General features: G+C 72.4%; 44 protein-coding genes and 1 pseudogene (1 of these 45 running past the window's edge). 23 read left to right on the top strand and 22 right to left on the bottom strand.

The genetic code is table 11. The features are described 5' to 3' along the window. The 3 genes in view from P1V51_06050 to P1V51_06040 are tightly spaced (at most 8 nt apart) and all read right to left on the bottom strand, a layout consistent with a single transcriptional unit that may run on beyond the window. On the bottom strand, positions 1 to 968 hold the 5' portion of the coding sequence (locus tag P1V51_06050) for an AAA family ATPase (protein ID MDF1562583.1). Its footprint begins 232 nt before the window's first position; only the first 968 of its 1,200 coding nucleotides appear in the window; its start codon is at positions 966 to 968; its stop codon lies beyond the left edge, outside the window. Between the two features lie 5 nt (positions 969 to 973). Then, positions 974 to 2,155 (bottom strand): hypothetical protein, encoded by a 1,182-nt coding sequence (locus tag P1V51_06045; protein MDF1562582.1) that lies wholly within the window; start codon positions 2,153 to 2,155, stop codon positions 974 to 976. A gap of 8 nt (positions 2,156 to 2,163) precedes the next feature. Continuing rightward, positions 2,164 to 3,669: a hypothetical protein gene (locus P1V51_06040; GenBank protein ID MDF1562581.1), complete on the bottom strand. Its 1,506-nt coding sequence runs from the start codon at positions 3,667 to 3,669 to the stop codon at positions 2,164 to 2,166. Positions 3,670 to 3,815: 146 nt separating this feature from the next. On the opposite strand from P1V51_06040, the gene P1V51_06035 reads away from it, so the two are divergent. The 12 genes from P1V51_06035 (at position 3,816) to sulP (ending at position 17,212) form a co-directional block, all read left to right on the top strand. Beyond that, positions 3,816 to 5,021: an FHA domain-containing protein gene (locus P1V51_06035; protein MDF1562580.1), complete on the top strand. Its 1,206-nt coding sequence runs from the start codon at positions 3,816 to 3,818 to the stop codon at positions 5,019 to 5,021. Further along, positions 5,018 to 6,034, top strand: a complete 1,017-nt coding sequence (locus P1V51_06030; GenBank protein MDF1562579.1) for a serine/threonine-protein kinase — start codon at positions 5,018 to 5,020, stop codon at positions 6,032 to 6,034. Before P1V51_06035 ends, P1V51_06030 begins: the two co-directional genes overlap by 4 nt. A 241-nt stretch (positions 6,035 to 6,275) precedes the next feature. After that, positions 6,276 to 7,133 carry a DUF3108 domain-containing protein gene (locus P1V51_06025; protein ID MDF1562578.1) on the top strand — a complete coding sequence of 286 codons (858 nt, stop codon included), beginning with the start codon at positions 6,276 to 6,278 and terminating at the stop codon, positions 7,131 to 7,133. A 136-nt stretch (positions 7,134 to 7,269) separates the two neighbouring features. After that, positions 7,270 to 8,367, top strand: a complete 1,098-nt coding sequence (locus P1V51_06020) for a tetratricopeptide repeat protein (GenBank protein MDF1562577.1) — start codon at positions 7,270 to 7,272, stop codon at positions 8,365 to 8,367. A gap of 129 nt (positions 8,368 to 8,496) precedes the next feature. Further along, positions 8,497 to 9,498: a DUF3108 domain-containing protein gene (locus P1V51_06015; GenBank protein MDF1562576.1), complete on the top strand. Its 1,002-nt coding sequence runs from the start codon at positions 8,497 to 8,499 to the stop codon at positions 9,496 to 9,498. Positions 9,499 to 9,522: 24 nt separating this feature from the next. Further along, positions 9,523 to 10,617, top strand: coding sequence for an FAD-dependent oxidoreductase (locus P1V51_06010; GenBank protein ID MDF1562575.1), 1,095 nt, complete (start codon positions 9,523 to 9,525; stop codon positions 10,615 to 10,617). A gap of 32 nt (positions 10,618 to 10,649) precedes the next feature. Then, on the top strand, positions 10,650 to 12,125 hold the full coding sequence (locus tag P1V51_06005) for an aspartate aminotransferase family protein (protein MDF1562574.1): 1,476 nt from the start codon (positions 10,650 to 10,652) through the stop codon (positions 12,123 to 12,125). A 6-nt stretch (positions 12,126 to 12,131) separates the two neighbouring features. Then, positions 12,132 to 12,956 carry a substrate-binding domain-containing protein gene (locus tag P1V51_06000; protein MDF1562573.1) on the top strand — a complete coding sequence of 275 codons (825 nt, stop codon included), beginning with the start codon at positions 12,132 to 12,134 and terminating at the stop codon, positions 12,954 to 12,956. 3 nt (positions 12,957 to 12,959) lie between these two features. Continuing rightward, positions 12,960 to 13,661 carry an ABC transporter permease gene (locus P1V51_05995; protein ID MDF1562572.1) on the top strand — a complete coding sequence of 234 codons (702 nt, stop codon included), beginning with the start codon at positions 12,960 to 12,962 and terminating at the stop codon, positions 13,659 to 13,661. Next, positions 13,658 to 14,251: an ATP-binding cassette domain-containing protein gene (locus P1V51_05990; protein MDF1562571.1), complete on the top strand. Its 594-nt coding sequence runs from the start codon at positions 13,658 to 13,660 to the stop codon at positions 14,249 to 14,251. Before P1V51_05995 ends, P1V51_05990 begins: the two co-directional genes overlap by 4 nt. Beyond that, the gene (locus P1V51_05985; protein ID MDF1562570.1) at positions 14,248 to 15,456 is read left to right on the top strand and encodes a molybdopterin molybdotransferase MoeA; all 1,209 of its coding nucleotides are present in this window, start codon (positions 14,248 to 14,250) and stop codon (positions 15,454 to 15,456) included. Before P1V51_05990 ends, P1V51_05985 begins: the two co-directional genes overlap by 4 nt. Positions 15,457 to 15,526: 70 nt before the next feature. After that, positions 15,527 to 17,212 carry a sulfate permease gene (gene sulP, locus P1V51_05980; protein ID MDF1562569.1) on the top strand — a complete coding sequence of 562 codons (1,686 nt, stop codon included), beginning with the start codon at positions 15,527 to 15,529 and terminating at the stop codon, positions 17,210 to 17,212. 28 nt (positions 17,213 to 17,240) lie between these two features. Here sulP and P1V51_05975 read toward each other — a convergent pair whose 3' ends face one another. From P1V51_05975 to P1V51_05965, 3 genes are read right to left on the bottom strand one after another with little or no spacing between them, the layout of a single operon-like run. Next, complete coding sequence (locus P1V51_05975) at positions 17,241 to 17,960, bottom strand: tetratricopeptide repeat protein (protein MDF1562568.1); 720 nt, start codon at positions 17,958 to 17,960, stop codon at positions 17,241 to 17,243. Next, complete coding sequence (locus P1V51_05970; protein ID MDF1562567.1) at positions 17,957 to 18,763, bottom strand: hypothetical protein; 807 nt, start codon at positions 18,761 to 18,763, stop codon at positions 17,957 to 17,959. Before P1V51_05970 ends, P1V51_05975 begins: the two co-directional genes overlap by 4 nt. Positions 18,764 to 18,798: 35 nt before the next feature. After that, positions 18,799 to 19,434 carry a hypothetical protein gene (locus P1V51_05965; GenBank protein ID MDF1562566.1) on the bottom strand — a complete coding sequence of 212 codons (636 nt, stop codon included), beginning with the start codon at positions 19,432 to 19,434 and terminating at the stop codon, positions 18,799 to 18,801. Between the two features lie 53 nt (positions 19,435 to 19,487). On the opposite strand from P1V51_05965, the gene P1V51_05960 reads away from it, so the two are divergent. Then, positions 19,488 to 20,147 (top strand): hypothetical protein, encoded by a 660-nt coding sequence (locus P1V51_05960; protein ID MDF1562565.1) that lies wholly within the window; start codon positions 19,488 to 19,490, stop codon positions 20,145 to 20,147. A 14-nt stretch (positions 20,148 to 20,161) separates the two neighbouring features. Here the strand turns inward: P1V51_05960 and P1V51_05955 are convergent, their stop codons facing one another. Continuing rightward, a complete protein-coding gene (locus P1V51_05955; GenBank protein ID MDF1562564.1) occupies positions 20,162 to 20,899 on the bottom strand; it encodes a class I SAM-dependent methyltransferase in 738 nt (245 codons plus the stop codon). 14 nt (positions 20,900 to 20,913) lie between these two features. Beyond that, positions 20,914 to 21,231: a TusE/DsrC/DsvC family sulfur relay protein gene (locus tag P1V51_05950; protein MDF1562563.1), complete on the bottom strand. Its 318-nt coding sequence runs from the start codon at positions 21,229 to 21,231 to the stop codon at positions 20,914 to 20,916. Positions 21,232 to 21,298: 67 nt separating this feature from the next. Here P1V51_05950 and P1V51_05945 point away from each other — a divergent pair, with 67 nt between their 5' ends. Further along, positions 21,299 to 22,477, top strand: a complete 1,179-nt coding sequence (locus P1V51_05945) for an aminotransferase class V-fold PLP-dependent enzyme (GenBank protein MDF1562562.1) — start codon at positions 21,299 to 21,301, stop codon at positions 22,475 to 22,477. On the opposite strand, the gene P1V51_05940 is transcribed toward P1V51_05945, so the two are convergent. The 14 genes and pseudogenes from P1V51_05940 to P1V51_05875 all read right to left on the bottom strand — a co-directional run bounded on the left by P1V51_05940 (position 22,478) and on the right by P1V51_05875 (position 41,021). Next, positions 22,478 to 22,924 carry a response regulator gene (locus P1V51_05940; protein ID MDF1562561.1) on the bottom strand — a complete coding sequence of 149 codons (447 nt, stop codon included), beginning with the start codon at positions 22,922 to 22,924 and terminating at the stop codon, positions 22,478 to 22,480. 47 nt (positions 22,925 to 22,971) lie between these two features. Further along, complete coding sequence (locus tag P1V51_05935; protein MDF1562560.1) at positions 22,972 to 27,741, bottom strand: hypothetical protein; 4,770 nt, start codon at positions 27,739 to 27,741, stop codon at positions 22,972 to 22,974. A gap of 131 nt (positions 27,742 to 27,872) precedes the next feature. Next, positions 27,873 to 28,469 carry a 2Fe-2S iron-sulfur cluster-binding protein gene (locus P1V51_05930; GenBank protein ID MDF1562559.1) on the bottom strand — a complete coding sequence of 199 codons (597 nt, stop codon included), beginning with the start codon at positions 28,467 to 28,469 and terminating at the stop codon, positions 27,873 to 27,875. Then, positions 28,466 to 30,379 (bottom strand): NADH-quinone oxidoreductase subunit NuoF, encoded by a 1,914-nt coding sequence (locus P1V51_05925; protein MDF1562558.1) that lies wholly within the window; start codon positions 30,377 to 30,379, stop codon positions 28,466 to 28,468. Before P1V51_05925 ends, P1V51_05930 begins: the two co-directional genes overlap by 4 nt. Positions 30,380 to 30,381: 2 nt before the next feature. Beyond that, positions 30,382 to 30,834 (bottom strand): NAD(P)H-dependent oxidoreductase subunit E, encoded by a 453-nt coding sequence (locus P1V51_05920; protein MDF1562557.1) that lies wholly within the window; start codon positions 30,832 to 30,834, stop codon positions 30,382 to 30,384. A gap of 22 nt (positions 30,835 to 30,856) precedes the next feature. Further along, positions 30,857 to 31,552: pseudogene (locus tag P1V51_05915) on the bottom strand (hydrogenase iron-sulfur subunit). An 80-nt stretch (positions 31,553 to 31,632) separates the two neighbouring features. After that, the gene (locus P1V51_05910) at positions 31,633 to 34,695 is read right to left on the bottom strand and encodes an FAD-dependent oxidoreductase (protein ID MDF1562556.1); all 3,063 of its coding nucleotides are present in this window, start codon (positions 34,693 to 34,695) and stop codon (positions 31,633 to 31,635) included. A gap of 2 nt (positions 34,696 to 34,697) precedes the next feature. Beyond that, positions 34,698 to 35,885 (bottom strand): (Fe-S)-binding protein, encoded by a 1,188-nt coding sequence (locus P1V51_05905; GenBank protein MDF1562555.1) that lies wholly within the window; start codon positions 35,883 to 35,885, stop codon positions 34,698 to 34,700. Between the two features lie 2 nt (positions 35,886 to 35,887). Further along, positions 35,888 to 36,454, bottom strand: a complete 567-nt coding sequence (locus tag P1V51_05900) for a (4Fe-4S)-binding protein (GenBank protein ID MDF1562554.1) — start codon at positions 36,452 to 36,454, stop codon at positions 35,888 to 35,890. Next, positions 36,451 to 38,454 carry an aldehyde ferredoxin oxidoreductase N-terminal domain-containing protein gene (locus P1V51_05895; protein ID MDF1562553.1) on the bottom strand — a complete coding sequence of 668 codons (2,004 nt, stop codon included), beginning with the start codon at positions 38,452 to 38,454 and terminating at the stop codon, positions 36,451 to 36,453. The genes P1V51_05900 and P1V51_05895 overlap by 4 nt, the downstream gene beginning before the upstream one ends. Positions 38,455 to 38,609: 155 nt before the next feature. Beyond that, positions 38,610 to 39,080: a hypothetical protein gene (locus P1V51_05890; protein MDF1562552.1), complete on the bottom strand. Its 471-nt coding sequence runs from the start codon at positions 39,078 to 39,080 to the stop codon at positions 38,610 to 38,612. 3 nt (positions 39,081 to 39,083) lie between these two features. Further along, positions 39,084 to 39,521 carry a hypothetical protein gene (locus P1V51_05885; protein ID MDF1562551.1) on the bottom strand — a complete coding sequence of 146 codons (438 nt, stop codon included), beginning with the start codon at positions 39,519 to 39,521 and terminating at the stop codon, positions 39,084 to 39,086. 112 nt (positions 39,522 to 39,633) lie between these two features. Continuing rightward, positions 39,634 to 40,074: a hypothetical protein gene (locus P1V51_05880; protein MDF1562550.1), complete on the bottom strand. Its 441-nt coding sequence runs from the start codon at positions 40,072 to 40,074 to the stop codon at positions 39,634 to 39,636. Then, positions 40,071 to 41,021, bottom strand: a complete 951-nt coding sequence (locus tag P1V51_05875) for a hypothetical protein (protein MDF1562549.1) — start codon at positions 41,019 to 41,021, stop codon at positions 40,071 to 40,073. The genes P1V51_05880 and P1V51_05875 overlap by 4 nt, the downstream gene beginning before the upstream one ends. A gap of 294 nt (positions 41,022 to 41,315) precedes the next feature. Here P1V51_05875 and P1V51_05870 point away from each other — a divergent pair, with 294 nt between their 5' ends. The 9 genes from P1V51_05870 to P1V51_05830 all read left to right on the top strand — a co-directional run. Next, positions 41,316 to 41,660 (top strand): hypothetical protein, encoded by a 345-nt coding sequence (locus tag P1V51_05870; GenBank protein ID MDF1562548.1) that lies wholly within the window; start codon positions 41,316 to 41,318, stop codon positions 41,658 to 41,660. A 96-nt stretch (positions 41,661 to 41,756) separates the two neighbouring features. Beyond that, on the top strand, positions 41,757 to 43,862 hold the full coding sequence (locus P1V51_05865) for a cytochrome c3 family protein (protein MDF1562547.1): 2,106 nt from the start codon (positions 41,757 to 41,759) through the stop codon (positions 43,860 to 43,862). A 7-nt stretch (positions 43,863 to 43,869) separates the two neighbouring features. Continuing rightward, positions 43,870 to 44,772, top strand: coding sequence for a hypothetical protein (locus P1V51_05860; GenBank protein MDF1562546.1), 903 nt, complete (start codon positions 43,870 to 43,872; stop codon positions 44,770 to 44,772). Continuing rightward, positions 44,772 to 46,763: an ATP-binding protein gene (locus tag P1V51_05855; GenBank protein MDF1562545.1), complete on the top strand. Its 1,992-nt coding sequence runs from the start codon at positions 44,772 to 44,774 to the stop codon at positions 46,761 to 46,763. Before P1V51_05860 ends, P1V51_05855 begins: the two co-directional genes overlap by 1 nt. Next, complete coding sequence (locus P1V51_05850; GenBank protein MDF1562544.1) at positions 46,760 to 48,139, top strand: sigma-54 dependent transcriptional regulator; 1,380 nt, start codon at positions 46,760 to 46,762, stop codon at positions 48,137 to 48,139. Before P1V51_05855 ends, P1V51_05850 begins: the two co-directional genes overlap by 4 nt. Before the next feature lie 53 nt (positions 48,140 to 48,192). Further along, on the top strand, positions 48,193 to 48,726 hold the full coding sequence (locus P1V51_05845) for an ankyrin repeat domain-containing protein (GenBank protein MDF1562543.1): 534 nt from the start codon (positions 48,193 to 48,195) through the stop codon (positions 48,724 to 48,726). Between the two features lie 46 nt (positions 48,727 to 48,772). After that, positions 48,773 to 50,788: a Na+/H+ antiporter NhaC family protein gene (locus P1V51_05840; GenBank protein ID MDF1562542.1), complete on the top strand. Its 2,016-nt coding sequence runs from the start codon at positions 48,773 to 48,775 to the stop codon at positions 50,786 to 50,788. A gap of 89 nt (positions 50,789 to 50,877) precedes the next feature. Further along, a complete protein-coding gene (locus tag P1V51_05835) occupies positions 50,878 to 54,549 on the top strand; it encodes a MopE-related protein (protein ID MDF1562541.1) in 3,672 nt (1,223 codons plus the stop codon). Next, the coding region (locus tag P1V51_05830; protein ID MDF1562540.1) for a MopE-related protein at positions 54,549 to 57,671 on the top strand (3,123 nt) is incomplete at its 3' end. The genes P1V51_05835 and P1V51_05830, both read left to right, overlap by 1 nt.

The following is a 57,671-nucleotide window of genomic DNA, read 5'->3' as shown; positions in this document are numbered from 1 at the left end:
TTCTCACCGTAGTAGGCCTCGAGCACGGGGCGGATCGCCTCGGCGACGATCTCGCGCTGGTCGAGGTTGTTCCAGGCGTGCTCGAGGATGGCGAAGTCGGCCTCGGTCACCCGCTCGCGCCCGGCGAGCAGCGCGCTGGCGCCGCAGATCTTGAAGAGCTTGATCGCCCGACGATCCGAGAGGCTCACGCCCTCGCTGCGCAGCTGGAAGATGAGGCCCTTGTAGGTGCTCTTCACCGAGGCCTCGGCCCGCATCACCCGCGGCAGCTCGGCCCGCAGGCGACGCAGGTGCTCGGCCTTCAGGACCGGCTGCAGGCGCGGCCGGCCGGCGACGGCCGTCACCCGCTCCTCCTCCAGGTCGAGGCCGGCCTCGAGGAGGCGGTGGAAGTGGTAGCTCTCGAGGTTGTCGGCGTGGACCCGCAGGAGGAATCGGTCGAAGACCGCGTCGAGGGCCTCGTCGTTGGGCACCTCGTTCGAGGCCCCGAAGACCGAGATCAGGGGCACCTCCATCACCTTGCCGCCGCTGGTGTAGGCCCGCTCGTTGAGCACGGTCAGCAGGGTGTTGAGGATCGCCGAGTTAGCCTTGAAGACCTCGTCGAGGAAGACGATTTCGGCCTCGGGCAGCATCCCCTCGGTGCGCCGCTCGTAGCGGCCCTCGCGGAAGGCCGCCATGTCGATGGGGCCGAAGAGCTCGTTGGGCTCGGTGAAGCGGGTGAGGAGGTACTCGAAGTAGTGCGCGTCGCAGAGCTCGGCGAAGGAGCGGATGATGGCGCTCTTGGCGGTCCCGGGGGGCCCGATGACCACGAGGTGCTCGCCGGCGATGGCGGAGATGGCGACCAGCCGGATGATCTCCTCCTTCGCCAGGAAGCGCCGGCTCAGGGTGCGGATGGCCTCCTGGAGGGCGTGGATCTCGATCCCGGGGGCGCCCTCCCCCGCCCCTCCGACGACTTTCGCGCGGTGCTCGACCATGGGGCTCACTCTACACCCGATGGGGGAGGCAGCGCCGGGGCCTCGGTGCCCGGCAGGGCGATGGGCTGCCCGAGGATCGCGGCGAGGACGATCGCCGCCCGCTCCCGGGCCTCCTCGTCCACCGCGCTGCGGGCCACGCGATCGAAGGCCGCCTGCCGCTCGGCCAACCCCTCGCCCAGGTCCTCGTCGGGCGGCAGCCCGGCCGAGCCCGCGGCCTGGCGCAGGGCGAGGATCAGGGCGACGAAGAGGGAGCCGCTCCGGGCCCGCCAGCGGCCCGCCAGATCGGCGACGCTCACCGGCGGCTCCTTGCGGTGGAGCCCCTCCGTGAGGAGGAGGAGGTGCAGGTGGTAGAGGGCGTGGGCGACCAGCAGCACCTCCTCCCGGGGCGCCATCCCCCGCACCCGCACGTGGAGGGCCTGCGCCAGGGCCTCGGCGATCTCCGCGGGGCGGTCCCGATCGACCCAGGCGTAGAGGAGGGAGCGGCAGAGGTCCGGGTGCCCCAGCCAGCGGGCGAGGCCGGCGAGGCGGAAGGCCGGCTGGCCTCGCTCGGGGTGGAGCAGGTCGCTCAGGGGGGAGCGCAGGAGGAGCCGGTCCAGGAGGATGAACTGATCCTCGCTGTCGAGGAGCCCCAGGCCCTCGACCCGGCGGCCGTGCACCCGCACCCGGCGCAGGCGGCGGAAGCGGGTGATGTTCTTCGGGACCGGGCGGCCCCGGAAGCGGTGGGTCGCGAGCCAGGTCTTCACCTCGGAGTCCTGGCGCTCGGCCTCGAAGAGGCGGCCCACCAGGGTGTGGGCGCGCAGGGCCCCCTCCAGGTCCCGGGGGGGCTCCAGCTGCTCCAGGAGCGAGGCGGTGTAGATCGCGCCGCTGGCCTCGCCCCCGGGGCGCGCGTCGATGCGCTCGAGGGCCGGGTGCCCCAGGGCCAGGAGGTTGTAGACCACCACCGCCAGGCGCAGGTCGTCCGGGGTGAAGGCCAGGGAGCCCACCTCGGGCACCAGGCGCAGGGCCAGACGCGCCCGCGCCCGCACGGTGCGATCCGAGACGCCGCTGACCTCGAGGAGGTGGATCGCGGTGCGCACCTCGTGGACGCCCAGCGGCGTCCGCACCGGCGCGGGCGATCCCTCGAGCCACTCCGGGAGGAAGCCCTCCAGGAACTGCCGCGCACCCCGCATGCCGAGGAGGGGACTCATCGCCGGGTTCAGGCCTCCTCGCCCGGCTCGGGGAAGGCGCGCTGCCAGAGGGGGAAGGGCCCGACCCGGGGGTAGACCAGCCTCGGCCGCTTGGGCGCGGTGTCGGGACGGACCAGGGTCGGCCGCGGCTCGGGCGCGTCGAGGAAGCCCCGCCCCAGGAGCTGGAAGCCCGAGGTGATCGAGAGGGGCGGCCCCTCGGGCGTGACGAAGACGACCCGCTGGCCGGGCTCGGCCTCCAGGGCCTCGGTGATCACCTCGGGGGGCACCTGCGGCCGGAAGGTGTGGCCCACCGGCACGTAGACCGAGGGCGCCGCCTCCTGGAGCGGCACGCCGACCGGCAGCTCCTCGACCGGCCCCTGATCCGAGACGATCAGCACCCCCTCCTCCACCGCCACCGCCCGGTAGCGGACCAGGGCCGAGGGGGGCAGGAGGTAGACGAGGTGCCGCAGGAGGGGCAGCTGATCCCGGGGCACGAAGATCGCCGCGATCTCGCCTCGCTGACGGGCCTTCGGCACCAGCCGCAGATCGACCCCCGAGGCCGGCGCCGGGGTAGCGGGCGCCAGGGGTAGCGGGGTCCCGAGCACCGTGGGATCGACCTGATCGGCCAGGGGCGTCCAGGCCGGGGACTCGGGCAGGACCAGCACCGGCCGGTTGCCGCCGCGGAAGAGGTGCATCCCCCTCCCCTCGAAGGCCTGCCCGCAGGCGGCGAGATCGATGGGGTGCACCTGGCCGCGCTCCACCGCGGCGAGCTCGCCCTCCGCGACGAAGACCTCGAAGCCCGGCGTGCGCTGGAGCAGGCCGGCCAGCTGGAGGGAGACCCCCTTCAGCGCGTAGAGGAAGACCTCGGTGCCGTCCTCCTGCTCCATCCGGGCGACCCGGCCCTCGATCCGGGAGCGCCAGAGGGTCCGCTCCAGCGGCCCCCGCAGCCCCCGCCGCACCATGACCAGCAGATCGTCCGCGTCCTGCGGCGGCCGCCTCGAGGGCCGCGGCGGGATCCGCACCAGGAGGGAGCGCAGGGTCAGCGTCTCCTCCAGCCGGTGGAGGCCCTCCGTGATGCGGCCGTAGAGCATCCAGCCCTTCCCGTCACCGTCCGGCGCCTCCTCCTCGTCCTCCCCCTCCCCGGCCTCCCGGGCGCGGGCCAGCCGGTCGACGTCGTAGCCCAGGGGCGAGCGGCGATCGCGGTAGCGGACGAAGTGGTGCTGCTCGCCCACCAACACCTCGCCGCCGTGGAGGCTCGCGACCGCCGAGACCCGATCGATGAGGTGAGGATCCTTCAGCTCGGTGATCACCAGGAAGTCGAGGCCGCCGAGGGCCGAGCGGACCCGGTGGATCGCGAGCCCGGCGAAGAGATCCTCGCTGCGCAGCTCGTTGGAGAGGACCCCCAGCAGCGCGACCACCCGATCGAGGGAGGGCAGGTAGACCGCCACCCGCGGCCCCACCACGATCCCCCGCTCGTCGGTGCGCAGGCCGGGGATGGTGAAGCGGGTCTGTTGTTGGTGGACGGGGACCAGCACCCGCCCAGTCTAGCCAGAAAACGACCTCGCCGATCGGTACACCCGGGAGAAGCCGTGGACGTTCACGTGCACGTCCACGTACACGTCCACGACGCCGTTCGAGATCGGTCGAAACTGGGCTACCTTGGGGACCTGAAGACCTCCCGATGCTCGAATCCCTCAAACGCCTCTTCTCCCCCTCCTACCGCCGAGGCCTAGCCGCCGAGGCGGCCGGCGAGCTGGAGAGCGCCGCCGAGCACTTCGCCCGCGCGGGGATGCCCGCCCTGGTGCTCCGGGTCCGCCTGGCCCACGCGGCCCGGCAGGAGGAGCCGGGGCGGCGCCTGCTCCTCAAGGCCCAGGCCCTCGAGACGGCGGCGGGCTCGGGCCTGGACCCGGCCGAGCTCCGGGAGCCCCGCCTGCGCCTGGCGCGGGAGCTCCTCGAGAAGGGCGAGGCCGAGGATCGCCGGCAGGCCCTCGCCCTGCTGACCGCGGCGGAGGCGTTGGAGGAGGCGGCCGAGCTCCACCTCGAGGACGGAGACTTCGAGCAGGCCCGGAGGCTGCTGGAGCGCGGCCGGCACTTCGAGCGGCTCGAGGCGATCGACCGCGCCGAGGCCGAGCGCCGCTCGCGGGAGAGCCGCCAGAGCGAGGCCGAGGCCGAGGCGCGGGCCTGCGCGCGCCAGGGCCGCCGCCGGGAGGCCGAGGAGCGCTGGCTGGCCCTCGAGCGGGACGAGGCCCTCGATCCCGAGGGCCGCGCCCGGGCCCGGAAGGCCCGGGAGGCCCTGCAGGCGGAGCGCCTCACCGGCCGGGCCCGCCTGCGCGCGGAGGACGGGCGGGTGGTGATCCTGGTGGCGGGGCTGCCCGCGGTGCTCGGACGGGGGGAGGAGAGCCCCCTGCCCCTGGCGGACCCCGGCGTCTCGCGGCGCCACGCCCGCCTGCTGCGGGAGGGAGAGGCCCTCTGGCTGGAGGACCTGGGCAGCCGCAACGGCACCCTGATCGACGGCGTGCCCCTGGCCGGCCGGCTCGAGCTGGGTCCCGAGGGACGCTTCGAGCTGGGTGACGCCGTCCGGATCCGCTGGGAGGTGGGGCCGCCCGCCACGCTCGAGCTCGAGCGCGGCCTCGCCGCCGGCAGCCGCTGCCTCTTCCTGCGCGAGGGCGAGGCCGTGTCCCTCACCCGCCTCTTCCCCGGCACGGGCGGCGAGGCGGTCGAGGATCCGGCCGTCCGCCTGCGCCTGGAGCGGGGGCGCTTCCTCCTGGAGGGCGGCCCCGCCCTGCGGCTCGACCACGAGCCCGTGGAGGGGCCCGGGGCGGTGGAGCTGGCGGACGGCGACGAGCTGGAGTGGCCCGGCCTGCGGGTGAAGGTGAGCCGGACGTGAGCGCCGCAGATCGCGACGGGAAGGTCGCCGCGCACCTCGAGCTGGCGGACGAGGCCCGGGCCCGGGGTGAGCTGGCCCTCGCCCTCTCCCACTACGAGCGCGCCCTGGCCTGGGACCTCGACCACCCCCGGGCGAGCGCCCTGGCCGCCGCCCTCCGGGCCGACCTGGCGCCCGGTCGGCGCGCGCAGGATCCCGGCGAGACCCTCGCCCTGCCCCGGAGCGCCCTGGGGCCCATCGCCAGCCGCTATCGCCTCCTGCGCGAGCTCGGCCGCGGGGGCGCGGGCACGGTCTACCTCGCCGAGGATCTCCACCTCGAGCGGCGGGTGGCGATCAAGGTCCTCCACCGGGCCGCCGCCGGCGCCGATCCCGGACGGGACCTGCCCGAGGCCCGCCTCGTGGGCGCCCTCTCCCACCCCGGGGTCGTGCGGATCCTCGACCTGGACGCCTCGCGGGGGGTGGTGGTGATGGAGCACCTCGCCGGAGGCTCCCTGCGCGACCGGCTCGAGGCCCGGGCCGCCTTCCCGGCGCGGGCCGTGCGCCGGCTGGCCCGGGGGGTGCTCGAGACCCTCGAGGTGGTGCACGGCGCCGGCGTGGTCCACGGCGACCTCAAGCCGGCCAACCTCCTCTTCCGCCACGGCGGTGATCCCCTCGAGAGCGTCGTGGTCGCCGACTTCGGGGTGGCCACCGCCCACGCCTCCACCCCCGCGACGCCGGGGCCGGAGGGCGCCGCCCCCCGGGCGGGCACCCTGGGCTACGCCGCCCCCGAGCTGCAGGCGGGCAACCCCGGCGACGCCCGGGCCGACCTCTACGCCCTGGGCATCCTCCTGCGGGAGTGCCTCCTCGGCGCCTCGCCCTTCGATCGCGCCGCCCTCCTGGCCGGCGAGGCCGCCCCCCTGACACCGCTGCCAGAGGGGACGTCGGAGGAGCTGGCCGCGGCGCTCGAGAGCCTCTGCGCTGCCGCGCCGGGAGACCGCCCGGCCTCGGCCCACGAGGCGCTCGCGCGCTTCGCCTGAGGCCGGGGGGCGGGTCGAGCGAGGGCGGCAACATCCTGAAACAGGATGAACATGATCTCGTACTCATTGAATAAACAACGACTTTTTGTTGCGAGATCAAGGATCACCCAAGGCCCGCCAGGCGCCACCCCGCCAGGTGCCACCCGAATGTCAGACGCGGCGCCCGGACTCTCCCCGGGCTCCTCGTCCGGGGTCTCCATGATCCACGGATCAGGCACGATGCTTGCTGCTGATCCCTTCCATGGCGCGCAAAGTGGACCTCCCGGCCTCGATCCAGGACATTCCTGTCCTGCCAGGTGACGGGAATCCGTCCACTCGCGCCACCGTCTACCTGCTGCCCCTCCTCCCGGTGGCGCTGGCCCTGATCCTCCTGGCCCTCCTCTCCCGCCCGGCTCGCCTCGGCGCCAGCCAGACGGCCTTCGGACCGGGGGAGAGCCTGGTCTACCAGATCCACTACGGGCCGGTCCCCACCGGCACCGCCCGGATCCTCGTGGGCTCGGAAGCCCCCGGGGCCGACACCCGGATCTGGCCCATCGTGGTCCAGGCGCGGACCTCGGAGGGGGTCAGCCGGGTCTTCGAGGTCCGGGACCGCTTCGTGACCCTCTGGGATCCGGTCGAGGCCCGCAGCCACGGCTTCGACTTCCTGGCGCGGGAGGGCGGCGAGCAGCGCTTCACCCGGGCCCGCCTCGATCCCGAGTCCGGTCGGGCGGTGGTCCACGAGCGCCGGGAGAGCGGTTCCCGCACCCGGACGGTGGACGTGGGGCCGACCTCGCACGATCTCGCCTCGGCCATCTTCTGGCTCCGGGGGCGCCCGCTCCTGCCCGGCGACAAGGAGGCCGTGAGGATCTTCACCGGCGCCAAGGCCTGGTCCCTGCGGACGGTGGTCGAGGGCCGCGAGCGCCTCTCGACCTCGCTGGGCGAGCGGGAGGCCGTGCGCGTTCGCTTCGAGACCCAGTTCCGTGGCAAGCTCGCTGCCCGTCGCCAGATCCTGGTGTGGTTCACCGACGATGCCGCTCACGTCCCCGTCCAGATCCAGGCCGAGCTCGTGCTCGGCTCCCTCCGCGCCGAGCTGGCCAGCTACTTCCCTGGCCTGCGCTAGCGCGGCGGCGGCGCTCGCGCTGCTCCTGGCCGGCTGCGACGACCCCCGCAAGAACGCGGGACCGGCGCCCACCCCGCCCCCGCCCGCGTCGGCCGCCGGCACCCCGGCGCCCGCCCCAGCCCTGAAGCCGGTCCTCGTGACCGATCCGCGGCCCCTCTCCGAGCGGCGGCAGGAGGCCCACCGGAACCTCCTCCAGGGCAACACCGAGGTGGGCAAGGCTCAGCTCCGGCACCTCTGGCGGGAGGAGCCGGGCCCCTCCCGCGCCGAGGACGCCGTGCTGCTCATGGCCGCCCTCGCCCGGGAGGGCGCGCTCGAGGAGGGCCTCGCCCTCCTGGCCGAGGGGCAGCAGGCCGCGCTCGGCACCGCCTCCATGGCCGACCTGGCGGCGGCGCTCGCCGCCAACCTGCCCCAGCCCGGGCTCGCGGTGATCCAGATCCAGGGCAAGGTCACCGCGACCCGCTCGGCCGCCCACGCCGCCCTCCTGGCGCGGCTCCACGAGCGGGCCCGGGACGTCCGCCAGGCCATCCCCCTCTGGGAGCTGGCGGCGCGGATGGCCCCCCGGGAGTCGACCTACCAGCGGGAGCTGATGCGCCTCCACGCGGTGACCGCGAACGGCCGCGGCCTGGAGACGGCGCTTCGCAACCTGGTCGAGCTCGAGCCCCGGGACCTCTCGGCCCGGGTGAACCTGGTGCGGACCCTGGCCCGCAACGGCCGCCGCGAGGAGGCCCTCCGGAAGGCCCGCCTGCCGGAGGAGTTCCTGTCCGGCACCGAGGCGGAGATCTCGGCGGGCGAGGTGCTGGTGCGCGCCGGCCTGGGGCCGGAGGCCCGGGCGGTCTTCGAGGCGGTGCTGGAGGAGGATCCGGATCACTGCGAGGCGCGCTACGGCCGGGCCCGGGCGCTGCTGGTGGCCGATCAGGCCGAGGCTGGAGAGAAGGCCCTCCTCGCCCTGGTGAAGGAGAAGGTCGGCGGCCAGCCCTGCCGGGTCGTCGAGGCGGTGCGGGATCTCGCCATCCGGGAGAGCTGGCGGGGTCACTATCCGCGCCTGAAGCGCCTCGCGAAGCAGGGCAAGGGCGCCGACCCCGAGGCGCTGCGCGGCGTGATGCAGTCCCTGGGGCCCGAGCCCCTGCCCGGCCGCTCGGCGAGGCACCCCGCCGCCCACCGCAGGGTCGGACCCTCCCACTACGCCATCGACGGTCCCGCGCTGCCCCACCGGCCGCCGGGCCCCGATGAATGAGACGCGCCCTCCGCCGTCAGGACTGGTCGTGCCGCCCCGCCCGAGCCGGCAGGGGATGGTCCCCTGGGGCGGGTGCGGCGCATCTTTCCCCCCCACGCTCCTGACCCGCTAGACTCGAGATCCACGGCCATGAAGAGTTCGATCCCCCAGCCCCGCCTCGCCGCCCTCGCCCTGGGCCTCCTCGGCCTCGTGGTCCTGCTCGGCGCCCCCGCCGCCGCCGAGGAGCCGGCGCGGGCCACCACCAGCGAGGGGCCCGCCGCCGGCGCGTCGCGCACCGCCGCCCCCCTGCCCACCCTGCCGGGCACCCACCGCCTCTCCATCCCCGAGCACCTCCAGCGCCGCACGCCCGCCGCGGGCAGCCCGAAGCCCCGGCCCGTGCTGCAGCAGTGCGAGGGCGCCCTGCCCCCGCCGGGGGACTACCGCCCGCCCTTCGGCGAGCGCCTGGGCTTCGACCTCGAGGTGATGGGGGTCCGCGCCGGACGCCTGGATCTGCGCTGGAGCCCGGACACCGCCGGCGCCGCCCGGATCGACGTCCTCGCCCAGACCAACACCTTCTTCGAGAACGTCCGCAAGCTGCGGGGCGAGGGCACGAGCTACCTGACCCTGGAGGATCTGCGGCCCACCCGCTACCGGGAGGACGCGGTCGAGGACGCGGTGGCGAAGTGGGCCGACGTGCTCTTCCGCAAGGACCGCGGCGAGGCCCAGATCCACTACGCCTACGGCGCGAAGGAGCGGCGGCTGGCCTTCCCGATGTCCACCGGGCCCCACGACATCCTCAGCGCGATCTTCTACCTGCGCACCCTCGACCTCGCGATCGGCCAGAGCTTCTGCCTCGACGTCTACGGCAACCGCCGCATCTGGCGGATGAAGGGCGCGGTGGAGACCGAGGAGTGGGTGAGCACCCCGGTCGGCAAGTTCAAGACCTGGCGGCTCTCGGGCGTGGCCCAGCGGATCGACATGCCGAGCAGCACCAAGGAGATCCACCTGTGGATCGCCCAGGACGAGCACCGCACGCCGGTCGCCGTCCTCGGAGAGATCGACCTCGGCGCGGTGACCGCCACCCTCTCCAGCGTGAAGCGCCCCGGCGAGCCCGAGCTGAAGCCCGAGGCCCGCACGGGCGGGACCTGGTAGCCCCCGCGGACTAGGGTGTCGGCCATGGACACCCCCGAGCTGATCATCGTCGGCGGAGGCATCGCTGGCTCCGCCGCCGCCCTGCGGGCCGCCCAGAACCACCTGAGGACGATCTGGGTCCTCGGCGACAAGGAGACGCGCCGGCGCAGCCGCGCCGAGTACGTCTACAACGTGGACAACATGATCGGGGTCCACCCCGATCTGGTCCTCGACCAGCTGGACCTGCCCGAGCGCCCCACCCTCCACATCGGCACCCGGGCGATCATCGAGAACGTGAAGAAGCGCCTGGCGCCCTACGCGGACTTCGTCACCCTGGTCGAGGGAGAGGTCACCGCCGCGCGCAAGCGCGACGAGGGCTTCGAGGTGGAGGTCGGCAGCGAGTGGCTGGGCGCCCGCAACCTGATCCTGGCGACGGGCTGCATGGACCGGCAGCCCATCATCGGAAAGGAGAAGGGCGGGAAGATCCGCGAGATGCCCCACTGGGTCTTCCCCTTCGCCAACGCCGAGACGGTGCTCTACTGCATCCGCTGCGAGGGCCACCTCACCCGGGAGGCGCGGGTGGGCATCCTCGGCCACAGCGAGACGGCCGCCCAGGTCGCGCTGATGGTCGCCGAGCGCTACGGCACCTGCCGCTACCTCTTCACCAACGGCCAGCCCTGCGAGGCGCAGGGAGACACCCGCAAGCTCCTCGCCCACCACGGCGTCGAGATCGTCGAGGCGCCGATCCGCGATCTCGAGGCCGGCACCGAGGACGGCAAGACGAAGAAGGGCTTCCTCGCCGCCGTGCACGTCGAGGCGTCGCCGGAGAACCGCCGCTGCCCCGTGGACTTCCTCTTCGTCTCCCTGGGCATCTACCGGATCTACAACGACCTGGCGGTACAGCTCGGCGCGAGCCTGCTGAACGAGGATCGCCCGATCGAGGAGCGCCACGTGCGCATCGACGCCAAGGCCGAGACCGACGTGCGGGGCCTCTTCGCCGTGGGGGACGTGGCCCTGCGCCCGGACGAGCCGGTGATGAAGCAGATCTACACCTCCCAGGAGTACGCCGTCCGGGCGGTGGACAACATCGACCGTCGCCGCCGCTCCCGGCTGCGCCAGGAGATCCTCGCGGGCCCCTGATCAGGCCCGGCCCTTCCGGGTAGAGTGCCCGGATGCAAACGCCTCATCAGCGCCGCCCGATGCCCGCCGCCGGAAGGGACGAGGAGTCCATCCTCGCCGACCTCGTCGCCTACGGCGGAGAGGACCCGAAGTACAAGGACGGGCGGACGATGAGCCTCGTCTACTACCTCGACGAGGGCCACGACGACTTCCTCGCCCAGGCCTGGAAGCTCTACTCCTCGGCCAACGGCCTCAACCCGACGGCCTTCAAGAGCCTCAAGCGCTTCGAGAGCGAGATCATCGAGGCGGTGGCCGAGCTGCACCACGGGGGCCCCGACACCTGCGGGGTGGTGACCTCGGGCGGCACCGAGAGCTGCCTGCTGGCGGTGAAGACCTACCGCGACTACATGCGGGCGAAGAAGCCCTGGCTGCTCTGGCCCGAGATGGTGCTCCCTCGCACCGCCCACGTGGCCTGGCTGAAGGCCTCCGAGTACTTCGGGGTGAAGATCCGCTTCCTGCCCATGGGCAAGGACCACCGGGTCGACCTCTCCCGCCTGAAGAAGCTGATCAACCGCAACACCGTCATGGTGCTGGCCTCGGCCCCCGAGTACCCCCACGGCTTCGTCGAGCCGGTGGAGGAGATGGCGGCCGTCGCCCAGCGCGCCGGAGTTCCCCTGCACGTCGACGCCTGCGTGGGCGGCTTCGTCATGCCCTTCGTGGAGAAGAACGGCCGGCCGGTGCCCCGCTGGGACTACCGGGTCCCGGGGGTCACCTCGATCAGCGCCGACATCCACAAGTACGGCTTCTCCGCCAAGGGCGCCTCGACCATCACCTACCGCTCCATGGAGTACATGAAGCACCAGATGTTCGTGGAGCAGGACTGGCCGGGCGGGGTCTTCGCCTCGCCGGCCCTCCTGGGCACCCGCCCGGGTGGCTCCTACGCGGCGGCCTGGGCGACCCTGCAGCTCTTCGGCGAGGCGGGCTACCGCGACCTGGCCGAGCGGGCGATGAAGGCCGCCGACGGCCTGAAGGCGGGCATCTCGAAGATCGACGGCCTGCAGGTGATCGGCGACCCGCCGAGCCCCCTCTTCTCCTACCGCTCGGTGGACCCCGACCTGAACATCTTCGCCGTGGGGGATCAGATGGCGCAGGCCGGCTGGCACGTCGATCGCCTGCAGTTCCCCGACGCCCTCCACGCGATGATCACCGCCCGCCACCTCGAGGTCGTCGACGCCTACCTCGCCGACCTGAGGGCCGCGGTGGACACCGTGCGGGCGAACCCCGAGCTGGCGAAGTCCGGAACGGCGGCCACCTACGGCCTGATGGCTCACGTGCCCCTGCGCGGCATGGTGAAGAAGCAGGTGCTCGAGCTCTTCTCGGACATGTACCGCCCCGGCGGCAGCGCGATCGAGCTCGAGGGCGGCGAGGCGATCCCCGGCGCCGACGAGGAGGGGCTGGTGGGCACCCTCAAGGGCGCCGCCAACAAGGCGGTCGAGTGGTACGTCGACCGGAAGATGCGCCAGGGCTGAACTCGCGTGCGAAGGCTCCTCACCTCGCTGCTCGTCGGTTTCGCGGCGCTCCTCGGCGCCCTCCTTCCGGCCTGCAAGGCCGAGCCGGCGCGGCTGCGCCTGGCCACGACCACCAGCACCCGGGACTCGGGGCTGCTGGACGCGCTGCTGCCGGTCTTCGAGGCGGAGGCGAGGGCCCGGATCGACGTCATCGCGGTGGGCACGGGCAAGGCGCTGAAGCTCGGCGAGGCCGGCGACGTGGACGTGGTGATGGTCCACGCCCGCGCCGCCGAGGACGCCTTCCTGGCCGCGGGGCACGGGGTCCGCCGCGAGGATCTGATGTGGAACACCTTCGAGCTCCTCGGTCCGCCCGCCGATCCGGCGCAGGTGAAGGACCTGGAGATCGGGCCGGCCCTGCGGAAGATCGCGGAGGCGAAGGCGCTCTTCGTCAGCCGGGGGGACGACAGCGGAACCCACAAGAAGGAGCTCGCCCTCTGGAAGGAGGCCGGGGGTCTCGCGCCCTGGGAGCGCTACCTCGAGACCGGCCAGGGCATGGGCCGCAGCCTGGTGGTCGCCGGTGAGAAGGAGGCCTACGTCCTCTCCGACCGGGCGACCTTCCTCGCCTTCCGGGACAAGGTCGAGCTCGTGCCCCTGGTGACCGGCGGCGCCTCCCTGCGCAACCCCTACGGCGTGATGACCGTGAACCCGGCGAAGCACCCCGACATCGACGCGAAGCTCGCGGACGCCTTCGTCGACTTCCTGATCGCCGAGCGCGCGCAGGTGATCATCCGCGACTTCCAGCGGGAGGGCGAGCGCCTCTTCTTCCCGGCGCGCCTCCCGGCCGGAGACTGACCCTTGGAGCTCTTGTGGGAGGGCCTCTCCGAGGCCACCCGGGTGCTGGTCTCCCTCGACCCCCTGGTGCTCGGCGCGACCTGGCGCTCGCTCTGGGTCTCCTCCCTGGCGGTGCTCCTGGCGACCGGCCTGGGCCTGCCCCTGGGCACCCTCCTCGCCCGCCGCCGCTTCGCCGGGCGCTCGCTGCTCGTCCTGGCCTCGCGGGTGGGCATGGCGACGCCGACGGTCTTCCTCGGGGTCCTGGGCTACGCCCTCTTCTCCCGCCGCGGCCCCCTGGGCGTGGCGGACCTGCTCTACACCCCCTGGGCCATCGTCTTCGGTGAGCTGCTCCTCGCGCTGCCCATCACCATCTCGATCAGCCACGGCGCCGTCGCGGCGCTCGACCCCCGCATCCCTTTCACCGCCCAGACCCTCGGGGCCGGCACCCTCCGGCGCTGGCTGACCTACCTCTCCGAGGCGCGGATCGGCGTGATGCTGGCGGTGCTCACCGCCTTCGCCCGCTGCGTCACCGAGCTGGGCATCGCCATGATGGTGGGCGGCAACATCCGCGGCCACACCCGCACCCTGGCGACCGCGATCGCGCTGGAGACGGGCAAGGGGGAGTTCGGCCGCGGCCTGGCCATGGGGCTCATCCTCCTGCTGGTCGCCCTCGGCGTCACCCTCGCCATCGCCACCCTCGGGCGGCAGAGCCGGGAGCCGGCATGAGCGGGCCGCTGATCCGGATCGAGGGCCTGAGGGTCCAGCGCGAGGGCAAGACCATCTGCGCGGTGCCCGCCCTCGAGGTCGGCGCCGGGGAGCGTTTGGGCCTGGTCGGCCCCAACGGCTCCGGGAAGACCACCCTCCTGAAGGTCCTCGCCGGCCTCGACGAGAGCGCCAACGGGCGCCTCGAGATCGACCTGCCGGTGCGCGAGCGGATCTACGTCCACCAGCAGCCCCTCCTCTTCCGGGGCTCGGTGCTCGCCAACGCCACCTACGGTCTGCGGGCCCGCGGCCTGGGCCGGCGGGAGGCCGAGCGCCTCGCCCGCGAGTGGCTCGAGCGGCTGGGCGTGGCGCACCTGGCCTCCCGGCAGCGGGAGGGGCTCTCCGGCGGGGAGAAGCGGCGCATCGCGCTGGCCCAGGCCCTGGCGCCGGCGCCCCGCCTGCTCCTCCTCGACGAGCCCCTCGCCGATCTCGACGACGAGGGGGCCGCCCGGGTGCTCGAGGCCCTGGCCGGCCTGGAGGAGACCACCCTGATCGCCGCCGCGCCGACGGCCTTGCCCGCGGGCCTCGTCGACCGTATCCACGAGACCGGATGAGCACGACCCCCACCAACGTCTCCCTCGAGGAGATGATCGCCCTCCTCGACGGTGCCCTGGGAGACCACCGCCTCCCCACCCTCACCCTGCCCGTCCGCGGGGCCCTCGGGCGCGTGCTGGCGGCCGAGCAGCACGCCCGCCTCGACCTGCCCCCCTTCGACAAGTCCGCCATGGACGGCTACGCCATCCTCGCCGGGGACGAGGCCGGCGCCCACCGCGTGCTGGGGCGCGTCGCGGCGGGGGACGCCGCCCCGCAGGTGCTCGAGCCCGGCACCACGGTGAAGGTCATGACCGGCGCGCCGGTGCCGGCGGGCGCCGCCCGGGTGGTGATGCAGGAGCACGCCCACGAGGAGGACGGCGCGGTGGTCTTCACGGTGCCCGCCCCCTCCTCCTCCACCAACATCTGCGCGAGGGGCGAGGACCTGCGGCGCGGCGAGCGGGTGCTGGCCGCCGGGCGGCGCCTCGGGCCCCTGGAGGTGGCGAACCTGGTGGCCAGCGGCGTCACCGAGGTCGAGGTGGCGCGGCCCCTGCGCCTCGCCCTCTTCTCCACCGGCGACGAGGTGGTCCGCGATCCCGCCGACCTGACCCCCGGGAAGATCCTCGACACGAACACGCCCCTGCTGGAGGCCCTGGCTCCCCGCTTCGGCCTGGAGCTGGTCCGCAGCGAGCACCTCCCTGACGACCGGGAGGCCACCGCCGCGGGGATCCGCGCCGGGCTGGCCGAGGCCGATCTGGTCACCCTCTCCGGGGGCATCTCCACCGGCGACTTCGACCACGTGCAGGGCGCGCTCTCCGACCTCGGCCTGCGCCTCCTCTTCAGCGGCGTGAAGATCAAGCCGGGCCGCCCCCTCTCTGCCGCCGCCACCGCCGACCACCGCCTGGTCATCGGCCTGCCCGGCAACCCGGTGGCGGTCTTCCTGACCTTCCAGCTCTGCCTGCTCCACGTCGCCCGCCGCCTCTCCGGTGAGGTCGACGCCACGCCGGAGCTCGTCCTGCCCCTGGGCCGCCCCTTCCGCCGCAAGAAGGCCCACCGTCAGGAGTACGTCCCCGCCCGCCTCGACGAGGCCCGCCGCCCGGTGCCCGTCGAGTTCCACGGCTCGGCCCACCTCGCCGCCCTGATGGAGGCCGACGGCTTCTTCGTCGTGCCCCCCGGCCCCGGGCAGCTCGACGAGGGCGCGCCCGTCCGCTTCCTGCCCTTCCGCTAGCGGTTTCCGCTTGCCAGCCTCGGGGCACTGGCGCAGTCTCCGGCGCCTTCCCGCCGGGGTGCGAGCACTCATGCCTGACCAACGCGGAGGCCTCGCTCGCCTCCTTCCCGAATCCATCTCCACCCTCCGCGAGGGCTACGGAGCCCAGCACTTCCTCCACGACCTCGGCGCCGGGCTCATCGTCGGGGTGGTCGCCCTCCCCCTGGCCATCGCCTTCGGCATCGCCTCGGGGGTGAAGCCCGAGCAGGGGCTCGTCACCGCGGTCGTCGCGGGCTTCCTGATCAGCGCGCTCGGCGGGAGCCGGGTGCAGATCGGAGGGCCGACCGGCGCCTTCATCGTCATCGTCTACGGCATCGTGCAGCAGTTCGGCTACGACGGCCTGGTGGTGGCGACCCTGCTCGCCGGGGTGATGCTGGTGCTGCTCGGCCTCTCGGGCCTGGGGGCGATGATCCACTTCGTCCCCTACCCGGTGACGGTGGGCTTCACCGCCGGCATCGCGCTGGTCATCGCCTCCTCGCAGGTGCGCGATCTGCTGGGGCTCTCCATGGAGGCGCCGCCGGCCGACTTCCTGGAGAAGGTGGCCGCCTACGCGGAGCACCTGGGCTCGACCAACCCCTCTGCCCTCCTCCTGGGAGCGGCGACCGTGCTGCTGGTGGTGGGGTGGCCCAGGGTGACCCACAAGGTGCCTGGCTCACTGGTGGCCATCGTGGCCTGCACGGCGCTCGCCCAGCTGGCCGATCTGCCGGTGGAGACGATCGGCAGCCGCTTCGGGGGCGTCCCCACGGCCCTGCCCGTGCCGCACCTGCCCCGGGTCGACTGGGAGACCGTGAGGATGCTCTTCTCCCCGGCCATCGCCATCGCGCTCCTCGCCGCCATCGAGTCGCTCCTCTCGGCGGTGGTGGCGGACGGCATGACCGGCCACCGGCACCGGCCGGACGCGGAGCTCGTCGCCCAGGGCGTGGCCAACATCGGCTCGGCGCTCTTCGGCGGCATCCCGGCCACGGGCGCGATCGCGCGCACGGCCACCAACATCAAGAGCGGCGGCCGCACCCCGGTGGCGGGCATCGTCCACGCCCTCACCCTCCTCGCGATCATGCTCCTCTTCGGCAAGTGGGCCTCCCTCATCCCCATGCCCGTGCTCGCGGGGATCCTGCTGGTGGTGGCCTACAACATGAGCGAGTGGCGGCTCTTCGTGCGGCTCTTCCGGAGCCCGAGGAGCGACATCCTGGTGCTGCTCTCCACCTTCGCGCTGACGGTCCTGGTCGACCTCATCGTCGCGCTCCAGGTGGGGATCGTCCTGGCCGCCTTCCTCTTCATGCGGCGCATGTCGGGGCTGAGCCAGGCCGGCTTCATCACCCGGAGCCTCGCCACCGAGGAGGACTCGGGCCCCAACGCCATCGACCGGCGGGAGGTGCCGCCCGGGGTCGAGGTCTTCGAGATCTACGGCCCCTTCTTCTTCGGCGCGGCCAGCAAGTTCAAGTCGGCCATCGCCCGGGTGGAGTCGCCGCCCCGCGTGCTGATCCTCCGGATGCGGGAGGTCCACGTGATGGACGCCACCGCCTTGCGGGCGCTGGAGGACGTGGTGAAGAACTGCCGGCGGGACGGGATCCACCTGATCCTCTCCGGGGTCCACGCCCAGCCCCTCCTCGTCCTCGAGCGCAGCAGGCTGCTCCAGGACGTCGGCGAGGAGCAGGTCTTCGACAACATCGACGCCGCGCTGGCGCGGGCGCGAGAGCTCCTCGCGCAGGCCGGGTAGGACCCGCCCCCGGCCGCTCCGCCTCGAGTCAGGGGCGGAGGGCCGCCGGATCGATGCGGCGGGCGGGCTCCCGGGAGAGGGCCCGCAGCGCCTCGATGCGCTCCTTGATCACCTCGGGCTGGTGGTAGCCCCGCACGGTCGCGCGCTTCAGGGCCCGCTCGGCGTCCTCGAAGCGCTCGACGCTGGCGTAGGCGATGGCGAGGTTCGAGTGGACCACCGGCAGGCCGTCGTCGAGCTTCGCCGCCCTCTCCAGGTGACGGATGGCCTTGTCGTAGTCCTCCCGGAAGACCGCCAGCGCCCCCAGGCTCGCGTGCAGCTCGGCGTAGTCGGGCTCCAGCGCCAGCGCGGCGAGGTAGTTCCGCTCGGCCTCGTCGTAGTCGCCCTTGAGGCGGTAGGCGACCCCGATGTTGGTCAGGACCGTCGCGCTCTCCGGATCCAGCGCCAGGGCCCGGCGATAGAAGCCGAGGGCCTCGTCGTAGCGGTCGAGCTCGTTGTGGCAGTTGCCGATGGCGGCGAGGAGGTTCACCTGCCCGTCCCGATCGGTGGTGGCCGCCAGGGCCTTCTCGAGGTGCGGGATCGCCTCCTCGAAGCGGCGGGCCTGGAAGAGGCGCACCCCCTCCCGCTCGGCCGCGGCCCCGGCCGCGGGCCCTCGCGCCCCCAGGCCGGCGAGGAAGTCGCAGCCCGGCTGCAGGAGCAGGAAGAGCGCGAGGAGGAGCGGCCTCGCTGCCGTCCGAAAGGGGGTTCTCATTCGACGGGCTCCAAGACGCCCGGCGAGCGGACGGACACCTCCGGGAGCTCCGGCAGGATCGGGGGTGCCCTCCGCACCAGGTGGGCCGCCTCTCCCGCGACCTCCACCTCCCCCTTCTCCCCCTCCGGGCCGGGCTCCCGGGGCGCCTGGGCCGGCGCTGCCTCCTCGGCCCCCAGGAGGGAGCGCATCAGCCTGCCCACCCGCTCGGCGATCACCGCGCGCACCTCTTCCTCCCGCAGGTAGGCCCTCGTCGTGCCGAAGCCCTCGGGCCCCAACCCCCGGCCGAACCAGATCGTGGCGCGCCCCACCGCGCGGTCCCGCCAGAGCAGCTCGCGCTCCGGGCATCCGATCAGGTGCGCCACCAGATCGATCTGCAGCTCGCCCCCCGCGGTCCGCCCCGTCCACGTCGTGTGCGGGACCGCCCACAGCACGGCGTCGGCGGCGCGTGGGGCCACCGCGCGCTCGCAGACCGTGTCGGGCCAGGCCGCATCCAGGAGCGCTCCAGTGGGGAAGGACCAGTGCTCCCCGACCGCCTCGAGCTGCCAGCCAGTCACCGCCAGGCCCCGCAGGAGCTCCTCCCGGACCATCGAGTGCACACACCAGGGCCGGGTCGCCCCCTCTCCCGAGGCCTCCTGGAGGCGAACCGTCTCGAGCTGGGTCGGCACGGGATCGTTGCCGACGACGACCACCACCCGCTCGAGCTCCCCCCGGGCCTGCTCGCCGAGCTCGACCCGGTAGCAGCCCGGGGCCGACGCCACGAGCAGCGCGAGGAGGACGATCTTCGTGGAGGCAGCGAGACGCATGGAAAACCCGGACGCACCGACGAGGATACCAGCCCTCAGGGGGTCGGTGGCGGCAGCGCCCGGCGCTCCCCGCCCGCCAGCGCCCTCCCGGGATCCTCGCGCACGAGGATGAAGTAGGAGCCGAAGGGCTCGCCGCCGCGGATCGCCTTGCCGACCGTGACGTGCTCCGAGGCCCGGCGCATCACGTCGGTCATCCGGTGGTAGACGAAGCGGCTGAAGAGGCGGCCGTTGCTGCGGATCGGAGGCCAGCCCTCGGGCCTCGAGGGAGGCAGCTGCGTATAGTCGATCAGGACCTCCCGCTCGGGGTCTCCCTCCGGGTAGCCGGTGACGACGAAGTACCCGTGCCCGGTGAACCAGGCCCAGGGCTGCACGTTGCGCCCGCCGACGACGCCCTCCTCGCTGCGGTACATCGGCTTCTGGAAGATCCGGAAGAGGGGCAGGCTGTTGACGCCGTGGTGGCGCACGACGCTACCGGCCGGCAGCTCCGCGGGCATCAGGTCCTCGACGCGGAGGGGATCGCCTCCCGCGAGGAGGTCGAAGAGGCGGCCCTGCAGGCGCCGGGGCAGCGCGCGGGTGGCGTGCACCCGCCCCGCGTGGTTCATCCCATCGAGGAGCGACCGGATGGCGGCCCGCTCGGAGGCGCCGGTGAGGACGAGTTCGGTGAGGGACATCGGCGCCTTTCGGGCTGCGGGGGTTCGGCGGGAGGCGGTAGACTCGCTCCGCCATGGAACAATACACGCCTCTGATCTACGTCGGCGCAGGCGTCGGCCTCGTGGTGGTGATCCTCGTCGCCACCCGGATCTACGAGAAGAAGCGCAGGGAGGGCTGGCTCCTGGCCGCGAGGAACCTGGGCTTCGAGTTCCAGGAGGACGCGGCCCCGCTCATGGAGCGCTTCGGCTCCTTCAAGGTCTTCCAGCAGGGCCACAGCCGGAGGGTCCGCTACGCCCTCGTCGGGCGCCACGGCGCGGCCGAGGCCTACCTGATCGACTACCAGTACACGACCGGCGGCGGGAAGCACCAGACGCGCCACCGGCAGACCCTCTGCGTCTTCCGCTCCCCGAAGCTGAAGCTGCCCCACTGCTTCGTACGCCGGCAGAAGGCGCTCTTCGATCTGCTCGGCAAGGCCTTCGGCGGTCAGGACATCGACTTCGACGACGATCGCGAGTTCTCGAAGTCCTTCGTCCTGCAGGGCGTGGACGAGGAGGCCACCCGCGAGGTCTTCGACTGGAACGTCCGCCGCTCCTTCCTCCAGCTGCCCTCCCACGACTTCCAGGTCGAGGTGCTCGGGGGGACGGTGCTCGTGAACCCCGGCCGCTCGATCAAACCCGTGCAGGCCGCGGACCACCTGGACTGGGGCCACTCCATCCTGCGCATCTTCGGCTGAGGCCTGCCCTCCGGTCAGAGCCGCAGCGCCCGGATGAGCAGCCGGGGGCTGTCGGACCGCAGGGGAGTCTTGGCGTAGTCGCCGTGGACGGCCTCCAGGGTGAAGCCCGCCGCCTCCAGCATCCACTCGGCCTCTCCGGGGAAGAGGAGGCGCAGGCGCAGCTCGGCGGTGGCGAGCAGGCGCTCGCCCGCGTAGTAGCGGTCGGTGAGCTCGAGCCGCTGCGCCACGGGGTGGCGGTGCACCTCCCGGGTGCGCCGGACCTCCTCGCCCTGGAGCCTCCCCTCCCAGGCTAGCCGCTCCGGGGAGTGGGGCGTGCCCAGCAGCCGGAAGTCCGGCAGCGGCGTGTCGATGGTCAGCGGTGCCCCCTGAGCCAGCGCCCGGTGGCAGCACTCCAGGCAGCGCTGCTGATCGGCCCGGGTGGTGAGGAAGTTGAAGGCGCCGTTGGGGATGACGATCTCGGCGAAGCGCCCGAGATCGAAGTCGCGCATGTCGCCGCGGATGTAGCGGGCCTCGGGCGCCAGCCGGCGCGCCACCGCCAGCATCTCCTCGGAGGCGTCGAGCCCGGTGACCCGCCGGCAGCTCCCCAGCGTCCGGCCGATCCGCCCGGTGCCGCAGCCGAGGACCAGCAGCGGTCCGTTGACGCCCTCGCGGGCGTAGAAGCGGAGGTCCGCGTCCAGCTGGCCGTGCTCCGCCTCGTAGAGCTCGGCGATGGCCTGGTAGGGGTCGGGAGGGTGAACGCGCAGGTCGCCCAATCAGGTGTCCTCTCTCAAACGCAGCCCTTGGCGTTGGGCAGCCCGGCCACCTTGCAGGCGCCCATCGCCGGGCCCGAGGGGAAGAGCTCGTAGATCCGGGAGAGCTTGCAGCCGGTCTCCTTGCAGAGCTTGCGCACCATCGGGGCCACCCCGTGCGCGAGCCAGTGGTCGCGCAGGTAGCGGGCGACCTTCAGGTGCTCGGGCGTCAGCGCGGTGATCCCCTCCGAGGCCCCCAGGGCCAGGGCCACCGCCTCGTCCCAGGCGTCGGTCTCCTGGAGGAAGCCCTTCTCGTCGATCTCCAGGCTGCGCTCTCCGACCTTCAGCTGCGGCATCTTCCGGGCTCCTCCTCCCGCGAGGGGTGTTTGACCCCCCGCAGGCCCCTCGGTAGCGTGCCAGACGATGGATGTCGATCCCGCCGAGGGGCTGCGCTACCTCGATCACGCCTCGACCAGCTTCCCCACCCTCCCCGGGGTGCTCGAGGCCATGCACGACTTCGGCCTGCGGGCCTGCGTCTCGCCCGGCCGCGCCACCTACGATCTGGGGCTGGTGGCCGACACGATGGTGCAGGACTGCCGCCGCGCCCTCGCCCGCCTCTTCGGCGCGCCCGATCCGGACCGGATCGTCTTCGGCCTCAACGCCACCGATGCCCTCAACCTGGCTATCGCCGGGCGCCTCGGCGGTGGGGGTCACGTGATCACCACCCGCCTCGAGCACAACTCGGTGCTGCGCCCCCTCGCCCACCTCGCCGACGAGCGCGGCGTCGAGGTGACCCTGATCGACTTCGGCGGCCAGGGGCTGATCGACCCCGACGACGTCCGCGAGGCGCTGCGCCCCGACACTCGCCTGGTGATCCTCACCCACGCCTCCAACGTGCTCGGCACCGTCCAGCCGGTGGCCGAGGTGGGCGCGCTCTGCCGCGAGGCGGGGGTGCCCCTGCTGGTCGACGCGGCCCAGAGCGCCGGGCTCCTGTCCATCGACGTGCAGGCGATGCAGATCGATCTCCTCGCCTTCACCGGCCACAAGGCCCTCCTCGGCCCCACCGGCGTGGGCGGGCTGGTCGTGGCCCCCGGGATCGAGCTTCACCACTCCCGGGTGGGCGGCACCGGCGCCGACTCGATCTCCCGGCGCCACCTCGAGGGCTACCCCCACCGCCTGGAGGCGGGCACACCCAACCTCCTGGGGATCGCCGGCCTCGCCGCGGCCCTCGCTCACCTGGAGGCCGAGGGCGGGCCCGCCGCCCGCCACGCCCGGGAGCAGGCCCTCCACGAGCGGCTCTGGGAGGGGCTGAACGCCATCGAGGGCGTCACCCTCCTGGGGCCCGACACGGCCGGCTCCACCCGGGACCGGGTGCCGCTGCTCTCCTTCCTCCTGGCGGGGATGGATCCGGCGCAGGTCGGCACCCGCCTCGACGTCGATCACGCGGTGGCCTGCCGCACCGGCCTGCACTGCGCGCCCCTCTGCCACGAGCGGCTGGGCACCACCCCCGAGGGGGCGGTCCGCTTCAGCCTCGGCTGGACCACCACCGCAGACGACCTCGAGGCCTGCCTGCAGGCCGTGCGCGAGCTGGCGAGCGCGTAGCTAGTCGTCGTCGCCGCTGGAGACCTGGGCGATGGCGGCCTCGGCGCGGGCGAGCTTCTCGGCCAGGCTCTTGTGGCTCCGGGAGAGCTCCAGCGCCTGCCGGGTCTTCTCCAGCACCACCCGGACGTCCTTGAAGGGCTTGGGCAGGAAGCCCTTGATGGCGTGGCGGTAGATCTCCCCGATGGAGCTGATGCTGGAGTCCGCCGAGAGGACGAGGATCGACATCTCGGGCGAGGTGTTGAGCGCGTGGGGGATCAGCTTGTAGCCATCGAGCCGGGGCATGTGGAGGTCGGTGACCATCAGGTCGAAGCGCCCCATCTTCAGGGCGACCAGGGCCTCCATCCCATCGGCGGCGGTCTTCACGGCCCAGCCTTCGGCCTCGAAGACCTCCTGGAGCAGGGAGCGGACGGTGTTGTCGTCATCGACGACGAGAATGGTGGAGCTCACTCCCTGACCCTACCACGGGCCTCTATTATTGGAATGATCCGCTCTGGTCAGAACTCCAGCGGGTTCAGGGGGTTGGTGCCCGCGCCTACCTCCACGCCGTCCCCCACTCCGTCGCCGTCGGTGTCGGCGAGGTAGGGGTCGGTCCCGTGGGTGGCGATCTCGTCGACGATGCCGGGGAGACCGTCCCCGTCGGGATCGCTGCCCTCCTCGTCGAGGCGCAGGTCGTCGACGTAGGCGCCGGGGCCGGTCCAGGTGCCGTCGGAGGTGAAGCGCAGGCGGGCGGGCAGGAGCACCCCGTTCCAGGCCGTCAGCTCGAAGGCCACGAAGACGTAGCCGGCGCCGTTGCGCAGCTCGCGCCAGGCCACGACGCCCTGGGCGTCGGTGGCGTCGTAGGGCCCCACGTCGGGGACCTGGCGGCTCCAGACCCCGGCGGCGTCCTGCACGTCGAGGCCGAGCCCGTCGCCGCTGTTGCCGTCCACGTAGACCCTCAGGCTCAGGGTGGGCCGGGTCGTGGAGGTCAGCGCCAGGGGCGGGAGCCAGAGGTTCTCCACGGCGTTGCCCGGGTAGTTGCCCGAGAGCCAGGTCCCCCAGACCCGCGACCCCGAGTGGGCCACGCCGGGGCCGCTGGCCGGGTTGCCGAACTGCCAGCCGACGTGTTCGGCGACCAGGCCGCCGTCGTCGAGCTCGAAGTCCAGCCAGTCCCCGGTCGAGAGCAGGGGGCCGCCCGGGTAGTCGGCGGGGTTGAGGGGATCGGTGGTCGTCGCCACCTCCACCCCGTCGCCGCTGCCATCCCCGTCGGTGTCGGCCGCCAGGGGATCGGTGCCGTGCGGGAGCCACTCGTCGTACACCCCCACCAGACCGTCGCCGTCCGGGTCGGTGCTCTCGAGCTCGACGCCGAGGTCGTCGAGGTAGATGCCCGGGTTCGTCCAGGCGCCGTCCGAGCGGAAGGCGAAGCGCAGCAGCACCCGCTGCCCCGAGAAGCCGGCCAGGGAGACGAGGAAGAGGCGGTAGGGCTGCAGCGAGGTCTGGTTGCGCCAGGCGACCCTGCCGATGGCGTCCATGGCGTCGTAGGCCGGCTCCGCGACCGCCAGGGTCTGCCAGCCGCTGGCGGCCGTGTGGACCTCCAGGCTCACGCCGTCCCCGCTGTTCGCCAGGGCCCAGATCCGCCCGTGCAGGGTCGCGCCGGTGGCCGAGCTCAGGTCGATCGGGGGCAGGTAGAGGAACTCCCGCTGGTCCCCGGGGTAGTTCCCCGAGAGGTTGGTCCCCCAGGCCCGGGTGCCGTCGTGGCCCGCGCCCGGCCCGCTGGCGACCGAGCCGTACTGCCAGAGGAGGCCGGTGGTCGCGAGGCCTCCGTCGTCGCTCTCGAGGTCGAGGAGCTGTCCGGGGAGGAGCGCCGCCACGCCCGGGAAGTCGGCCGGGTTGAGGGGGTCGGTGGCGCCGGCCACCTCGGCGCCGTCGAGGCTGCCGTCACCATCGCTGTCGGCCACCAGGGGATCGGTCCCCAGGGCGAGCTCGGCGAGGATCCCCGCCAGGCCGTCGGCGTCGGGATCGCTGGTCTCCCAGTGGATGCCCACGTCGTCGAGGTAGGCGCCGGGCCCGATCCAGGTCCCGTCGGTGCGGAAGACGAAGCGCAGGCGAACGACCTGCCCCGAGTAGGGAGCGAGTGAGAGGGCGACGAGGCGGTACTCGTTCAGGTAGCGGTGGTCCCGCCAGGCCGGGAGCCCGAGGGCGTCGGTGGCCTCGTAGGCGGGCGTGACCGGCCCCACCTGCTCCCAGACCCCGAGGCTCGCGTTCCAGGCCTCGACCGAGAGGCCGTCGCCGCCGTTGCCCTGCAGCCAGAGGCGGGCGGTGAGCACGGCCGTGCCGCCGGCCGTGAGATCGACGCGCGGCAGGTAGAGGGCCGAGCGCTCGTTCGCGCCGTAGCTGCCCGAGAGGTTGGTGGCCCAGGCCCCCGTGCCCCGGTAGGCGGCGCCCGGGCCGCTCGCCGGCGTGCCCCAGTCCCAGGGGAGGTCGCCGGAGAGCCCTCCGTCGTCGCTCTCGAAGTCGAGGACGAAGCCGGGGGTCAAGAGCTGCGCCCCGGGGTAGTCGCCCGGGTTGAGGGGATCGGTCCCCGCCGCCACCTCGACGCCGTCGTCGTGGCCGTCTCCGTCGTGGTCGGAGACCAGCGGATCGGTGCCGGTGGAGGCGAGCTCGGCGAAGAGCCCGGGGATCCCGTCCCCGTCCGGATCGCTGCTCTCGTCGTCGACGCGCAGATCGTCGAGGTAGGCGCCGGCGCCCAGCCAGGTGCCGTTGGAGTAGAAGGTGAAGCGCACCCGCGCCTCGCTGCCCAGCCAGCCGGGCAGGTCCGCCAGCACCTGCCACCAGGTGGCGGTCACCGGCGTCGAGCCCCAGACCGGCCGGCCGCCCGCGGTGCCGTCGTAGGGCCGGCTCAGGGAGGTGATCGGCGTCCAGCCCGCCTGGGGATCCAGGCCCTCGAGGGTGAGCCCGTCCCCGGAGCCCATCGCCGCGAAGAGGCGCAGGCTCAGGACCGGATCCGGCGTGCCGGAGAGGTCGATGGGCGGGAGGCAGAGCACCTCGAGCTGATTGTTGGCGTAGTTTCCGGCGAGCTCCGTGCCCCAGACCCGGCCGCCGCTGTAGGCCTGCCCGGGTCCGGTGGTGGGCACCCCCCACTGCCAGAGGGTCCCCTCGGTGAGCAGGCCGCCGTCGTCGCTCTCCAGGTCGAGGAGCGCGCCGGGGGTGATGGGGGTTCCCCCCGCGCCGTCGACGATCACGCTCACCCGGTCCGAGGCCGTGGCCCCCTGGTCGTCGGTCGCGCCGAGCTCGAAGACGAGGACCACCGCGCAGGCCACCGCCGGCGCCGAGAAGCTCGGGGTGAGGGAGGCCGGATCGTCGAGGGTGACGGTCGGCCCAGAGAGCTGGGTCCAGGTGGTCGAGGCCACCGTCCCGTCGGGATCGGAGGCGGCGCCCCCCAGCTGCACCAGGCTGCCGGTGGCGGCGACCTGATCCGGGCCCGCCAGCACGATCGGAGGCTGGTTCTGCGGCACCAGGGGGTCGACCGTGACGAGCACCCGGTCGCGGGCGATCGCGCCCTCGTCGTCCTCGATCTCCAGCTCCAGCTCGACGAGGGTCGTGATCAGCACGTCGGGGGCGTCGAAGGTCGGGTCGAGGACGTTGGCGTCGCTCAGGGTCACCGCCGGCCCCGCGGTCTGCTGCCAGCTCGTCCGGACGATGGTGCCGTCGGGATCGCTCGCGCTGCCGGCGAGCTGCACCGCCTCCAGGCCGAGCACGGTCTGGGCCGGCCCGGCGTCCACCACCGGCGGCGCGTTGAGGGGCAGCACGCTGATGCCCACCGTGTCGCTGGCGCTGACCCCCTCGTCGTCGACGGCTTGCAGGCGGAAGACCAGGGTCGTGGGCGCCGTCACGGTCGGGGCGGTGAAGGTGGGGGTGAGGATCGTGTCGTCGTCCAGGCTCACCTGCGGGGTCACCGGGAAGAGCTGCACCCAGGTGGTGCTCTGCACCGTGCCGTCGGCGTCGCTCACGGTGCCGGCGAGCTGCACCAGGGCCCCCTCGTCGACGGTCTGGTCGGCGCCTGCGTCCACCACCGGGGCGGTGAGGACGGGCCGCACCTCGACCCGCACCACGTCGGCGGCGGCGGCGCCCTCGTCGTCGGTGGCCGTGAGCTGCAGGACGTAGACCTGGGGTGCGCCGGCCGGGGGCGCGACGAAGGTGGGATCGGCCGCGGCCGGGTCGCTGAAGGCCAACAGCGGGCTCATCGGCGAGAGCTGGGTCCACTGCAGGGTCGCCACGCTGCCGTCGGCGTCCGAGGCCGAGCCGGCCAGCTGGACGACCGTGGCCTCATCGACGATCTGATCCGGGCCGGCCTCGATGGTCGGCGCGACGTTGACCGGGAGCACCGTGATGCTGATGGTGTCGGTGCCCCGGGCGCCCTCGGCGTCCCAGACCTGAAGCTCCAGCACGAAGATCAGGGGCTCGGTCGTGGACGGGGCCGTGAAGACAGGGGCGGCGACCGTGGGGTCACTCAGGTCCAGCCGGGGGACGTAGGGGGAGAGCTGCACCCACTGCAGGGTCTGGATGCTGCCGTCGATGTCCGTGGCGGAGCCGGCGAGCTGCACCGCCGCGCCCTCGTCCACGATCTGATCCGGGCCCGCGTCGGCCTCCGGGCGGGCGTTGACACCCACCACCACCACCGAGACCTCGTCGACGCCGCTCCGGCCGGTCTGGTCTGTCACCGTGAGGGCGAAGGTGAAGAGCGTGGGCCAGGTGATGTCTGGCACGGTGAAGCTCGGATCGAGGGCGGTGGGATCGCTCAGGGTCACCGTCGGCCCCGTGCGCTGCTCCCAGATCCAGTCCACGACATCGTCGTCGGCATCCGTGTAGCTACCGCCCAGCTGGACCGTGTCGCCCTCCATCGCCTCTTGATCGGGACCAGCCTCGACCACGGGCCCGGTGTCGAGATCCAGCACGAGCACCGTCGTGCTGTCCTGAGTCAGGAGCTCGCGCTTCTCACTTAAGAGCTCGACCCGGAAGCCGAGGAGCGCGTCGGCGTCGACCGCGGGCGCGGTGAAGGTGGCCTCCGCCCCGGCGGCCAGCGCCCCCACGTCAGCGCCGCCCTGCTGCGACCAGCGCAGGGTCGCGCCCTCCGGGGCGTTCACGACCGTCGCGCTCAGGGTGACGGCCTCACCCTCCCCCACCGTCTGCGGCAGGCCGGCCGTCAGCGTCGGCCCCGGCGGGTCCTTGCAGGCGGCGGTCAGGAGGGTGAGCAGGAGCAGGGCGAGCGGCCAGCGCTTCGTCGACATCGCGTTCCTCGGTCTTCGGTTCGGGACGAGGTCCCGGGCCCGAAACCGGCCGGCGCACCCCGCGCCGGATCCCGATCGACCCCCGTCCCGGCCGGAATACTAGACCTGGAGCCAGCCGCTGGCGACCCGGTTCAGGCCCGCGGCAGCTTGCGCGAGAGCGCCTCCACCCGGACGAAGGCCGCCTGCAGGTAGGAGGTGGGGCACAGGGGGAAGCACTCCTTGCAGCCCTCGCAGGCCGCCGCCGCGATCTCGGGCACGAAGGAGATCTCCTTGTTCACGCCCCGGTCGATGAAGCCGATGGCGTCGAGCTGCTTCACCTCGTTGCAGTAGCGCACGCAGAGGCCGCAGTGGACGCAGAAGGAGGGGTCGGGCTCGAAGCGGTCGGGCCGCGCGCCGTAGACCTCGCCCATGGCCAGGAGCTGGGGCGAGGTCGGCGCGTGGGCCATCAGGAGCTCGAGGAGCACCCGCCGGATCTTGTCGATCTCCTCGCTGCGGGTGCGGACCACCAGGCCCTCCTTCGCCTCGTAGACGCAGGAGACGACCAGCTGGGCCCAGCCGCCGGTCTGGACCTCGACCATGCAGAGGCGGCAGCCGCCGAAGGGCTCGAGGCGCTCGTCGTGGCAGAGGGTGGGGATCTCGATCCCCGCCTCGCGGGCGACCTCGAGGACGCTCTGCCCCTCCTTCGCCGTGACCTCCCGGTCGTCGATCTTCATCTTGATCCGGCTCATGCCCGCACCTCCCGCTGATCCTCGGGCAGGGGATCGGGCACCGGCGCACCCGAGATCCGCCGGATGGCGTCGAACTTGTCCGGGCAGACCTCCCAGCAGGAGCCGCAGCCGTTGCAGAGCTCCTGATCGATGACGTGGATCTGCTTCTTGGCCCCGGAGATGGCCTCGGAGGGGCAGTGCCGGGTGCAGATCAGGCAGGCCTTGCAGGCGTCCGGATCGATCCAGTACCGGACCATCTCGTTGCAGGAGAGGGCCGGGCAGCGCTTCTCGTCGATGTGCGCCTCGAACTCCTCCCGGAAGTACTTCAGGGTGGAGAGCAGGGGCGCCGGGGCGCTCTTGCCCAGGGCGCAGAGGGAGGCGACCGAGGTGACCTCGGAGATCTCCTCCAGGGTCGCGAGGTCCTCGCGGGTGCCCTTCCCCTCGACGATCTTGTTGAGCAGCCGCAGCATCTGCCGCAGCCCCTCGCGGCAGGGGATGCACTTGCCGCAGGACTCGTCGGTGAGGAACTCCGTGAAGTAGCGGGCGACGTCCACCATGCAGGTGTCCTCGTCCATCACGATCATCCCGCCCGAGCCCATCATCGAGCCCACGTCGGAGAGCTCGTCGAAGCCCACCGGCAGGTCGAGCATCGACTCGGGGATGCAGCCCCCCGAGGGGCCGCCGGTCTGCACCGCCTTGAACTTCTTCCCGCCCGGCACACCGCCGCCGATGTCCTCGACGATCTGGCGCAGGGTCATCCCCATGGGCACCTCCACCAGGCCGGTGTTGGTGATCTTGCCCACCAGGGAGAAGATCTTGGTGCCCTTGGAGGTCTCGGTGCCCACCTTCGTGAACCACTCGGCGCCGTGGTTGATGATCAGCGGCACGTTGGCCCAGGTCTCGACGTTGTTGAGCACGCTGGGCTTGCCCCAGAGGCCCTTCACGTTCGAGCGCACATACTTGGGGCGGGGCTCCCCCACCCTCCCCTCCAGCGCGGTCATCAGGGCGGTGGACTCGCCGCAGACGAAGGCGCCGGCGCCCCGGTGGACGTGGACCACGAAGTCGAAGCCCGAGCCGAGGATGTCCTCGCCCAGGAAGCCGAGGCGGGTGGCCTCCTCGATGGCGTGGAGGAGGTTGTCCACGGCCAGGGGGTACTCCTGGCGGACGTAGACGTAGCCCTGGTGCGCGCCGATGGCGTAGGCGCCGAGGATCAGCCCCTCGAGGATCGAGTGGGGGTTCCCCTCGAGGAGGGCCCGGTCCATGAACGCGCCGGGGTCGCCCTCGTCCGCGTTCACGATGACGAAGCGCTCGTCGGCCGGGGCGTCGCGCGATCCCTCCCACTTGCGGCCGGCCGGGAAGCCCGCCCCGCCCCGCCCGCGCAGGTTGGCGTTCTTCACCTCGTCGAGCACGTCCTGGGCGCTCATCGAGGAGAGGGCCTTGGCCAGGGCCGAGTAGCCGCCGAGGGCGACGTAGTCGTCGATCTTCCGGGAGTCGAGCTTGATGTTGCTCGCCAGCAGGCGCCGCTCCTGGTGGGCGTAGAAGGGGATCTCCGACTCCCGCTGCGAGCGCGCGCCGCTGGCGGCGTCCTCGTAGAGGAGGCGCTCGACGACCTTCCCCCCGGCGAGGGTCTGCTCGACGATCTCGGCGACGTCCTCGGGCTTCACCTGCAGGTAGCAGGTCTCCTCGGGGTGGATGACCACCACCGGGCCCCGCTCGCAGAAGCCGGGGCAGCCGGCGCGCTTGACCCCGACGGTCGCGTCGAGCCCCTTCTCCTCGATGGCGGACTCGAAGGCCTCGATGACCCCCTTCGCCCCCATCGCCAGGCAGCCGGTGCCGGCGCAGACCGCCACGGTGGGCGCGTCACCCGCGCGGGCGTCGAGCAGCTCCTTGCGGTAGGCCTCGTAGGCCGCGGTGTTCTCCAGGCGACACATGGCTACTCGTACTTCTCCAGCACCTCGGTGGCGCCGGTGGTGGTGAGCCGGCCGTGGATCTCGCCGTCGACGTCCATCACCGGCCCCAGGGCGCAGCAGCCCAGGCAGTTGACGGTCTCGAGGGAGAAGCGCAGCTCGAGGTCGGTCTCGCCCGGCCCGATGCCGGTGACCTCCTCCATGGTGTGGAGCACCCGGGCCGCGCCCCGGACGTGGCAGGCGGTCCCCACGCAGAGGTTCACCTGGTGCCGGCCCTTCGGGACCAGGCTGAAGGCCTTGTAGAAGGTCGCGATGTGGCGGATGCGGGCGAGCTGCACGCCGAGCTTCTCGCCGACCCGCTCCATGGCCTCCTTGGGCAGCCAGCGGTTCTCGGCCTGGATCTGCAGCAGCACCTGGATCAGGGACGAGGGATCTCCGCCGTGTGCCTCGATGATCTCGTCGACTCTCTTCAGGTCCATCGCGTCATCTCTCTCGAACCCTCTAGGCGAGGGCGTAGCTCCCCTTCTCGGCGTCGAAGCGCACCAGCCCGCGTCCGGAGGAGGTCTTCATCTGCCGGGCGACCTCCGAGGAGGAGAGGCCCAGCTTCTTTCCGATCTCCCCGGTGGAGAGGGGGCCCTCCCCGAGGAGCATGAGGATCTGCGAGGCCATGAGCTCGTCGGAGATCAGGGCGTCGAAGAGCCGCTCCGCCGCCTCGCTGTCGTAGTAGGCGTTGATCGCCTCCTCGGTCCGCACCGGCGGCCGCAGGCGCTCGCGCTCGACGAGCTTGAGGTAGGGGATCAGGCGGTCCACCGCCGCCAGCTTGAAGACCCGCGCCTCGGCGTCCATCCCCTCGGCCTCACCGATGGGGCCCAGCGCGCGGATGTCCGCGGAGAAGCCGCTCATGATCTCGGCGAAGCGGGAGCCCTCCGAGGCGGCGATCCACTCCAGGCGCAGGCGCCCGGTGTCCAGGCCGATGCGCTTCATCAGCTTGCGCATCAGGTGGGTGTTGGCGAGGGCGTCGTAGTTCCCCTCGGTGATGTAGTGACACTCCCCGGGCCAGCAGCCCCCGATGATCACGCCGTCGGCCCCCTTGGAGTAGGCCCGGGTGATGAAGGACAGATCGATCCGCCCCGTGCACATGACACGGACGATTCGCACCTCGGTCGAATACTGTTGTCTGGAAACTCCAGACAGGTCCGCAGCGGAATACGCTCACCAGTGGCAGAGGAATGCCACGATCTTCGGCTGGAACTCGAAGTTGCTCATTCGCTTCTCCTTCAGGCCAGAGCGGCGTCGATCTGGTTGAAGAGTTCTTCGTCGGTGAAGTGCTTCAGCATGATGGCGTTGGTCGGGCACTTGGCGTTGCACAGACCGTCGCCCTTGCAGAGGACGGGGTTGACGCGGGCCTTCTGGCCCAGAGGGGTGTCCACGAAGGTGATGGCGCCGTAGGTGCAGGCGGTGATGCAGGCGCCGCAGCTCACGCAGTCGGGCTCGACCACGTCGCAGACCGAGCCCGAGGCCTTCACGGTGGGCTGGGAGAGCAGGGTCGCGGCCCGGCCGGCGGCGCCGAGGGCCTGACCGAGGGCCTCGGAGAGGTGCTTCGGGTAGTGGGCGGCGCCCGCGAGGAAGACCCCGTCGGCGGCGAAGTCCACCGGCCGCAGCTTCACGTGGGCCTCCTGGAAGAAGCCGTCCGGGTTCTGGGCGACCTTGAACTGCTTCACGGCGCTGCGGCTGCCCTCGGAGGGCACCACCGCCACCGAGAGGGCGAGCAGGTCGGCGTCCAGCTCGAGGCGCGCGCCCAGGACCGGATCCGGCACCGTGACCCGCAGGACCTCCTTGCCGCCCTCCCCCTTCGCCTTCACCACCGTCGGCCCGTCCTCGGGCTCGTAGCGGACGAAGCGCACGCCGCGATCGGCGGCCTCGCGGTAGGCGTCCTCGCCGAAGCCGTAGGTCCGCATGTCGCGGAAGAGGACGTAGACGTCGAGCGCGGGCCGCTGCGCCTTCAGATCGAGGGCGTTCTTCACCGCCTGGTTGCAGCAGACCCGGGCGCAGTAGTTGCGGTCCACGTTGCGGCAGCCGACGCACTGGATCATCACCAGGCGCTCGGCCTCGCCGATCGAGGCGTCCGCCTCCCCCTTGCGGGCGGCGGCGAGGCGCCCCTCGAGCTCGAGCTGGGTGAGGACCCGCTCGTCCTCGCCGTAGAGGTACTCGACGGGCCGGTGCTCGGCCGCCCCGGTGGCCAGCACGGTCGCGCCGTGCTCGATGACCGAGAGGCGCCCCTCCGAGCGGACCCGGGTCACGAAGTTGCCGACGTAGCCGGTGGCCTCCTCGACCACGGCCGAGTGGTAGACCTGGATCCGGGGGTGCCGGTAGACGGCGCGGATCTGCTCCTGCAGCCAGGGCTGGACCTCGAGGCCGTCGAGGGTGCGGTGGAGGCGGCGGGCCATGCCGCCGAGCTGATCTTCCTTCTCGACGAGGTGGACCTGGATCTCCTGGTTGGCGATGGCCAGGGCCGCGGTGAGGCCGGCCGGGCCGCCGCCCACCACCAGCGCCACCGGGTTCACCGGCAGGTCGAACTCCTGGAGGGGCTCGAGGTGCTTGGTCCGGGCCACCGACATCCGGACGATGTCCTTGGCCTTCGCGGTGGCCTCCTCCTTCTGCTTGGAGTGCACCCAGGAGCAGTGCTCGCGGATGTTGGCCATGTCGAAGAAGTACTGGTTGATGCCACCCTCGCGCAGGGTGTCCCGGAAGAGGGGCTCGTGGGTCTTGGGCGTGCAGGCGGCGACGCAGACCCGGTTGAGCTTCTTCTCCCGGATGGTGTTCGAGATCTGCGCGGCGGCGTCGGTGGAGCAGATGAAGAGCCCCTCCTCGGCGTGGACCACGTTCTCGAGGCCCTGCGCGTACTCGACCACCGAGGGGATGTCGACGACCCGCCCGATGTTGGCGCCGCAGTGGCAGACGAAGACGCCGGTCCGCACCTCCTCCTCGGAGGTGTCGCGCTCCTCCGGGTAGATCCGGTCCTGGGCGAGCTTGCCCCGGCGGTAGTTGAGCAGCTCGCCCACCAGCGCGCCGGCGCCGCTGGCGGTCATCACCGACTCGGGGATGTCCGCCGGCCCGCGGAAGGCGCCGCTGACGAAGACCCCCGGGCGGCTGGTCGACACCGGGCTCTGCGGCGCGGTCTTGCAGTAGCCCTGAGGGGTGAGGTCGATCCCGAACTGGAGCGCCAGGCGGTCGGCGCCCCGGGGCGGCGTGAGGCCCACGCCGAGCACCACCAGGTCGAACTCGTCCTCCTTCACCCCCTCCGCCGTGGCGTAGCGGATGGTGACGTTCTTCGTGACCGGATCCTCGCGGCCGATCGAGACGTAGGAGCGCACGAACTCGACGCCCGGCAGCTTCTGCGCCCGCTGATAGAAGCGCTCGAAGTCCTTGCCGTAGGAGCGGATGTCGTTGTGGAAGATCACCGCCTCGGCGTCGGCGTCGTGGTCCTTGGTGAGGATGACCTGCTTCTGGATGTAGGAGCAGCAGACCGAGGAGCAGTAGCTGTTGCCGCCCTCGAGGACCTGCCGCGAGCCCACGCAGTGGATCCAGGCGATCTTGTGGGGGTGCTGGTGGTCCGAGGGCCGCAGGATCTCGCCCTCGTGGGGGCCGGTGGCGCAGAGCAGCCGCTCGTAGTCGAGGCTGGTGACGACGTTCTCGATGTCGCCGTAGCCGTAGTCGCCCCGCGGCAGCGGATCGAAGACCCCGGTACCCGGCGCGAGGACCACCGCCCCGACCTTGAGGGTCTCGTAGCTGGCCTTCTGCTTGAGATCGATCGCGTTGTTCGCGCAGGCCCCGGCGCAGATCGAGCACTTCTCGTCCTTCAGGTAGGCGCACGCCTCGTCGATGTAGGGGACGAGGGGCACCGCCTGGGAGAAGTAGATGTGGACGGCCTTGTTGTCCGAGAGGTTCTGGTTGAAGGGGTCCGGGATCTGGATGGGGCAGTACTCCACGCAGACCGTGCAGCCGGTGCAGAGATCCTCCTTCACGTAGCGCGGCTTGCGCTTCAGGGTGATCTCGAAGTTGCCGGCCTCGCCCTCGACCTTCTCGACCTCGGTGTGGGTGAGGATCTCGATGTTCGGGTGGCGGTCGCACTCGATGAACTTCGGCGACTCGATGCACATCGAGCAGTCGTTGGTCGGGAAGGTCTTGTCGAGCTGGGCCATCTTCCCGCCGACGGTCGGCGCCTGCTCGACGAGGTAGACCTTGAAGCCGGCGGTGGCGAGATCGAGGGCGGCCTGGATCCCGCTGATCCCCCCGCCGAGGACCATCACGTCACCGAAGGTGGCCGGGTTGCCCGTCATCGCTACGCGGCCTCCTCTTCGGTGGCGCCCGGGGCCTCGAGGGCCTCGAGAAGCACCTCGGTGATGTCCCGGACCTGGAGTCGCCCCGCCTCCTCGTCCGAGAGGGAGAGGCGGCTCTCCTCGAAGTTGGAGATGCAGTAGGGGCAGGAGGTGACCAGCAGCTCGGCGCCGGTCTCGCGGGCCTGCTCGAGGCGCAGGTCGGCGAAGCGCTCCCCCTTCGGCGTGTCCATCCAGATCCGGCCGCCGCCGCCGCCGCAGCAGAGCGCGTTCTGCCGGTTGTCCCGCATCTCGACCAGCTCGACCCCTGCCTTCGCGAGGAGCTCCCGGGGCTGATCGTAGTAGCCGTTGTGCCGGCCCAGGTAGCAGGGGTCGTGGTAGGTGATCTTCCGCGCGACCTCGTGAGGCAGCACCAGCTTGCCGCTCTCGACGAGCTCGAGGAGGAGCTCGGAGAGGTGGACCACCTCGAAGTTCACCATGAACTCCGGGTACTCGTTCTTGAAGGTGTGGAGGCAGTGCGGCGACGCGACCAGCACCCGCTTCACGCCCCGGTCGATGAAGTGCTTGATGTTCGAGCGGGCGAGCTTCTTGAAGGTGTCCTCGGCCCCCACCTTGCGGACGCTCTCGCCGCAGCAGCTCTCGTCGTTCCCGAGGATGCCGAAGTCGACCCCGGCCTCCTGGAGCAGGCGGACGATGGCGCGCGCGACCTTCTTCATCCGGGGGTCGTAGGCGTAGTAGCAGCCCACGTAGAAGAGGTAGTCCATGCCCTCGACGTAGGGCTTCACGCCCAGGCCCTCGGCCCAGGCGGCGCGGTCGGCGCGATCCTCGGAGAGGGGGTTCCCCTCGGCGGCGCAGCTCCCGGCCGCGGTGGCGGCGCCCCGGACGTTCTCCGGGAAGACGCCGTACTCGGAGGCGATCCGCCGCAGGGAGATGCCGACCTCGATCTGGCCGACCCCCCGGGGGCAGTGCGTCGGGCAGGTGCCGCAGGTGGTGCAGCGCCACATGTCCTCGAGCTCGATCTCGGCCAGGCCGAAGTTCGCCTGCCGGACGATCTTGCGGATGCTGAAGTCGCGCACCCGGTTCCAGGGGCAGACCACGTCGCACTTGCCGCACTGGTAGCAGAAGCGCGCCGAGTCGCCGCCCGCGCGATCGACCTCTTCGATGATCTCCTGGAAGGGGGTGAGGGTCTCCACGATCAGACCTTCTTGAGGCGGTTGACGGCGTCCAGGATGGCGTCCCAGCCGAAGCGGTCGGCCAGGGCCTCGAGGCCCAGCTCGGTCTCGGTCGCCTCCGCGCCGGGCGCGGCGGCGGTGACCGGCTCCTCTCGCTGCTCGAAGATCAGGGCGTCGGCGAGGCACCACTGCACGCAGAGGGGCTCCTCCAGCGTGGGGTCCGACTCGCACATGTCGCACTTCAGGGGCAGGCCCGAGTCCGGCTCCTTGAAGGCGTCCCGCGAGGGGCAGACCGCGCGGCAGAAGGCGCACTCCTCGTACTCCTTGCCGTCGATGATGTACTTGTCTCGCCCGGCGCACTCGGCCGCCGTGTACTCGCCCGCGTAGACCGGCACGTAGATGTCGGCGAGAGGATCCCGGATGACGCGGATCCGCGAGCGCTTGGGGTTCACGCTGCTGTAGCGCGGGCTGGCGTGGAAGGAGGAGCAGATGACCTCGCAGGCCCGGCAGCCGTTGCACTTGTCGACGTCGATCTTGATCGACTTGACCGTCTTGGTCTTCTGCTTCCCGAGGGTGACGACCGTGCTCATGATGCGGGCACCTCCGCGGGGGCCTCGGCGGCCTCGGCCTCGGCGGAGAGGATGCCCCGCTCGAGGAAGGTCTCGGCCACGTAGCCCAGGCCCAGCGCCCGGAGGGTCTTCGCCGTGGGGATGCCCTCGCTGTTCCAGCCCTTGAAGGCGTAGTAGGCGTCGAGGAGCTGCTCCTCCAGCTCGGGGAAGCGCTGCTTCCAGTGATCCTCGGGCGGCTTCTCGTCGGAGCGCCGCAGGCCGCGCAGGATGTTGTTGCAGCGGACCAGGGTGCGGGTGCGGGCGGTGATGGTCTTCAGCTTCTCCTCGTCCAGGTCCAGCCCCGAGCCCGCCGAGATGAGGTCGGGCAGGTTGTGGATGTGGAAGGGAGGCTTCAGCGGGAAGGAGGAGAGCCCGGCGCAGAGCCCGATGGCGTCGTCGATGTAGTGCTGCTGCTCCTGCCAGTGGACCAGCTCGCAGGTGGCCTCGAGGCCCGGCGTGTAGGGGATCGACTTCTCGCCCCGCAGCTCCCACTCCAGGAACCACTCCTTGAAGCGCTCGTCCGGCACCTGGGGCCAGTCGGCGACGAAGGCCTCCCGCTCCTCCCGGGTCGGGAAGGGAGCCTGGGGGTAGTTGCCCTCGATCTGGGTGATGCTGGCCTTCTCCCCGGTGCTGTACATCAGGAAGTAGATCGGGTTGAGCATGCCCAGCTTCAGGGGGAGCTGCTCGGTCTTGCGGATGTTGTTGTGGGCGTAGGCCGGCGCGCCCTTGCCGATGCGCTCACCGGCCCAGTGGGTGCCGTCCGCCAGGACATCGCCGATCCCCTCCCGCCGGACGATCTTGTCGAGGAGGTAGTAGAAGCGGTCCTCGGACTTCTCGGGGAAGTCGGGCAGGTCCTCGTCGGTGAGGATGCCGTCCTCGTAGAGCTCGACGGCGAAGGCCATCGTCTGCGGACACGAGAAGGCGTCCACCCCGTGCTCGGTGGCCTTCTGGGCGATGCGCAGCCCGAAGTCGAGGTCCGAGAAGGCGCCCATCGTGTAGGTGAGCTTCGAGAAGCACTTCATCATGTACGAGCAGAGGCGAGTGTCGACCGAGATCGCCGCGCCGCACTTCATCGGGCAGTTGTGGCAGGAGAGCAGGCGGGTGCGCATGGTCTCCATGGTGTCGGTCCAGGCCTTCTGGATCTCGTCGGTCCAGAAGCCCTTCCGGCGCACCCGGGCGTTGCCCCAGACGAAGTTCTCGGTGTGCCACTTCTCGTCGTGGACCTGCATCTCCTGGGGCGAGCCAAGGCCGGCCAGGATGGGCATCACGCCGGGGATGGGGTTGTCGTTGCGGTGCTCGATGAAGCGCAGGGCCTCGTTGCAGATCTTCAGGAACTCGAGGGGCTTGGCGATGTTGAGATCGCCGCTGCCCTTCACCGCGATGGCCTTGAGCTTCTTGTCGCCCATGACCGCGCCGAGCCCCATCCGGCTGGCCGAGGAGCGGCCCTGCTCGATGGAGGCGAAGAAGACCCGGTTCTCACCGGCGAGGCCGATAGAGGCGACCGCCGCCTCGGGCTCCTCGAGCTCCTGGCGGATCAGCTCGGCGGACTCCAGGGTGCCGAGGCCCTTCAGCATCGTGGCGTCGCGCAGCTCGACCTTGTCGTCGTGGATCCAGAGGTAGACCCACTCCGGCGACTTCCCGCGCAGGATGATCTTGTCGTAGCCGGCGTGCTTGAGCTCAGGGCCAAAGAAGCCGCCCATCATCGAGAAGCCGAAGAGCTTGGTCTGGGGCGAGATCGAGGAGACGATCGTCCGGTTGCCGCTGGGCACCGGCGTGCCGGCCAGGAGGCCCGCGCCGAAGATGAGGAGGTTCTCGGGGTCGAAGGCGTCGGTCTCGGGGGGCACCCGGTCCCAGAAGATCCGGGCGTTGGTGCCCAGCCCGCCGAGGTGCTGCTCGGTGTAGCGGGGGTCCGAGGGAACACGCTCTATACTTCCACGTGTCAGATCGATCTCGAGATTGAACCCGGTCTCTGCGTACCTCATGGGACCCTCGATGGTTGCGCAGCAGGAGCCCAGGAAGTGCGCACATCCAGCGCGGACCTGTCAAGTGAACACTGCCCCGATCGGCACTATAGTGCCTGTTTAGGGCCGACCTGATAGGTGCCCTGATAGGTGCCAGCCGAATGTCAGATCGAAGGCTAGAGCACCCGCGGGCGCCGGTCGGGCACCCGCAGGGGGCTGGCCCGGGGGGCCTCGACCTGCTCCCAGCCGGCGTCCCCCATCGCCCGGTAGACCGAGCGGGGACCCCGGCCCTCACCGCCCCCGAGGGCGGCGGCGGTCAGGAGCAGGGCGGCGCCCACCGCGGCCACCAGGCCGATCGCCGCCAGGGGGCGGCGCTCCAGCCACCGATAGGTGGGCTCGAGGCGCCGGAGCGAGGGTTCGAGGCGGCGCAGCGAGGGCGCGATGCGGCGGACGAGCCGCGGTCCCTGGTGGCGCAGGGAGCGCTCGAGGCGGTGGTAGTGCGGCTCGAGGCGATGCAGCCCCGCCTCGATGCGGCGGAAGACCGGCTCGAGGCGGTGGGGCAAGGCCTGGAAGCGGCGCACGAGGTCCTCGTACCAGCGGATCGAGACCTCGACCCGCCGCAGCACGGCCTCCAGGCGCTCCCGCATGGCCTAGCGCAGACCGACGCTGGCCTGCATCAGGCGGCGGCGCAGGTTGTCCACGGTCTGGAAGAGGTGCTCGATGTCGGAGAGCACCTGCACCTCGACCGCCTGCTCGAAGAGGGTCGCGGCGCTCGGCCGCTCGAGGACGTCGAGGGTGCCCTGCACCCAGGCCTCCACGTCGGCCAGGGAGTGGGCGATCTCGCGCAGATCGTCGCCGAGGAAGGCGCAGACCATTCCGTCCGAGCCGCGAGCCGCGAGGTCGTCGGCGATCTCGCCGGAGGCGTCGACGCGCTGCTCCCGGAGCAGCTCGATCAGGGCGGCGGCCATCTGCGGATCGATCCGGGCCGGGGTCGGAGCGGAGGGCCGCTTCGCCTGCGGGCGCGGCGCGGGGGCGTGTTCGGCGGGCAGAGTCGCGAGGTGTGCGGAGATGGCCTGGGCTCGAGACATGCGGCGGGTCCTCCCGAGGATCGACGGTTCGAGGCCATCGTAGAGGGAGGATCCCTCCGGTCAACTTTTTCACCCCGGGTGCGAGAACGTCGCCCCCTGGCGCCCGCAGGGCCTAGGGCACGTCCCGCAGGGCCACCGTGACCGCGCTCTTCTCACCCCGCCGGATGACGGCCTCGCCGCAGCCCGCCTGGGTGATCGTGCCGATCCCGCCGGCGCCGTCGTAGCCGACCACCAGGAAGAAGGCGATACCGGGCTGGAGATCCGGGATCTCCACCGTCACCGAGTTCTCGCCGCTGAGCTCGATCACCTGGGAGGCGCCGATGGGGGAGAAGTCGGTGGTCGCGTCGTAGGCCCGGACCAGGCGGTCGCAGTCCACGAGGCCGCCGGAGAGGTCCTCGCCGGCGTAGGGCTCCACCACCAGGGAGAGCAGCCCCCGGTCGAGGAGGGCCTGCCGATCCACGGCGAAGGTCGCTCCCCCACCCTCCTCGCCGCCACAGGCGGGGAGCGCGAGCAGCGCGAGCGCGGAGGCGAGGCCGAGGATGCGGCGCCTCATCGGATCACCACCAGGGCCGAGCCGGTCTCCGGCAGGGGCCGGGTCGCCGCGTAGCCGTAGACTCCGCCGGCCGCCGCGCCCGCCACCAGCACCCCGACGCCGGTCCAGAACCACCAGCGGGAGACGAGCCGGGGCTGGTCCGGCTCGAGGTCCGGGGCGCGGCCGCCCTCCACCTTGAAGACCATCGGCGCCTTCACGCTGCCCCGGGTGGCCACCCACTCGTCCGAGGCGGTGACCGCCGCGAGGTAGTACTCCACCTCGAAGGGCTGCAGCTGATCGCCGAAGAGGTAGGGGATGACGCCCTTGAAGTGGGTCGCGTCGGCCGGGTCCCGGGTGAAGCTCGTCGAGGAGTAGTCGTCGGTCGTCCCCTTCAGGCGGAAGTAGACGTTCAGCTTCACCACCGTGTCGGTGCGATCGACGACATAGGCCGAGAGCTCCAGCGCCGCCCCGAAGCCGAACTGCTCGGCCGGCGGGCTGTGCTTGATCGAGGCGCGGGTCTCGCGCAGCTCCTCCTCCCGGAAGCGCTCGAAGAACTGCAGCACCTTGGTCGAGGCCAGCCGGCGGCTGATCTCGTGGGTGGGCTTGATCTTCAGCGCCTGGCCGAAGGCCTCCTTGGCCGGCTCGGGCCGCCCGAGGCGCAGCCGGATCACCGCGAGGTAGGTCCAGAGGTCGAGCTGCTCGGTGGTGTTCAGATCGTTCGCCGTCGGCGCGACGATGGCCTTCTCCAGGCGGTCCTCCGCCGCGGAGAGCTCGTTGTTGTCGAAGAGGATCTTCGCCTCGGCGATGAACTCCGAGGCCGTGGAGGCGGTCCGGGAGGTGATCGTGGTGTTCCCGCCCTTCTGGGCCAGGGCCGGCGCCGCGCTCCCGGCGAGGGCGCCGCAGAGGAGCAGGGCTCCCAGGGCCTTCAGACCCCGCCGACGCCCTCGTTCTGGCCGGTTACGCGCCACGGCGCCGACGGTACTGGCGACCGGGAGATCGTGTCAATCGACCCCCTCTCCCCCCTCCCGCGGGCCTTCCCCTTTTCCCGCAGGGGGTGTCCGGCGAATCCGACACACCACCCAAACTACTGAAATCATTTAGTCGAAGGGAGTTCGAGACAGAAAGCGTCGGGGAAATACGACACCCCACCCGATCCCAAGTACCTGAAATCACGAGGATTCGACCTTGGCACCAGTCTTGGAATGAAGGGAAAGCGAACACGGAACACCGACTCCCCCACTCCCCAACTCCAGGAGACGATCATGAAGACCCAGAACACCTCGAACTCCGGTGAGCGCACCTTCGCCTTCGGTGGCGGCCTGCTCGGCCTCGTCGCCTTCCTCGCCGTCGGCCTCCTCCCCTCCCTGGTCTACGGCGGCTTCGCCGGCGCCAGCCTCGCCGCGGGCCTCCTCGGCCACCCGGTGGACGCGAGCGTGATGGCCCGGGGCATCACCATCTTCGGCATGGTGGCCGGCCTCCTCGCCACCGCCGGCGTCTTCGTCGTGGTGGGCGCCGTCGTGGGTAGCACCCTCCACGCCCTCGCCCGCTCCACCATCAAGGCCGAGGCCGGTCAGGAGGCCCTGGCGGCGGCAAATTCCGACAGCTGACGGCCATTCCCGACCCGGTGACTAGGGTCCAGACATCTCGATGCGAACGCGCCCCGTGAGAGGGCGCGTTCGTCGTATCACCATGGAGCTCCCACCATGAAATTCCCCCCCCTCGGATCGCTTCTCTGCATCCTTGCTCTGGCAATCCCGACAGGTCTCCAGGCGGAGCCTTCGGTCCTCCCCCCCAGCGTCGATCCCACCTCCGGCTGCGCCGTCTGCCACGCCGAGGCCGTCGCCGGCTTCAAGGCCGGCCAGGGGGAGGACGGCCCCCACGCCGACGTCGAGTGCACCGACTGCCACCGCTCGCGGACCTTCAATCCCCACGTGGCCGGCGACCTCTCACAGGAGGATCGCGCGGCCCTCGCGAAGCTCGCCCCCTACGGGGAGCGGGTCTCGGACGCCTACCTCGCCTGCCTGGACTGCCACGACGAGCCCTACGAGGCCTGGAAGGAGAGCATCCACGGCAGCGAGGCCAACCAGGAGCGCCCCGATCGGGCGCCGCTCTGCGCCGACTGCCACGGCAGCCCGCACCTGGTCTCCACCGCTCCGAAGATGAAGAAGGAGCTCGCGGCCCGCTGCATCGCCTGCCACGAGTTCCCCAGTGAGGGCGGCGCCCAGGCCGAGGTGGTCGACACCTATCGCGAGACCATCCACGGCAAGATGATCTCCCTGGGCAACGACCGCGCCGCGGTCTGCACCGACTGCCACGGCGGCCACGCGATCTTCCCCGAGGACGATCCGCGCTCGACGGTGCACGCCGACAACCGGGTCGCCACCTGCGAGACCTGCCACCCCGGGGCGAGCGAGAGCTTCACCCACGCCATCTCCCACGTCCCCCACCGCTTCGACACCGACTTCTGGGGCGGCTTCACCGCCTTCGCCTTCTCCCTGCTCACCCTCGGCACGATCTTCCTGCTCTTCCTGCACATCGGCGCCGACTTCTTCCGCAGCACCCGGGCGCACCACCCCGAGTTCTCGGAGGCCGACGACGAGGAGGCGCCGCCCGCGGAGCTTCCGGTCAAGCGCTTCGACATCCACATGCGCTTGCAGCACGGCCTGATGCTTTTGTCCTTCATCGTCCTGGGGGTCACCGGCTGGCCGCTTAAGGCGGCGAGCACCGAGGCCTCCCTGCGGATGACCGAGTTCCTCGGCGGCCAGGCCACCCTCGCCCTGATCCACCGGATCGCCGGCGTGGTGATGCTGATCTCGGCCGTCTACCACCTGCTCTACCTGGGCATCCGCTTCGCCCGCGGCAACCTCTCCCTGGGCCTGGTCCCGGCGCCGAAGGACGTGCGCGACCTCTTCGCCAACCTCGGCTACTTCTTCGGCCTGCGGAAGGAGCGCCCCGACTTCGGCAACTGGGCCTACCACGAGAAGTTCGACTACTGGGCCGTCTTCTGGGGCGTCGCCATCATGGGCGGCTCGGGGCTCCTGCTCTGGTTCCCCACCTGGTTCGCCAAGGTCCTGCCCGGGCACGCCATCTCCCTGGGGCAGATCGTCCACAGCGACGAGGCCCTGCTGGCCATCCTCGCCATCTTCCTCTGGCACTTCTACAACGTGCACCTGCGGCCCACGGTCTTCCCGATGAGCTGGGTCTGGCTGAACGGCACCATGCCGGCCGAGGCTTACTACGAGGAGCACCGAGGCGCCTACGAGAAGCAGTTCGGCAAGAAGCCCCCGCGCAAGCCCGCCCACGATCTCTGGCACGCCCGCCGGCGCTGGTCCTATGGCGCCCTGGCGATCGTGGTCCTCGCGGCCGTGGTCGTGCTCATCAGCGACGCCTCCGCCATCCGCAACCGCATCGCCGAGCTCTCCGCGCCCGGCGAGACGGCGAAGCCCGCCGCGGTGAAGACCCCGGAGCCCGGGAAGGCCGAGGCCTCGCCGGCGAAGGGCAAGGCCGTCGAGGGCGAGGTCGTGGTCAACGGCGTCGCCGAGAGCGCCTGCTTCGCCTGCCACAACAAGGGCCGCTTCGAGGAGGGCGGGAACTTCCCGCACGGGATGCACTTCGAGGAGCAGGACGTCAGCCGCGACTGCGTCGAGTGCCACCAGGCCACCTGGCACCAGTCGCTGGGCCTCTACACTCAGGTCTGCCTCGACTGCCACGACGCCGAGGAGCTCCCCATCCGCACGGCGCCCGAGGAGGGCACCCCGGAGGAGGGCACCGAGGAGGGAGCCGAGGAGGCGCCGACCCCCGAGGAGTGACGGCACCATGCCCCACAGCCGCTGGCTTCGACCCACCCTGCACCTGCTGATCCTGGCGGGTCTGCTGGGTTGCATCGGCGCCACCCTCGCCTTCCGCAACTACGTCGAGAACAGCCCCTCCTTCTGCCGGACCTGTCACGAGATCGCGCCGGAGATCGAGGTGTGGGCGAAGGCTCAGCACCGGGAGCTGCGTTGCCAGCAGTGCCACCACGGCACGCTGGAAGACGGGCTCCGGGTGCTGACCCTCTACGTCTCGACCGGGAGCAACGAGGGTGAGCGCCGCAGCCACGCGCCGATCCAGCTCGAGAGCTGCGCCGGCTGCCACGCCACCCACGACGAGCGCTGGCCCTCGATCGCGAACGCCACCGGGCACCAGCGGCACCTCGACGCCAAGGACATCTCTTGCACCGACTGCCACGGGCAGGAGATGCACTTCGACCGCCCGGCCCGCAGCACCTGCCAGGGCTGCCACCCGGGGCACAGCCCGGGCTGCGGCCTGCACGACAGCTCTCACTGCCTCGCCTGCCACGACTTCATGGGGGAGGGAGAGAAGATCCGCCCCACCCGCGCCAGCTGCCTGGCCTGCCACGAGCGGCAGGAGCGGCCGGTCGTGGTGAAGCCCGACGCCCCCATGCAGTTCCTCTGCGCCGCCTGCCACCGGCCCCACGGCGGGGAGGAGTCCGAGGGCAGCGCCATCGTCCCCTGCGCGGAGTGCCACCGGGAGCAGGACCTGCTGGGCCTCCACAAGCTGGAGGATCACGACGACTGCGGCAGCTGCCACGAGCCCCACAACTGGTCGGCGACGCGCCAGGCCTGCCGCGGGTGCCACGGGGGGATGGAGAGCCACCACCCCGAGGAGCTCTGCGTCCACTGCCACACCTTCTCCCGGGGGGCGGGGAGCATCCGCTGATGCAAGAGGGCCTCCTCACCGTCAGCATCCGGGTCAAGCTGGCGACCCTCGCCAGCGCCATCGTGGTGCTCGTCGTCCTCGGCCAGACGATGCAGTCGCTGGTCGTGAGCTCCATGGCCGTGCAGGAGGAGCTCTCCCTGCGCGCCCGCCTGGTGCTGATGAGCGTCGCCGGCGCCATCGCCCAGAAGTGGGAGCCGGGGGAGGAGGGCCTCCTCGACGCCGACACCCTCCCGGAGCTCGAGCCCTACGCCGAGCGCGTGGCCCGGGTGCTGGAGGTGCACTCCTTCGCCGTCCTCGACGAGCACGGGAGCCTGGTCGGCTTCGCCGGCGAGGAGCCCACGCCCGAGCGGATCGCCCAGGCGAGCCACCTGCGCCTGCGCGCCACGCCCTCCTCGATCTGGGCGGTGGCCTCCCGCCCCCTGGAGCTCGTGGCCCGCGCCCCGATCATCCACGGGGACGAGATCGTCGGCTACGTCTTCTGCACCTTCACCTCCGACGAGCCCCGCGAGCGCCTGCGGACCCTGGTGACCACCGCCCTCTACTCCGCCCTCTTCTGGGTGGCCCTGGGCGGCGGCCTGACCCTCTGGCTGGCGCGGCGCTTCAGCCAGCCCCTGGTCGACCTGGCCACCGCGCTCTACGAGGGGGACGAGGTCTACTCCCTGCCCCCGGAGGGTCCGGCCCACGGCGAGCTGGGCGTCGTGCAGCGCCGCCTCGTCGACTTCACCGAGCGGATCCAGGCCGAGCGGGCGCGCGCCGAGGATCTCAACCAGAAGCTGCGCCACCAGGTCGAGGTGGTCAGCGCCGACCTCGCCCACAGCGCCGAGCAGCGCGAGGCGATCCTCGACTCGATCGAGGACGCCATCCTCGTCTGCGACCGCGAGGCCCGGATCCTCGCCGCCAACCGGGTCGCCCGGGAGTGGCTGACGGTCCCCTGCCCCGAGGACAAGGCGCCCGAGGATCGGGACGAGTGCCTGGTGCTGGGTGAGCACCTGAGCGCCGCGGTCCTGCGGGTGGTGCGCACCGGCCACGGCGAGACCTTCCCCCTGCCCGAGGCCGAGGATCCCTCCGGTGGGCCCGGGCGCCGGAGCCTGCGGGCCCGGATCCACCAGGCGGCCGAGGGCGCCGCCGACGCCGACGCCCCGGTGATCGTGATCCTCGAGGACCTCTCGACCTGGCGGGCCCTCGAGGCCCAGGTGCTCCAGTCCGAGCGCCTCGCCAGCCTCGGCACCCTCTCGGCTGGCATGGCCCACCAGATCGGCAACCACCTCAACGCCATCCGGGGGCACGCCGAGCTGGCTGCCCAGCGGGCCGGAGAGACCGACGAGCGGATCAGCACCCTCGTCGCCGGGATCCGGGACGAGGTGCGGGCCGCCTCCGACCTGATGCAGCGAGCGCTCCAGCTGGCCCGCACCGAGCCGGTGCCCACGGTCGAGCTGCAGATCCCCGTGCTGGTGCGGGAGGCCCTCGCCCTGGCCGAGGTCCACGCCCGGCACCGGGGCGTCGCCATCGACACCTCGGGGCTGGCGGATCCCGGCTGCAGGGTCTGGGGCGATCCCCAGCTCCTCACCCAGGTGCTGCTCAACCTCTTCGTCAACGCGATCCAGGCGATGGGCAAGGGCGGCCACCTCGAGGTCAGCTCCTGCTGCTGCGCCGACGAGACCTGCTCGATCACCGTCGACGACGACGGACCGGGCATCGAGCCCGAGGCGGCCCGCCGCATCTTCGAGCCCTTCTACACGACCAAGCCCATGGGCGAGGGCACCGGCCTCGGGCTGCCCATCGCCCGCCGCATCCTCGAGCTCCACGGCGGGGAGCTGCGCTTCGAGCCGCGGCCGGGCAAGGGGGCTCGCTTCGTCCTGGTCCTGCCGGTCGCCCGCAAGGACGCGCCGCGGGATCTGCAGGCCGACGAGGAGGGCAAGCGGGAGCTCCTCGGGGGGATCTTCGGAGGCCCGGGCACGCGCCGCGACGGGGGCAAGGGAGAGACATCATGAGCCGAGACACCACCATCCTCGTCGTCGACGACCAGCAGTCCGCCCGGACCTTCCTGCAGGGCTACCTCGAGGGGCGCGGTCACCGCTGCGTCGCGGCCGCCTCCGCGCGCGAGGCCCTCGAGGTGATCGACCGGGGCGTGATCGATCTGGTCATCACCGATCTCTGCATGCCCGAGATGGACGGCCTCGCCCTCCTGGAGTCGATCCGCGAGCGCGGCCCCGACCTGCCGGTGATCCTGGTCACCGCCTACGCCACCATCGAGACGGCGGTGAAGGCGATGAAGGTCGGCGCCTACGACTACCTCAAGAAGCCCATCGAGCCAGAGGAGCTGACCATCCTGGTCGACCGCGCCCTCGCCCACCAGGCGCTGGTCCGCGAGAACCGGCTGCTGCGCGCCGAGGTCGAGAAGAAGAACCGCCTCGACAACCTCATCGGCCAGAGCCGGCCGATGCAGGAGCTCTTCGAGCTGGTCCGGCGGGTGGCGCCGGTCGACTACCCGGTGCTGGTCACCGGCGAGAGCGGCACGGGCAAGGAGCTCGTCGCCCGCGCCCTCCACGGCCTCTCCGCCCGCAAGAAGAACACCTTCCTCTCAGTGAACTGCGCGGCCATCACCGAGACCCTGCTGGAGTCGGAGCTCTTCGGGCACGAGAAGGGCGCCTTCACCGGCGCGATGCGCGCGCGGCCCGGCCACTTCCGCGAGGCCAGCGGGGGCACCCTCTTCCTCGACGAGATCGGCGAGATGCCCCTGGCCCAGCAGGCCAAGCTCCTGCGGGTGCTCGAGACCGGCGAGGTCATGCCGGTGGGCGGCGACCGCACCGAGAAGGTCGACATCCGCCTGGTCGCCGCCACCAACCGGGATCCCGAGGAGATGGTCGCCGAGGGCGGCTTCCGCCACGACCTCCTCTACCGGATCGACACCGTGCGGGTGCACCTGCCGCCGCTGCGCGAGCGCCCCGAGGACATCCCCCTGCTGGTGGATCACTTCCTCAAGGCGACCACCGAGAAGACCGGCAAGTCCCACACCGTCTCCTCGGCGACCCTCCAGCGCCTCATCGCCTACCCCTGGCCCGGCAACGTCCGGGAGCTGGCCCACGCCATCGAGCACGGGGTCCTCGTCGCCTCCGGCGAGCGCCTCGAGCCGGGTGACCTGCCGGCCCGGATCGCCGGCAAGTCCGGCGGCGGCGGCGGCGAGGGCCTCCTCCCCAACGCCGGGAGCAGCACCTTCCGGGCGGCCCGCCTGGCCTTCGAGCGCGCCTACCTCGAGGACCTCCTCGAGCGCGCCGGCGGCAACATCAGCCGCGCCGCGGCCATGGCCGGCCTCCACCGCTCGACCCTCCACGAGAAGCTGCGCCGCCACGACCTCGGCGGCAGCTGAGGGCGGCCGCCCGCCCGCCCGGGTGCCTAGGGTGAGGGAGAGAGGGAGCCGTCATGCCCTCAGCCCACCTCCACCTCCTGCCCACCGGGCTCGCCCTGCTACTCCTCCTGGGCGCCGTGCCGACCTGCCTCGGGGGCTGCCGCCCCACGCCGCGGGTCGAGCGGGGCAAGCCGAAGATCGTCCGGCAGATCCGCAGCGCGGGGATGGAGTACACCGCGCGGGAGCTGCGAGAGCAGGCCCGGGCCGGCGAGCTCGAGAACGTCCGGCTCTTCCTCGAGGCCGGGATGGACCCCGACATCCGCCGCCACTGGCGGGCCAGCCGCGCCCTCCACGAGACCTGCCGGGAGGGGCACGCCCGGGTGGCCGCGCTCCTCCTGCGGCACGGTGCCAACATCGACGCCCGGGATCCCCTGGCCTCGCGGACCCCCCTGATGAGCGCCGCCGAGCGGGGCCACCGGGAGGTGGTGCGGGTGCTCCTCGAGCACGGCGCCGATCCCGCCCTGCGCGACGAGCGCGGGCAGACGGCCCGCGACCTCGCCCGGCGCCACGGGCACGAGGAGGTCGTCGCGCTGCTGGACTCCCGCTGAAGCGAGGTTCAGCTCCCGGCGCCGCTCGTGATAGGACCGGCCCGGGATGGGATTCAAGGGATTGGGAGAGAAGCTGCTGCGCTGGCGGCCGGACCGGGCGTTGCTGCTGCGGGCCTCGGCCGTGGTCCTCGGCCTGCTGGTCGTCGTGTTGCTGGTCGACCGCGGCGGAGCGCACGGCCGGGTCGCGACCTCCCTCGCGGTGACCGAGAAGCTCCTGCCCGATCTGAAGAAGGCCGCGGGCGAGCCCGAGGAGCCCCTGCGCCTGACCCTCGTCGTGAGCGGCGGCGAGGAGGGCGAGCGCGAGATCGCCCGGCGCACCTTCTCGGCCGCGCCCTGGATCCGCGAGGCCGCCGCCGGGGAGGTGGTGGACGGCGAGCTGCGGGCCTACCTCGGCTTCGACGAGGAGACCGCCTCTCTCTCGGCGGCGATCGAGCTCTCCCGCCCCGGCGCCGGCCCGCCCGCCACGGCGAAGACCGAGCGCCGCCTGATCTCGGTCTGGGCGCTCACGCCCCCCCTGCTGGCGATCCTCCTGGCCTTCGCCACCCGCCGCCTCTTCCCCTCGCTGATCTCGGCCATCGCCCTGGCCGCCCTCCTCTCGGCCCCCGACCTCACCCTCCTCGGCGTGGACTACGGCCTGAAGGAGTACCTCTGGGCGGCGACGGCCTCGGACGCCTTCAAGATCTGGATCCTGGTCTTCACCACCGCCCTCATCGGCATGGTGGGCGTCGCCACCCGCGCCGGGGGCGTGCAGGGCATCGTCGATCGGATCGCCACCCGGGCCCGCACCCGGCGGGCCACCCAGGGCGCCACCATGGGCATGGGCCTGGCCATCTTCTTCGACGACTACGCCAACACCATCGTGGTCGGCACGACCATGCGGGGCCTCACCGACAAGCTGCGCATCTCCCGGGAGAAGCTGGCCTACCTGGTCGACTCCACCAGCGCGCCGGTGGCCGGGGTGGCGCTGATCTCCACGTGGATCGGCTACGAGGTCGGCCTCTTCGGGGACCTCGGCACCTCCCTCGGCCTGGGCCTGGACGGCTACCAGCTCTTCTTCGCCGCCCTGCCCTACCGCTTCTACTGCGGCTTCACCCTGGTCTTCCTGATCCTGCTGATCTGGCTGCAGCGCGACTACGGCCCGATGCTGCAAGCCGAGCGCCGCGCCCTGCACGAGGGCAAGGTGCTGCGCGACGGGGCCGAGCCCCTCTCGGGAGCCGGGATGGAGCGCGTGGCCATGGAGCCCGGGGTGCGGCCCCTGGCGCACGTGGCCCTCCTCCCCATCCTGGTGGTGATCCTCGGCGCGGGCGTCGGGCTCTTCCTCGACGGCGGCGGCGGGGCGCAGCTCTCCGCCGACCCCGCCCGCTTCTTCACCTATGCCCTCTGGCGGGACGCCTTCGGCGGCGCGGAGAACTCCACCTTCGTCCTGGCCATGGCCGCCCTCGCCGGCAGCGCGCTGGTGGTCGCCCTGGCGCGCCTGCACCGCCTGCTCTCGCCCGACGCCATCGTCCGCTCCTACGCCCGCGGGGTCTGGTCCATGGCGCCCGCCGTGGTGGTGCTCATCCTCGCCTGGGGCATCAAGGCCGCCTGCGACGACGTGGGGACCTCGCACTTCCTCATCGCCTGGCTGCAGGACTCGATCTCGGTGAGTGCCCTGCCCCTGATCATCTTCATCCTGGCCGCCTTCGTGGCCTTCGCCACCGGCACCTCCTGGGGGACGATGGGCATCCTCATCCCCACCGCCGTGCCCCTGGCCTACCACCTCGGCGGAGAGGAGGCCCTCTTCGTGGCCGCCGCCGCCGTCCTCGACGGCGCCATCTTCGGCGACCACTGCTCGCCCATCTCGGACACCACCGTGATGTCGAGCATCGCCAGCGGCTCGGACCACCTCGACCACGTGCGGACTCAGATCCCCTACGCGCTGACCTCGATGGTCGCGGCCGGGCTCTTCGGCTACGTCTGGTGGGCGCTGGGGGCGCCCTACCCCGTCGGCCTGGGGCTCGGGGCCATGGCGCTCTTCGGGGTGATCCGCTTCGTCGGGCGGCCGGTGGAGGAGCCGGCGTAGGCGCGGAAGCTGTCAGCTATCAGCTGTCAGCTGTCAGCCATTGTTAAGGGGGACGCAGGGTGGCAGGCCAGGTAGTCTTCGGAGTCGAGATGCGGTCTCACTCCTCCTCCTCGGGTCTCCTCCTGCTCCTGGCCCTCGGGCTCGGGGCCGCCGGCTGCCGCCTGGGCTACCTGGAAGACCCCCCGGTCGACTGCCGCAACACGGAGGCCTGCGAGTGCACCGAGGACCGGGAGTGCCCGCAGCCCCTCTCCTGCGTGAACGGCTTCTGCTCGCGCTATCCCCCGGGAGCCGTGCTCGAGTTCGGCGAGTTCTGCTTCGAGGACCTGGAGTGCGTCTCGGGCTACTGCATCGACCACAGCTCGGGCCAGCGCCGGATCTGCAGCCGGGAGTGCGACCCCGCGCACCCCTGCCCCGAGGGCTGGGACTGCAAGCGGCGGCCCGGTGACCCCGAGGTCGACCTCTGCGTCGAGCACCTCGACCGGCTCTGCGCCGAGTGCTCGGTGGACGACCACTGCAACCCCGCCTTCGGGGACCTCTGCCTCGAGCTCGAGGGCGTGCGGGGCTGCGCCCTGGACTGCACCCTGGGGGGGGCGTGCCCGGAGGGCTTCCTCTGCACCGAGGTGAGCGCCGGCGAGAGCACGGTCGCCCAGTGCGTGCCCGAGACCGGCACCTGCGCCTGCACGCCCGCCAACGCCGGGCTCACCCGGGGCTGCACCGTGCGCAACGACAACGGCAGCTGCTCCGGGAAGCAGGTCTGCGGCGAGGACGGCCAGTGGGGCGCCTGCGAGGCCCCGGTGGCCGAGCCGGAGATCTGCGACGGCCTCGACAACGACTGCGACGGGCTGATCGACGCCGACGATCCCTCGGTCGACATCTCCGCGCTCCCCCTCGACCTGCCCTACCCCGCCTGCCAGAAGGGCGCCGCCGAGAACTGCCGCGGCACCTGGACCTGCCAGGCCGCCGCCGCGGGCACCTTCGAGTGGCTCTGCGGCGCCACCGACCCGGAGGCGGAGCTCTGCGACGGCCTCGACAACGACTGCGACGGCAGCACCGACGAGGACTTCCTCGACCCCAGCGGGGACTACGTGCACCCCGAGCACTGCGGCAGCTGCGAGCTCGACTGCTTCCGGGTGCTGCACGACCTGGCGCCGGAGCGCAGCGACGCCGCCACCTGCGAGGTGCGGGCGGGCGGCCCCACCTGCGTGCCCCTGGCCTGCGCGCCCGGCTTCGCCCCCTACCCCGAGCTCGGCCCGGTCCTCTGCCGCGAGAACGCCTCCTCCCAGTGCCGCCCCTGCACGAGCCTGGGGGACTGCGGCTTCAGCACCGACCGCTGCGGGCGCGTCGGCGAGGATCCCCACGACTCCTGCCTCCAGGGCTGCGGCGCCGACGCACCCTATGGCGGCTGCACCGGTCGCCTCGGTGAGCAGGGCTGCTGCCCGGAGGGGCACACCTGCCAGAGCTTCGGCGGCGCCCCGGTCTGCCTGCCGGACGTGGGCAGCTGCGACTGCAACGCCGAGCGGCTCGGCGCCGACCGCCCCTGCCTGCTGCGCGGCGACGCCGGGCAGACCTGCCTCGGGGTGCAGCAGTGCGAGGCCGACGCGGCGGGGGAGCCGGCCTGGAACGACTGCGACGCCTCCCTGACCTCCATCGAGGTCTGCGACGGCCTCGACAACGACTGCGACGGCACCGCCGACACCCCCTTCATCGACACCCGGGGCACGGGGACCTACGACACCGACGAGCACTGCGGGCAGTGCTACGAGGACTGCCGCAGCCACTGGAGCGAGTCGATCCAGCACGCCATCGGCGGCTGCGTGCCCCAGGGCGCGGGCCGGCCGCCCGTCTGCGAGATCGTCGCCTGCACCCGGGAGGAGATGGGCGGGGGCGGCGCCTGCCGGATCGACGCCGACTGCCCCGGCGGCTGGCGCTGCGACCCCCTCCGGCACCAGTGCAGCCAGGCCTGCACCTCCGACGCCGACTGCAGCGGCGGCCCCTGCCTGGGAGGAAGCTGCGCCCTCACCTGCACCGGCGACGCCACCTGCGTGAGCCGCTTCGGAGCCCCGAGCGCCTGCGTGAACGGCGCCTGCCAGATCGAGCTGCAGTGGGTCGACGCCGACGAGACGAGCGCGAACGGCTGCGAGTGTCCGACCGCGCTGGGCACCGGCACCGACCTGCCGGATCTCCACGACACCTACCCCGTCGCCGGCGCCCCCTACCTCGACCGGGACTGCGACGGCGTCGACGGCGAGGCCACCAGCGCGCTCTTCGTCTGGTCCGGCAGCGCGAGCGGCCAGGGCACCCGGGAGCGCCCCTACACCACCATCGGCGCCGCCCTCGCCGCCTTCGATCCCACGCGGCACAGCCAGGTGCTGGTCGCGGCCGGCTACTACGAGGAGACGATCGAGCTGCTGCCGGGCCTCGAGCTCCACGGCGGCTACACCGCCGACTTCGGCGAGCGCGATCCCGTGGCCAACCCGACGATCCTCGCCGGCCCCGAGCCGGACTTCTCCCTCCCGGTGCCGCCGCGAGGCGTGGTCAACGCCCGCAACATCAGCTCCGGCCGCACGGTCTTCGCCGGCTTCGTGGTCCACGGCTACGACGTGACCTTCAAGCCCGGGGCGGGCCAGCCCGGCGAGAACAGCATCGCCATCGCCCTCGACAACTGCACGGACGCCGTCGAGATCCGCAACAACGTCATCGTCGCCGGCCTGGCCGGCGAGGGAGGCGCCGGCGCCACCGCGCGCAGCGGACGCTCCGGGGGCTTCGGCGGGGACGGCCGCGACTCGGTGGAGTGCACGACGGCCTCCTGCGCCAACGAGCGCCAGCCGGGCGGCGCCGCCGGGCTCAACGCGAGCTGCTCGGGGGCCGACGGCAACCGCGGGGCGGCCGCCGACGGCAGCGTCGATCCCCAGGGCTACCGCAGCACCGCGAACGGCAACGGGATCGGCGGCAACAACGGCGCCTACTCCTCGGCCCTCACGCCGCAGTTCGCCGACTACTGCAAGTACGACTGCCTGGTCGGCCAGGACATGGTGGGCAAGCCCGCGCGCTCCGGCCAGAACGGCGGCGACGGCGCGGGCGGCGGCGGCTGCGCGGATCCCGTCGGCCGCGTGACCGGCAGCACCTGGCGGCCGCGCAGCGGGACCCGCGGTGACGCGGGCGGCGCCGCCACCGGCGGCGGCGGCGGCGGCGCGGGCGGCTGCGTCATCAACCAGAACCCCTCGACCTGCACCCAGGGGAGCCGGCTCGGCGACCTCGGCGCCACGGGCGGCGGCGGCGGCGCCGGCGGCTGCGGCGGCCTCGGAGGCGGCCCCGGCGGCTCCGGCGGCGGCTCCTTCGGCGTCCTGCTGACCTTCAACCAGTCGGTCCCCGCTCCCCCGGTGGTGCAGGGGAACCTCGTCCGCCTCGGCGCCGGCGGCGGCGGCGGCCCCGGCGGCTTCGGCGGGCACGGCGGCCTCGGCGGCCAGGGCGGCAACGGCGGCATCGCGCAGCCCCCGGCCTGGTGCGCGGGCACCGGCGGCAAGGGCGGCCGGGGTGGCGACGGCGGCGCGGGCGGCGGCGGCGGCGGTGGCTGCGGCGGCGTGGCCTACGGGATCGCCGGCAACCGCCTCGGCGCCACCGACTACGCGGCGGCGAACACCTTCGATCCTCCCCTGGCGGCCCCGAGCGGGGGCCCGGGCGGCCCCGGAGGCCCCGGACCCGCCGGCGGCGACGGCGGCGCGGGCCAGAGCGGCGACTCCGCGAACTTCAGGACCTTCTGATGATGGATCGCCTCACGCGCAGCGCCCTCCCCTGGGCCGGGCTCCTCCTCCTCCTCGCGGGCGCCGCCTGCTCGCGCTCCGAGCTGGGCGACCGCCGCTGCCAGGACGGGGTCTGCCCCTGCGTCTTCGAGGCCGACTGCCCCGAGGGCTTCGACTGCGTGGACGCGGTCTGCGTGGAGAAGATCGCCACCGACGCCGGGCCGGGGAAGCTGGGCTTCGGCGAGCTCTGCGAGAGCAACGACCGCTGCCTCTCCGGCTACTGCCTCCCGGACCTCCAGGGGGCCTTCTGCACCCTCCCCTGCAGCACCGGCTGCCCCGAGGGCTGGGCCTGCCGGGAGGTGCTCGACCCCCGGGGCGAGGTGGAGTCCCTCGGCCTCTGCGTCGTCGATCGCGACGTGCTCTGCCAGGCCTGCCTGGAGGACGCCGACTGCAACCTCTCCGGCGGCGACCGCTGCCTGGACGCCGACCTCGACGGCCTGCCCGGCTGCGCCCGGGACTGCACCTTCGAGCCCTGCCCCGAGGGCTACCACTGCACCGACGTGGTGATGGGCGAGGGCGAGATCGACCGGCAGTGCCTGCCCGACGCCGGCACCTGCGCCTGCGGTCCGTCCTCCGAGGGGCAGCTGCGGGGCTGCCTGCGCCAGAACGAGCTGGGCATCTGCAGCGGCCAGGAGCTCTGCGAGGTCCCCGGCGGCTGGTCGGAGTGCTCCGCGCGGGAGCCGGTCCCCGAGCTCTGCAACGGCATCGACGACGACTGCGAGGGCAGGATCGACGAGGGCCTGGAGCCTCGCCCCTGCTCGGCCACCCTCGGCGACTGGACCTGCAGCGGCACCGAGACCTGCGCCGGCGCGAGCGGCTGGCTCTGCGACGCCCCCCTGCCCGAGGCCGAGCGCTGCGACGGCGCGGACAACAACTGCGACGGGGTCACCGACGAGGACTTCGTGGACGACGCCGGGCTCTACTTCCAGCGAGAGCACTGCGGCGGCTGCGGCATCGACTGCGACGCCATCATCCCCCACGCGACGGCCACCCTCTGCGAGATCCACGAGGGCGCGGCACGCTGCATCGCCACGGCCTGCGAGGCCGGCACCTTCCCCTACCTCGAGGGGACGATCTGCCTGCGGCTGCCGGACACCCTCTGCCAGCCCTGCAACACCGACGATGACTGCGTGGCGCCCGGCAGCCACTGCATCGAGGAGGGCCCGGAGCGCTTCTGCGGCCGGGACTGCGCCCCGGGCTCGGCCTACGGGACGACCTGCCCGACCGGCTACGCCTGCGAGCCCCACGCGCAGGGCAGCCAGTGCCAGCCCACCACCGACACCTGCCTCTGCGACGCGGACCACCTGGGCACCGTCCGGGGCTGCAACGTCGACTTCTGCCAGGGCTACGAGACCTGCGCGGCCAGCGGCGGCACCCAGGACTGGAGCAGCTGCGACATCTCCGCGATCGTCGAGATCTGCGACGAGCTCGACAACGACTGCGACGGCGACATCGACGAGGGCTACCTCAACCCGGCCACCGGCCGCTACGACACCGACGCCCACTGCGGCTTCTGCAACAACGACTGCAGCGCCTACTGGGTGCCCGAGATCGTCCACGCCACCGGCACCTGCAACGCCGCGCTGCCCTTCCCGACCTGCGAGATGGGGGCCTGCGTCACCGAGACCGTCGGCGGGATCGACTACGAGTGGGTCGACGTGGACGGCCTGCCCGGGAACGGCTGCGAGTGCCGCCGGGTGCGGGGCAACACCGCGACCGACCTCCCGGATCGCGGCGCCTTCCCCGAGCCGGGCAGCGAGTACGTCGACGAGAACTGTGACGGCGTCGACGGCGTCATCGGGCACGCGCTCTTCGTCTGGGGCGGCCGCAGCGGCCAGGGCACCGGGACGATGAGCGATCCCTTCCGGACGATCCGCCAGGCCCTCGTGGCCTTCCCCACCTCCGGCAAGCGCTACATCCTCGTCGCGGAGGGCGTCTACGAAGAGAACCTGCGCCTGACCGAGGGGATGCAGCTCTTCGGCGGCTACGCGCCAGACTTCCTCTCCCGCGAGATCACGGTCCACGCGACCACGGTGCAGGCGGGCCCGCCGCCGGCGCCCGCCTCACCGGGCGCCATGAACCTCATCAACGTGGGGCACGGCGCCGCCACCACGATCGTCAGCGGCTTCCACCTCCTGGGCCGGGACGTCGCGCCGGGCACCGCCGACGATCAGGACGGCGCCCCCTCGATCGCCGTCTACCTGCGGAACGTGGGGCCGGGGGTCGTGTTCCAGAACAACGTCATCCGGGGCGGCCACGCCGGCGCCGGGGGCCGGGGCTCCACCGGCGCTCAGGGCTTCGGCCGCCAGGCCTCCGCCGCCCTCGACGGCCGCGCCGGGATCGACAGCGTGCCGGTGGTCGGCGTCTGCCCCGCCACCCTGGTGGTCGCGGGCGGCCTGGCCGGCAGGAACACGACCTGCGGCCAGGCGAACGGCAACCCGGGCGGGAGCGCCATCTGCCCGGTCTTCGACTGGGGCGCGAGCCCGGTGCGGGGCGCGCAGCAGGCCTACTCGGTCCTCCCGCTGGGGAAGAACGGGGCCGGCGGCCACGACTGGAGCTACGACGACTTCAGCGGACCCGAGTGCTCGCACGCGACCGAGAGTGGCTGGCCCTCCAGCATCCAGACCAACATCGGCGGCGACGGCCTGGACGGTCAGGACGGCTCCCCGGGCAACGGCGGGGGCGGCTGCACCGGGCGCTACGGCTCGATCTCCGGCACCTTCTGGGTGCCCTCGCCGGCCGCCGGCACCGCGGGCGGGGCCGGCGCGATCGGCGATGGTGGCGGTGGCGGTGGCGCGGGCGGCGGCACCGCCCGCTTCGCCAGCGGCGGCTGCCAGCAGCACGAGCAGGGCGCCAGCGGCGGCGGCGGCGGCGCGGGCGGCTGCGGCGGCCGGGGCGGGAACCCCGGCGGCGACGGCGGGGCCTCCATCGCGATCCTCGCCTACTTCGGCGCCCCCACCAGCGCCGCCGGCCTGCCCCGGATCACCGACAATCGCATCCGGCGTGGCCCCGGCGGCCGGGGCGGCGACGGCGGCTTCGGCGGCCCCGGCGGCCAGGGGGGCAACGGGGCCTTCGGCGGCTTC

This window comes from Deltaproteobacteria bacterium (genome assembly GCA_029210625.1).
Classification (GTDB): domain Bacteria; phylum Myxococcota; class Myxococcia; order SLRQ01; family SLRQ01; genus JARGFU01.
Note: the sequence above shows the minus strand (reverse complement) of the source record. Positions and strands in the feature narration are given on the sequence as shown.

What these genes read in the sequence shown, in the direction of transcription:
- P1V51_05910 (MDF1562556.1), bottom strand. Translation starts at nt 34,695, where the DNA reads ATGACGGGCAACCCGGCCACCTTCGGTGACGTGATGGTCCTCGGCGGG.
- P1V51_05835 (MDF1562541.1), top strand. Translation starts at nt 50,878, where the DNA reads ATGCGGTCTCACTCCTCCTCCTCGGGTCTCCTCCTGCTCCTGGCCCTC.
- P1V51_05880 (MDF1562550.1), bottom strand. Translation starts at nt 40,074, where the DNA reads ATGAGGCGCCGCATCCTCGGCCTCGCCTCCGCGCTCGCGCTGCTCGCG.
- P1V51_05985 (MDF1562570.1), top strand. Translation starts at nt 14,248, where the DNA reads ATGAGCACGACCCCCACCAACGTCTCCCTCGAGGAGATGATCGCCCTC.
- P1V51_05870 (MDF1562548.1), top strand. Translation starts at nt 41,316, where the DNA reads ATGAAGACCCAGAACACCTCGAACTCCGGTGAGCGCACCTTCGCCTTC.
- P1V51_06025 (MDF1562578.1), top strand. Translation starts at nt 6,276, where the DNA reads ATGGCGCGCAAAGTGGACCTCCCGGCCTCGATCCAGGACATTCCTGTC.
- P1V51_05855 (MDF1562545.1), top strand. Translation starts at nt 44,772, where the DNA reads ATGCAAGAGGGCCTCCTCACCGTCAGCATCCGGGTCAAGCTGGCGACC.
- P1V51_05925 (MDF1562558.1), bottom strand. Translation starts at nt 30,379, where the DNA reads ATGTGTCGCCTGGAGAACACCGCGGCCTACGAGGCCTACCGCAAGGAG.
- P1V51_05840 (MDF1562542.1), top strand. Translation starts at nt 48,773, where the DNA reads ATGGGATTCAAGGGATTGGGAGAGAAGCTGCTGCGCTGGCGGCCGGAC.
- P1V51_05970 (MDF1562567.1), bottom strand. Translation starts at nt 18,763, where the DNA reads ATGCGTCTCGCTGCCTCCACGAAGATCGTCCTCCTCGCGCTGCTCGTG.
- P1V51_06005 (MDF1562574.1), top strand. Translation starts at nt 10,650, where the DNA reads ATGCAAACGCCTCATCAGCGCCGCCCGATGCCCGCCGCCGGAAGGGAC.
- P1V51_05950 (MDF1562563.1), bottom strand. Translation starts at nt 21,231, where the DNA reads ATGCCGCAGCTGAAGGTCGGAGAGCGCAGCCTGGAGATCGACGAGAAG.
- sulP (MDF1562569.1), top strand. Translation starts at nt 15,527, where the DNA reads ATGCCTGACCAACGCGGAGGCCTCGCTCGCCTCCTTCCCGAATCCATC.
- P1V51_05865 (MDF1562547.1), top strand. Translation starts at nt 41,757, where the DNA reads ATGAAATTCCCCCCCCTCGGATCGCTTCTCTGCATCCTTGCTCTGGCA.
- P1V51_06045 (MDF1562582.1), bottom strand. Translation starts at nt 2,155, where the DNA reads ATGAGTCCCCTCCTCGGCATGCGGGGTGCGCGGCAGTTCCTGGAGGGC.
- P1V51_06035 (MDF1562580.1), top strand. Translation starts at nt 3,816, where the DNA reads ATGCTCGAATCCCTCAAACGCCTCTTCTCCCCCTCCTACCGCCGAGGC.
- P1V51_05885 (MDF1562551.1), bottom strand. Translation starts at nt 39,521, where the DNA reads ATGTCTCGAGCCCAGGCCATCTCCGCACACCTCGCGACTCTGCCCGCC.
- P1V51_05890 (MDF1562552.1), bottom strand. Translation starts at nt 39,080, where the DNA reads ATGCGGGAGCGCCTGGAGGCCGTGCTGCGGCGGGTCGAGGTCTCGATC.
- P1V51_05860 (MDF1562546.1), top strand. Translation starts at nt 43,870, where the DNA reads ATGCCCCACAGCCGCTGGCTTCGACCCACCCTGCACCTGCTGATCCTG.
- P1V51_05965 (MDF1562566.1), bottom strand. Translation starts at nt 19,434, where the DNA reads ATGTCCCTCACCGAACTCGTCCTCACCGGCGCCTCCGAGCGGGCCGCC.
- P1V51_05850 (MDF1562544.1), top strand. Translation starts at nt 46,760, where the DNA reads ATGAGCCGAGACACCACCATCCTCGTCGTCGACGACCAGCAGTCCGCC.
- P1V51_05895 (MDF1562553.1), bottom strand. Translation starts at nt 38,454, where the DNA reads ATGAGGTACGCAGAGACCGGGTTCAATCTCGAGATCGATCTGACACGT.
- P1V51_05975 (MDF1562568.1), bottom strand. Translation starts at nt 17,960, where the DNA reads ATGAGAACCCCCTTTCGGACGGCAGCGAGGCCGCTCCTCCTCGCGCTC.
- P1V51_06015 (MDF1562576.1), top strand. Translation starts at nt 8,497, where the DNA reads ATGAAGAGTTCGATCCCCCAGCCCCGCCTCGCCGCCCTCGCCCTGGGC.
- P1V51_05990 (MDF1562571.1), top strand. Translation starts at nt 13,658, where the DNA reads ATGAGCGGGCCGCTGATCCGGATCGAGGGCCTGAGGGTCCAGCGCGAG.
- P1V51_05900 (MDF1562554.1), bottom strand. Translation starts at nt 36,454, where the DNA reads ATGAGCACGGTCGTCACCCTCGGGAAGCAGAAGACCAAGACGGTCAAG.
- P1V51_05920 (MDF1562557.1), bottom strand. Translation starts at nt 30,834, where the DNA reads ATGGACCTGAAGAGAGTCGACGAGATCATCGAGGCACACGGCGGAGAT.
- P1V51_06010 (MDF1562575.1), top strand. Translation starts at nt 9,523, where the DNA reads ATGGACACCCCCGAGCTGATCATCGTCGGCGGAGGCATCGCTGGCTCC.
- P1V51_05960 (MDF1562565.1), top strand. Translation starts at nt 19,488, where the DNA reads ATGGAACAATACACGCCTCTGATCTACGTCGGCGCAGGCGTCGGCCTC.
- P1V51_05935 (MDF1562560.1), bottom strand. Translation starts at nt 27,741, where the DNA reads ATGTCGACGAAGCGCTGGCCGCTCGCCCTGCTCCTGCTCACCCTCCTG.
- P1V51_05845 (MDF1562543.1), top strand. Translation starts at nt 48,193, where the DNA reads ATGCCCTCAGCCCACCTCCACCTCCTGCCCACCGGGCTCGCCCTGCTA.
- P1V51_05945 (MDF1562562.1), top strand. Translation starts at nt 21,299, where the DNA reads ATGGATGTCGATCCCGCCGAGGGGCTGCGCTACCTCGATCACGCCTCG.
- P1V51_05930 (MDF1562559.1), bottom strand. Translation starts at nt 28,469, where the DNA reads ATGAGCCGGATCAAGATGAAGATCGACGACCGGGAGGTCACGGCGAAG.